Genomic DNA, 57,671 nt, shown 5'->3' on the forward strand with positions numbered 1-57,671 from the left:
TAAATAAAACCGGTAAGAATAGGGGAGGTACACAAAATGAAGCTTCAATCCAAAAAAGTTATTCAGTTAGTTAGTAATGATTTTGAAGATCTCGAGCTATGGTATCCAGTTCTTCGTTTACGTGAAGAGGGAGCAACCGTTCATATCGTTGGGGAAAAAGCAGGAGAGAAGTATATAGGAAAGTATGGGGTACCGATTATTTCTGATCTATCCTTCACAGACATTAATCCCTTTGAGTACGATGCGATATTAGTACCTGGTGGTTGGTCGCCAGATTTGTTAAGACGATTTGAGGCAGTTTTACATATGGTTCGTAAAATGAATGAACAGCAAAAGCCAATCGGCCAGATCTGTCATGCTGGCTGGGTGTTAATCTCAGCTAAAATACTTTCTGGAAAGAAAGTAACAAGTACACCAGGAATCAAAGACGATATGACAAATGCCGGGGCCATCTGGTTTGACGAGGCTGTTATCGTAGACGGAAATCTCATATCGAGCCGCCGTCCACCTGATTTGCCTGATTATATGAGAGAGTTTATTCGCGTAATGAGTGAGTAATTTTTATTTGAATGGTCATTCAATAGGCAATATTAAAAAGAAGTAGCAAGTGAAATCTTGCTACTTCTTTTTTTATCTATATTCACTTTATTATTGGTGAAAAATGTTCCCAGCAGCGTCGATGTAAACGGTTTTAATGATAGTTCGTTCAAACTTACTTTGATTCTGTTTCCCGTCTACTTCAATAGTCATATTATAAACACCCTCACCAAGCTTCGGTAGCTTATATGATTCACCATTTTTACTAACTTTCACTTTACCCTGTTTAAGCATTCCGTTTTTATAATACTCAATCGTCATCTCTGTAGTCATTTTTAGATTTTTGTCATTTACTTCAAATGTTATGTCATCATTCACTAGATTCGTACGAATGGTTTCATTCAGCGGACTATCAAACGTAACATGTAAGAGATAATGTTCATTCTTCTTCGATTTAGCTTCTACTATCCACTCTCCTGATGCTGGATTTGTTATCGTTACTGTGTGATGATAGGCACCATTTAAGTATTCGGTCGTATCTTTTTCAGGTGTAAAAGAAGCTTGACTAATGTTAGTTGGATCTTTAAGAGTTAGTTCTGTTGAAGGAGTCGCACTCATCCAATCAATCGTGATCTCGTTCACTCCTTCTTCTACATGAATGGATTCTAGCTTTTTACCTTTAAATTCGCCGCCCCTGATAAATGAACCTACTGTTTCATTTATCGAGACTGGCTCCATACTTTGAGCCAGGAAGCTAGAGCTTGAATAAGGGATTTCGTTTAAGTAATTCTTAAATAGATTAAAGGTAGTGGAACCCTCTTTAATAGTGGAGTGATTCCAAGTGCCGACACTTAGTTGAGTCCCATAGCTGAGCTTTGAACTATTGACTGTAACGGCCCCGTCATTGGTTCCATAGCCCTTCAGGTATAATCCTCCCCAATAAAGTGAGCTCCCAAAGCTTCCCCACTTCGTCCCACCGAACGTGTAAAAATGATTCAGGCGAGCATTGGAATGATTGTCTGTTTGAGAACGAAAATAGTTCATATAACCCGTTTGAAGGGAATAGGTCGCATCATTCTTGCTCCCAAGTATTCCTGTCAACCACCCAGCCCAACTACTATAGGCAAGGTCAGCTAATTGCGAACCATAGTGGGGAGTTGAAAGTGTCACAACCCTTGCGACATAGGGAGAAGCCCCGTAATGAACAAGAGCTGACTGTGTGTCGATTCCTCCTTTACTATGAGCTACAACGACAACTTTTTCACCAAAATAATTGTACATATCACGAATCTTTTGACTTAAAAGATACCCATTATCCCACATGTTTTTTGTTGGATAAAGGTCAACAAATGCTGTCTCATACCCATTTTGGTAAGCAGTGTCATACATATTGTTTTCATTCCACCACGTGTTCGATGAGCTGTTTAATCCATGTACGAATAAAACAGGGTGCTTAGCTGGAGCAACATAAGAGGGGGTCGTTCCGACATACCATTGTCCAGGTATTCCCGAAGGATCATCCTTACCAAAAGAACCAGCCTGACTAAACGAGGGCAACAAAAAGAAAACAGTGACTAGTGCAATAAACGATTTTTTGAACATATACCTCTCTCCTTTAAAAAAATTTAAGGATTCTTGAGGTCAGTCTAAGGAGCGTCCCATGTAATATACCGGGATCAGTCAAAGAATAGTACACCTAAATTTGAAAAATGGGATAAAGGGAGGGTGGGAATCGTAGTGAATCATTCGAAAGAACTATGTATTCTCAATCAATCCGATTTATGTGCGTTCCCTCAATAGATCTCCATAAGAACTACCTTTAGTACTGATAATCGAGTGAGGCATGGGGGATTTTTTTCTAATATTGAAAAGAGAAGATGAATAAGTGTTAGAGACGTTAGAAGCTGGGTATAGTATTATATGGGAGTTTTTTTACTCAACTTACTGGAATAAAGGATACACAAATCAGTCTGGTCTAGGTCATTTCCACTAAGCCAGAGTGGGGGACGATATTGATGAAGAATGTAGAGAAGAAAAAAATATGGGAAACCTTTTACGGTCCCAATATGGGTTACATATATGAAGCGTATGAAAAATATAAGCTGAGCCCAGATTCAGTTGACGCTTCACTCCAATCATTATTTGATGAGCTAGGTGCTCCGCCTGATGATGAAGCAAAAGAAGAGCCACCTAAATACGAAGCACCGAAGCACCAGGTTAAAAACATTATTTCTGGTATGAAGCTTTTAAGAGATGTCCGTAGATTTGGGCATTTAGCGGCAAACATCTATCCGCTTCAGGATCCACCCAATGTTGAATCCAATATTCATTTTAACCTTACACAAGAGGATCTAAAGCATATTCCAGCAGAATTACTTTGGGAGGATGCTCCGGCTACTGTTCAAAATGGGTGGGATGCTTTTCAACATCTAAAAGAAGCGTACACAGGGACCATTGCCTATGAATTTGAGCACATCCATGATGAAGAAGAACGAAAATGGTTAGAAAAGTATGTCGAGCAAAATAAGATTACTTTGTCCCTTTCTAAGAGTGAGAGAATGGAGCTGTTAGAAAGATTACTTCAAGTAGAGGGCTTTGAAAAGTTCTTGCAGCAAACCTTTGTTGGACAAAAACGATTTTCAATTGAAGGATTGGATTTGCTCGTTCCGATGCTAGATCAGCTTATCGAAGCGAGCTGTAAAGATCGAACGGATAATTTGTTCATTGGGATGGCCCATCGTGGTCGTTTGAACGTGCTAGCTCATGTGCTTGGAAAGCCATATGAATTAATTTTTTCTGAGTTTCATCATTCACCCAATAAAGAGCTTGTACCATCCGAAGGTTCACGTGGAATTAATTATGGATGGTCAGGTGACGTTAAATATCATCTAGGGGCAAACCGGGAAGTTCAAGGCGACTCGGAACATACCATTCGTATCAATCTTGCCAATAATCCAAGTCATTTGGAATTTGTGAATCCTGTGGTGCAAGGGATGACACGTGCTTCCCAAGAAAATCGCGATGCAGCAGGGTTTGCCTCTTTGCAGAAACAAAAATCTTTTAGTGTATTAATCCATGGTGACGCTGCTTTTCCTGGTGAAGGTGTGGTGGCTGAAACCTTGAATATTAGTGGTTTAAAAGGATATGAGATCGGTGGAACGATCCATATTATTGCCAATAACATGCTAGGGTTTACCACGAATCTGACTGATTCTCGTTCTACTAAATACGCCAGTGACCTCGCCAAGGGCTATGAAATTCCGGTCATTCATGTTAACGCTGATGACCCGGAAAGCTGTCTTGCAGTGATCGTGTTTGCCTATCAGTATCGAAAAAAATATAACAAGGATATCGTAATTGATTTGATTGGGTATCGACGATTTGGTCACAATGAGATGGATGACCCGGCGGTTACTCAACCGAAATTATATGAAAAAATTAAGGATCACCCAACGGTTGCTAAAAAATACAGGGAAGAGTTGATTTTAGCACAACAGGTATCTGTTCAAGAAGTGAACCGTATGGAAGAAGGAATTATGAAAGATTTTCAAGATACTTTTGATCGTCTACTTGAAAAGGATTCCAAGGAGGGGCAAAAACAACCAGTTCCAAAGCCAATAGCTGAAGGAATACCGGATGTTGATACAACCGTATCGCTAGACCTGTTACAATCGATCAATCAAAATCTCTTGAAATGGCCGAATCATTTTCATGTGTATCCAAAGCTCGAACGGATCTTAAAAAGGAGAGAGAATTCACTTGTTGAAGGAAGCAAGGTTGATTGGGCGTTAGCCGAAACTCTTGCTTTTGCATCCATTCTCTCGGAGGGGAAACCCATTCGTTTAACAGGTCAGGACAGTGAACGCGGGACATTTGCCCATCGACATCTTGTCTTGCATAATCCTAAAACAAATGAAAGATTCTTACCGTTGCACCATATTCCTGAAGCAAACGCTACCTTTTCCATTTATAACAGTCCATTATCTGAAGCGGCTGTTCTTGGATTTGAATATGGATACAGTGTTCAATCTCCAGAATCACTTGTCTTATGGGAAGCCCAATTTGGTGATTTTGTAAATGCTGCACAAGTCATTATTGATCAATTCATTGCTGCGGGTCGTGCAAAGTGGGGACAAAAGTCGAGTCTTGTGATGCTTCTGCCCCATGGATATGAAGGGCAAGGACCTGAACACTCCAGTGGACGAATGGAACGGTTCCTTCAATCTGCTGCAGAAAACAATTGGATTGTGGCCAATCTAACCTGTGCTGCCCAGTATTTTCATATTTTAAGAAGGCAGGCTCTACTAACGGACACGGAGGAAGCTCGACCGCTCATTATTATGACACCAAAAAGCTTGCTGCGTCATTCGCTAACAGGCTCACCAGGTTCTGAATTAAGCAACGGGAAATTCACCCCTATAATCGAGCAAAAAGGAACAGGAGACCAAGTAGGAAAAGTGAAACGACTCCTCCTTTGCAGTGGGAAGATTGCCATTGATTTAGCCTCAGATATAGAAGAATTACCAAGGGAAGAGCTAGAAACATTGCACATTGCACGTGTCGAACAACTTTACCCTTTTCCCAAAAAGGAAATTCGAGAAATCATGTCCAGATTTTCAAATTTAGAAGAAGTTAAATGGGTCCAAGAAGAACCTAAAAATATGGGAGCTTGGCCTGTTATTCAATCATACCTAAGAGAAATCGTGTCTGAAAATGTATCAATTGCATACATAGGTAGACCGAAACGTTCAAGTACGGCGACGGGTGAACCACATATTCATAAAATGGAACAATCCATGATAATCGAGGAATCGTTAAGTGTAAGTAAAAGGGGGGAGCATGAATGATTGAAATTAAGGTACCAGAACTAGCTGAATCCATTTCAGAAGGAACGATATCAAAGTGGTTAAAACAAGTTGGAGATTATGTCGAAAAAGGTGAGCCTATTGTTGAACTTGAAACAGATAAAGTGAATATAGAAATCAATAGCGAGCAAAGCGGAGTGGTAAAAGAGTTTCTATTTCAATCAGGTGACAATGTAGAAGTGGGTCAAGTCATAGCCCGTTTAGATGAAAACCAGATACAATCCGGAGTCACACAACTAGACGAGACCCTACAGAAAAAAGAAGACCAAAAACAAGACACCCCATCTGTTGCAGCTCCTGTAAAAGATGAACAAACATTGAGCCCTGCAACTAGCAAGGCGGATCAACATCGTAAACCCATTGCCTCTCCAGCAGCAAGAAAGAAAGCAAGAGAGCTAGGCATCGATTTAAACGAAATACCGTTTCAGGATCCACTTGGAAGAGTTAGATCTGGTGATGTTGATGCTTATAAACAATCACTAAATGGGAAAAGTGAATTGTCCCAAAACGAAAAACATGCTGCACAAATAAAAACGGTAGACGTTGATGAGCGAATAGAACGTGTCAAAATGTCAAGACGTCGACAAACCATTGCGAAAAGGCTAGTTGAAGCCCAACATACAGCTGCTATGCTTACAACCTTCAATGAAGTCGATATGACCGCCATAATGGATTTGCGAAATCGTCGCAAAGATTCTTTTTATAAAAAGCATGGAGTGAAGCTAGGGTTTATGTCTTTTTTCACTAAAGCAGTCGTTGGAGCCTTAAAAGAATTTCCGTTACTAAATGCCGAAATTCAGGATAACGAAATTCTGATTAAGAAATTTTATGACATTGGAATTGCCGTTTCCACGGATGATGGTTTAGTTGTCCCTGTACTCCGGAGTGCTGATCAATTAAGCTTTGCAGGAATTGAAAAAGAAATGGGTCACTTATCCGAAAAAGCAAGAGCCAACACACTTGGGTTAAGCGACTTATTGGGTGGGACCTTTACCATCACAAATGGTGGAGTGTTTGGCTCTCTTTTGTCAACGCCCATTCTTAACACCCCACAGGTTGGTATCCTTGGCATGCATACCATTCAAAAGCGTCCTGTAGTCATCGATCGCGACGATACGGTAGAAGTCAGACCGATGATGTATCTAGCTCTTTCCTATGACCACCGAATTGTTGACGGGAAGGACGCTGTTCAATTTTTGGTGAAGGTAAAACAGTTAGTAGAGGACCCAGAGGATTTGTTATTAGAGGGGTAGTGAGCTTAGTGTAGAGGAAAGTCTTACTATTCTCTACACTTTTTCGTTTGAAGTAGGTTAAACTGTAACGTTTGTAGTAGAACAAGGTCAAAATTGAACTCAAGCCAGTAACGTAATTTAGACAGATCATTGATTCAGGATTCTAAAGATAGTCTCGAGTCATTCGAGCTGTCTTTTTTGCTTGTTTCTCTTTATATAATGAAGTGTTGCCATAGAATGGGGTTATTTGGCTAATCGCCGATATAATCAAATAATCGCCGATATAATCAGCTAATCGCCGATATAATCAGCTAATCGCCGATATAATCAGCTAATCGCCGATATAATCAAATCGCCGATATAATCAGCTAATCGCTGATATAATCAAATAATCGCTGATATAATCAGATAATCGCCGATATAATCAGATAATCGCCGATATAATCAGCTAATCGTCGATATAATCAAATAATCGCTGATATAATCAGATAATCGCCGATATAATCAAATAATCGCCGATATAATCAGCTAATCGTCGATATAATCAAATAATCGCCGATATAATCAGCTAATCGCCGAAATAAATCAGCTAATCGCTGATATAAACAGATAATCGCCGATATAACCAGCTAATCGCCGATATAATCAGCTAATCGTCGATATAATCAGCTAATCGCTGATATAATCAGCTAATCGCCGATATAATCGGATAATCGCCGATATAATCAAATAATCGCTGATATAATCAGCTAATCGCCGATATAATCAGATAATCGCTGATATAATCAGCTAATCGCCGATATAATCAAATAATCGCTGATATAATCAGATAATCGCCGATATAATCAGCTAATCGCCGATATAATCAAATAATCGCCGATATAATCAGCTAATCGCCGATATAATCAAATAATCGCTGATATAATCAGCTAATCGCTGATATAATCAGCTAATCGCCGATATAATCAGCTAATCGCCGATATAATCAAATAATCGCCGATATAATCAGCTAATCGCTGATATAATCAGCTAATCGCCGATATAATCAAATAATCGCCGATATAATCAGATAATCGCCGATATAATCAGCTAATCGCCGATATAATCAAATAATCGCCGATATAATCAGCTAATCGCTGATATAATCAAATCGCCGATATAATCAGCTAATCGCTGATATAATCAAATAATCGCTGATATAATCAGCTAATCGCTGATATAATCAGAAAATCGCCGATATAATCAGATAATCGCCGATATAATCAGCTAATCGCCGATATAATCAAATAATCGCCGATATAATCAAATAATCGCTGATATAATCAGCTAATCGCCGATATAATCAGCTAATCGCCGATATAATCAGCTAATCGCTGATATAATCAAATAATCGCCGATATAATCAGCTAATCGCCGATATAATCAAATAATCGCCGATATAATCAGCTAATCTCCGATATAATCAGCTAATCGCCGATATAATCAGCTAATCGCCGATATAATCAGCTAATCGCCGATATAATCAAATAATCGCCGATATAATCAAATAATCGCTGATATAATCAGCTAATCGCCGATATAATCAGCTAATCGCCGATATAATCAAATAATCGCTGAAAAAACGGAGATTCCAACCTATTTTAATCCCCACCCTTCAGTAAAATCCGTTGCAATCTGTGATGGAGGATCAATTTAGAAGGAAAAATACAGAATTATCTTCAGAATCAGCATAAAAAACTGTTTTCACTTACTAAAATGCTAAAAAACAATGATTAGATCAAAATAGTATTCTAGGCCATGCCTCATTTGGACTTGATCTGCGTGCAAACCAACGAAGCCATGAACAAGCTCGTTGAAAAAATTGAACAGATTGTAAAAGCTCTCGAAGTTTTATTTCAAAGTCAAAATCTTGAAATGAATGCGCACATCGTTGCAGCTCTACTAAATGTGGATGCACAGCATATGATGGAACTCGCTATATAAGATGTATTAGGGGTAGAAAACTCAGAACCACCCATTACGATGACCGGGGGAGATGATTTTCATTTTTATACCATTAAACGACCACACTTAGAGGCAACGATGCTGGGTCTTGGATGTAACCTAGTTCCTGGTTTACATCATCCCAATATGACCTTTGATCATGTTGCCCTTCTAGATGGAACGGCAATCTTAGCAAAAGCAGTACTACTCACGCTAGAAAAAGGGAGTGAGGATAAAAATGTTTCAAATTAAACGATTGGAGAAAATAAAAGATATTGAAACGGTAGAGACCATTGAACAACAAATATGGAAGAAACCACCTACTCCCTTTCACCAAACATATACAGCTTCTAAGAATGGGGGTCTTGTACTGGGTGCCTATAAAAACGAGAAACTAGTAGGTTTTCAGTATAGCTTTTCTGGTTTTAAAAATGGTGAATCCTATCTTTGCTCTCATATGCTTGGTATTCTTCCAGATTATCAAAAGAATGGTTTAGGCTATGAAATGAAACTCGTTCAGCAGAAGCTTGCACTTGAAATGGGCTATTCCCTCATTGTTTGGACCTTTGATCCATTAGAGAGTGTAAATGCCTACCTAAACCTTCATAAGCTAAAAGGAATTGGTGCCACGTATTTGGAAAACCATTATGGAACGATGAAAGATTCATTAAACCAAGGCTTGCCTACTGATCGTTTTTTAGTAGAATGGTGGATTCGAAGTGAGCATGTTACGAAGGGGAATAAGGGGTATGAAGAACAGCCATTTACACCTATGCTAGAAACAGAGCTTACTAAAGAGGGTTTTCCAACCATTATTGGAGAAAATAACAGAAAAGCCGACCAACGGGTAGTTTATGTCCCGGTACCAGAGAATATCCAACAAATGAAAAAGGAACAGCCTGAGCTTGCTAAAGAATGGCGCTTTAAAACAAGAGAGATTTTTCGAGCACTATGTCAAGAAGGGTATATAGCAGAGGATGTAAAGCGTGATACGAACAAACGAATCAGTTATTATATGTTTAAGAAGCGTCATCATTTACCACTGAACAATGTAGAGGAGGAAACAACATGACCCATATGGATATTCGAGAGGTGATCCTACATCGACTCGTGATGAAATTAAATGATCCATTCACAACAAGCTTTGGAAGTTTTCAGGAGAAAGAGTTTTTTGTCATCGAAATGACGGATCAAGATGGTTGTAGTGGTTTCGGTGAATCGGTTGCTTTTTCAAGCCCATGGTATAGTGAGGAGACGGTTGAAACGAACGAGCACATGATGAAGGATTTGATGATTCCTTTATTATTCAAAGCTCCACTTTCACACCCTAATGAGGTTTCCGAACGATTTGCCCCCATTAGACGAAATAATATGGCCAAATCAGCATTAGAAGGGGCAGTTTGGGATCTATTTGCGAAAAAGAAGAATCAAACGCTTGCCCAAGCCCTTGGTGGTGAAAAAAAGCAGATTGACGTAGGAATTAGTATTGGAATTCAGCCATCTGTTCAGGACCTATTAAGGGTAGTTGGTACCCATGTAGAGAGTGGCTATAAGCGTATCAAAATCAAAATTAAGCCAGGCTGGGATTATGAGGTGCTAAAGGAAGTTAGAAAACAGTTTCCTTCGATTTTGATGATGGCTGATGCGAACTCTGCTTACTCTTTGGGTGACATTGAGCAGCTAAGGAAGCTTGATGAAGTAGGTTTAATGATGATCGAACAGCCATTAGCTCATGATGACATCATCGATCATGCCAAATTACAAACTGCCATTCAAACACCGATTTGTTTAGATGAGAGTATACATTCTTTAGAAGATGCAAGAAAGGCGATTGAGCTCGGAAGCTGTCAGATAATTAATATTAAAATAGGTCGTGTCGGTGGGTTAACCGAATCAATTAAGATCCATGACTTTTGCCAACAGAAGGGTGTTCCTATTTGGTGCGGGGGAATGCTTGAAGCGGGAATTGGCCGGGCCCATAACATTGCTCTAACTTCTTTACCTCACTTTACCTTACCAGGAGATACAGCTGCATCAGCCATGTATTGGGAAAAGGATATTATCGAACCAGAAGTCATTGTGAATAATGGTACCATTACCATCCCATCTAATCCAGGGATAGGTTATGCCCTGAACCGTCTTATTTTGGAAAAGTATCGCGTCGAGAAAAAAGTACTAGTAAATTCAAAATAAGGTATCTTTTAAAAATAAACCTTAGCTGAAATTAGATGAGATTGGTTCGTAAGCCTCAAGTTATTGAAAAAAGATGTCACATTCCTTGAACTTGCGCATATAGTAACTCTTGTGAGCTAAGTAGAGGTAAGGGGATGAAAAAGAAATGAATGGATATCAAGTAAATACAACGACTCCCATTGAAACAAAATCTGTTTCTGGTTACAAGGTAATTGAAATCAATGTATCAAATACGCCGAATTCTTTGTATGCAGTTGTTACACCTATTAAAATAAAAGAGTAATACTGTGCAATTCGAATATTCTATCGTTCATCAACCATCCTTTTTTTCACTTACATAAAAGGATGGTTTTTTCTTTTACACAATGAGAACCGAAAAAAACGTTCCTACTTATTGTAAAAACGCACTTTTTTTGCTGTATCAGGAACAGGCCTAGCAGTTAGGGTTTATGGCTAAGCAATTTAATAGATTGACAGATATAATTACTGTGATGTAGGATTATACATATAATAGACTTCAACAATTGAATAAGACCTCACTTTTACTAGTGAGGTAGAGGTGCAATATTTAACAGTCCTTGGTATGGCTTAGAGAAGCGATGATACGTTGGAGAAGGAAATGTTGCCGAAGCATGTGATAGACTCACTATCTCAGGCTGGGTCTGCAGTTAAGAACTGCAGGACTGTCTCAATAAGCTACCTTAGTTTATTGAGTTGTGCTATCTCCAAATGGGATAAGTTGAGGAATTAGGGCAAGTTTGTATACTGCGACCTGAGTTCATCTCGGGTCGTTTTTTGCGTTTAGAAATATGCCTATTTACAAAAAAGGAATACCGTTAACAGTAGTATGCACTTACATCAAAAGGGGAGACGGATTACTCATGAGAAAAAAATTATCTATATTTTTAGCAACAGCTCTTTCAGCAATGATTCTTTTAACAGGGTGTGGAACTAGTTCTACTACTGGTAGTGGAACAGATGCGGATACATTTAAGGTAGGCCTTGAAGCCGGATATGCACCGTTCAACTGGACTCAAATGGATGATTCCAATGATGGAGTAAAAATGGACGGCAGCGCGGAGTATGCTGGCGGCTATGATGTTGAAATTGCGAAAAAGATCGCTGAAGGATTAGGAAAAGAATTAGTGATTGTGAAAACAGAATGGGATGGACTTGTACCTTCTTTAACTTCAGGTAAAATTGATGCCATTATCGCGGGAATGTCCCCTACGGCAGAAAGAAAAGAAACAATTGATTTCTCAGAGAACTACTACAAATCAGATCTAGTCATCGTTGTGAAAAAAGGCAGTAAATATGAAAAGGCGACTTCGATTCAAGATTTCAAAGGTGCAAAAATTACAGCTCAATTAAATACGTTCCACTATTCAGTCATTGAACAAATTAAAGGCGTTTCACTAGAGCCAGCAATGGATAATTTCCCAGCCATGAGAGTAGCACTTGAATCAGGCGTCATCGATGGATATGTATCCGAACGTCCAGAAGGTGTGAGTGCATCTGCTGCAAATGATAACTATGCTATGGTTGAGTTTACAGAAGGATTTGAAACATCAGAGGATGATACAGCAATCGCTGTAGGTCTTGAAAAAGGAAGCGAATTAACAGAAAAAATTAATAAAATACTAGCAGGAATTTCAGAAGAAGACCAAAAGAGCATCATGGATGCTGCGATTAAGAATCAACCAGCAGCAAAATAATAGAGTAGGAGAAACCGGCTGCGAGTTACTGTAGTCGGTTTCAAATTTAAAAAGGAGGAGTATCATGAGCACCGAGTGGGTAGTGAAAATCATCTTAGAAAACTGGCCAATGTTTCTTCGTGGAGCTGGTGTGACACTCTTAATTGCCTTAGTGGGTACGATACTTGGAGGGATCATTGGTTTATTAATAGGAGTGATCCGAACGATTCCAATGCCTGATCGAGGAGTAAAAAGAGTCGTATTGAAAGTAACAAATACCATTTTAACTATTTATATTGAAGTATTCCGAGGAACACCAATGATTGTGCAAGCCATGGTCATTTTTTATGGGTCGGCTATGGCATTTGGACTAGATATGGACCGGTTGGTTGCTGCCATTATTATTGTATCCATAAATACGGGGGCTTACATGGCAGAGATTGTTCTCGGAGGGATTGTTTCGGTTGATAAGGGACAGTCAGAAGCCGCACATGCGATTGGGATGAACCATGTTCAAACGATGTATAATGTCGTTTTGCCACAAGTTATTCGAAATATTTTACCCGCAACAGGTAATCAATTTATCATCAATATAAAAGATACCTCAGTACTTAACGTCATTTCTGTATCCGAGTTATTCTTCCAAACTAAATCCATCGCTGGAAACAATTTCAGATACTTTGAATCCTTCTTTGTTGCGAGTGCAATCTATCTCTTCTTGACGTTAACTGCAACTATTATTCTACGAATCATTGAAAAGAGGCTTGATGGTCCGGACAATTACAAAAAGATCAGTACACATATTCACGTCGAAAAAAAAGAAACTGGAATGAATGTATAGAGGGGTGAGGTAAAGGAATGCAGAAAATAATTGATATTCAACATCTAAGTAAATCCTTTGGCACACATCTTGTACTAAAAGATATCGATTTTTCAGTGGATAAAGGAGAAGTAGTCTGTATTATCGGCTCCTCAGGTTCTGGTAAATCCACTCTTCTCAGATGTGTAAATCTTCTAGAAAAGCCAAGCGGTGGCCAAATTATTTTTAATGGTGAAAATATTCTAGATGAAAATCATGATGTTCATGCATACCGCAGACGACTCGGAATGGTTTTTCAACAATTCAACCTTTTTAACAATCATGATGTGTTAAACAATTGTGTGGTCGGACAAGTAAAGGTGTTAAAACGTTCCAAGGAAGCGGCAGAAAAAGTAGCTCTAAAATACTTAAAAGTGGTTGGAATGGATCAATATGTAAACGCGAAACCAAGACAACTATCTGGTGGGCAAAAGCAACGTGTTGCGATTGCTAGAGCTCTTTCTATGGAGCCAGACGTGATGCTGTTTGATGAACCCACATCTGCCCTAGATCCAGAAATGGTTGGTGAGGTTCTTAAAGTAATGAAGGAATTGGCTGAAACCGGCCTAACGATGTTAATCGTCACGCATGAAATGGAATTTGCAAAAGAAGTATCAGACCGTGTCGTCTTTATGGACAAAGGTGTGATTGCGGAAGAAGGAAGTCCAGAGCAAATCTTCCATACTCCAAAAGAGGAACGGACGAAGGAGTTTTTGAAGCGTACGATAAAGATGTGAACGTCTCTTTAAAGGATGAGTTAGTAAGAATGTAGAGTTCTCGATTTATATGGACAGACAAAAAAGTAACCACCTTTCCCTCCCCAAGGACAGAGGCTGGTTACTTTTTTAAAAGATAAGAAAGTATAAGTTTTTTCAAACAGGGTCTATGTCTAGCTCCAGCGGCTTGACCCTCGAGGTAAAATGACCTGAAGCAAATAAAAGGGAAGATCACCCTTTTTTTGCTTCAGAACATTTGTTTGCGGGTCTGAAGAAGCCGCTTACGCTTTTCTTATGACCTCAAAAATAGCATCAATTGTATAGTTATTTGAAAATTTAAATAGTAGTATACAAATGTCTTGAATTATACTAAACTAAAACCAATGAATGTCGAAAACTGTCGAACCGCTATTGGTCTAAATCTCATATGTTCTTTGGTTGTTTGCTTCATACTAAATTATACTAAAAGAGGGGAACACCTATGAAGAACCTATCCATCAAGTATAAGCTGTTTAGTATTGTTCTAATTCCTATTATCAGTCTATTACTACTAACCGCATACTCCATTACGAACATGGTCAAAGTTAATGACAATCTTTCTAAACGACTTTATGATGAAAGTTTAGTCGTTACCTCTCAATTATTGAATGCAGACCGTGACTACTACCAGGCGATGCTAGCTTTTGAAATGAGTATGATAGATAAGATTAGTACCGGCAAAATCGAAACCTCGAACTTATCTTCCTTTACCGAAAATACGGACCAAGTAAAAGAACGTGTTGTTTCTTCACAAAAAATTATGGATGGAAATAGAGTAGTGTTTGAAAAATTACTAGAATCAGAATCTGGAACCAATGCGTTTCAAAATTTTGATGAATTTTTAACCTTGATTGAGGATTGGCAAACACTTTCTAATCAAGTACTTGATCAAGAAGTGAATTTAAACTCCTCTTTAATCGTTCAGCAGGAAGAAATATTTGAACAATCCAGAGATAAGCTTGATAATATTCAAATAATCATGGATGACTATGCGAAGACTCAAATCAAAGAGAATCAAAATCTAGTATTGAATTCAAGAAATGCCATGATGATCATTGGCTTCTTAGCATCATTAGTCTGCATAGTTCTTGCCTATTTTCTCATAACTAGAATTTCCAAAAGTCTTAAAAATCTTGCCTATTTATCTGAAGAAGTAGCAGACGGTAATTTAACCGTTCATATAGTTGAGAGAAATGAAAAAGATGAAGTGGGAAACCTTACCACTTCAATGAAGCGAATGGTTGCAAATCTTAAAGAACTGAACGAGCAGATTAATTATTCGGCAACAGAAGTGGCAGCAGCGTCAGAAGAATTATTTGCCAGCTCAGAACAAAGTACAAAAGCGGCTGAGCAAATTGTCACTATTACTCAGGATTCAGCAGAAGGAGCTGATAGCCAGCTTCAAATGGTCAATGGCCTTTCTTCTTCTATAGAGCAAATGTCAGCTGGGCTTCAACAAATCGCTGGAAATAGTGAGGAAATGAAAAGTGCGACTGAAGCGGCTACTGAAGCAACCATTAAGGGTAGTATGAGAGTAAAAGAAGTGGTAGAGCAGATGAAAGAGATCTCAATAACAGTTGGAGAGGCTTCACTGACTATTACTCAACTAGGTGAAAAAACAGAGCAAATTGAAGGTGTCATTCGAATTATTACACGTATAGCAGAGCAAACAAACCTTTTAGCGTTAAATGCAGCGATTGAAGCCGCCAGAGCAGGTGAGCATGGAAAAGGGTTTGCTGTTGTTGCAGATGAAGTTAGGAAGCTTGCGGAAGAATCAAAACAGTCTGCTACAAAAATCTCGGATACAATTAAAGATATTCAACTAGAAACAAATAAAGCTGTAAAATCAATGGTTGAAGGATCAGACAAAGTGACAGCAGGACTGCAATTCACAAATGAAGTCAACGGTCTATTTACAGAAATTGAAGGTGCCATAAAAAATGTTTCCGCTAAAGTGTTAGGTGTCGCAACATCGGCTCAAGTTATGGCCTCAGTAAGTAATGATATAGTAACCTCCATTCAAGGAGTAAAGGAGGTTGCAGAGGACTTTGTTCGCGCTAATCTTGAAAGCTCTGCCGCAACTGAGGAGCAACTAGCAACAATGGAAGAAGTAGCCTCATCCTCCCAATCATTATCTAAACTAGCAGATGACTTACAGGTACTTGTTTCTAATTTTAGAGTAAAGTAAATTATTGAATTATTAAGGCTAAAGAACTAAGCGCATCTCTGCTTAGTTCTTTTTGTTTGATAAATTGCGATCACCTATATGAATTAAGGGGCCTGGCCCCCGATGCGTTAATGTGTGAAAGTGATTTTTTAAATTTACCTTTTCAAATGTATCCTTAATAGATAAGCCCAACCTTATGATACAATCGGGATATTGAAATTTACGTTCGGTAAAGCATAGCTTCTAATTGTCCATCCAAAAAAAACGTAATTAACCATACTATTCTCTGGAAGGAGCGGGGCGTTTGAATCTAAAGATTAATCAAAAAAAAATTATAGACATGTGTGGTACCGTTTCCTTCAAAAGAGGGGAATCCTTTTATCGAACGAATAAAGTAATGATTGAAAATTACAGTGAAGATCACTGCGTTGCTACTGTCAAGGGAACGGAGGATTTTCACGTCACCATTGAAAAGGACAGCAATGGTAACCTTAAATCAACATGCAGCTGTCCTAAGCTCGCTTCCTTTCAAAAGGAATGTCAACATATTGCAGCTGTATTACTGTGCATTTCTGAAAACCAAAAAACAGGAAACAAGCTATTTCATTCAGATTCTGACTACATGCAAAATGCATTAACAGAAGGGTTGCTGACTTTATTTAATGATCAGCCTATACGCTCAAGCAGGCATCAGCTTCACTTTGAAACCAGGGAAGTCCTTACAACAGCATTTACATGTAAGCCTTACAACATAGGCAAGGAACGCTACCTATTGGGAATAGAAATGAAAATCGGTATTACACCTGTACAAAACATCCGAGATTTTCTGCAGCAAGTGAAGAGTGGCAACCCCTGCTTGCTGTCCATGACTTTTTCGTACGACCCAAGCCTTCATTGCTTTCAAGTGGAAACAGATGATGTTTTACAGATGCTCTATCAAGTAATGCATGATGAGAAAGTGTTTCTAGGTGCCCTACCTGAAGAAATGGATGTTGAAATTAGCCGTAACATTTTACTACTTCCGCCCTCTTCCTGGGAACAGCTTTTACCGTTACTAATAGTAGCACCCATGGTGAAACTAGAGTACAACGATGATACATATGAAGGTCTAAAGCTATCAAACGAAATCCTTCCTTTAAAGTTTGACCTGATCGAACATGAGCTTAATGGCTACCAACTCGTGACCTTTGGGTTAAGTGAAATAGTTGTGTTAGATTTTTATAACATCATTTTATTTGACGGGAAGTTATTACCACTTAAAAGTGAGGACTGCAAGCGACTCTCTGATCTTAAAGGAATGCTGAAAAATTCCAAAACAAATCAAATTAACATCCCTAAAGAGCAAATTGGCCGTTTTATAGAAAAAGTGATTCCTGGGTTGAAGAAACTAGGTATTGTTCAGCTATCGACTAGTATTTCAGACCAATTGATGAATACACCGTTGATTGCTAAGCTATTCTTAGATCGTGTGAAAAATCGACTTCTAGCTGGTCTTGAGTTTCACTATGAAAATATGGTCATAAATCCATTGGAAAACCGGGAACTTCGATCAGGAACCACGTTTGTTAGGGATGTGGACAAGGAAGAAGCAATCCTACAGTTTATGGAGGAAAGCTTGTTTGTTAAAACAGACGGCGGCTATTATTTACACAATGAAGAATTGGAGTATAAATTTTTATATAATGTCGTTCCAAAACTTCAGAAATTAGTACAACTATATGCAACGACGGCTGTTAGAAGCCGGATTTTCAGGGGAAATGCACGACCGAAGATTAGGGTGATGGTCAAAAAAGAACGGACCAATTGGTTGGAATTCAAATTCGAAATGGAAGGCATTCCTGACGAACATATACGGGAGATCTTGCAAGCACTAGAAGAAAAGCGGAGATATTATCGCTTGCGAAACGGATCACTACTCTCTTTGGAAACAAGGGAATTTGAAGAAATCCATCGTTTTCTTCATGCAATACCTATCCAAAATGAAGATTTGGAAAGTGGACTGAGTCTACCAATTGTGCAAGGACTTCAGCTACTTGATTCGGTTCAAGATAGTAACGTGTTAACGGTTGAAGAATCGTTCAGACAGTTCTTGGAAAATATCCAGAATCCAGGGAATCTGGAGTTTGAGGTACCAAAATGTGTAGAGTCGATTTTACGAGACTACCAAACTCGAGGCTATAGATGGATGAAAACACTTGCCAGATATGGTTTTGGAGGGATTTTGGCAGATGATATGGGACTGGGGAAAACGCTACAAGCCATCACGTTCATTTTATCAGAACTTCCCAACATCCGTAGTAGGAAGCTCCCAGTTCTGATTGTTTGTCCGTCCTCTTTGACGTATAACTGGCTTCATGAACTGATGAAATTTACCACGGATGTAAAAGCTGTTGTTATGGTTGGCGATAAAACAGAGAGGGTAGCATTCCAAAAGGAAGTACTAACTATGGATGTCATCATTACTTCCTATCCGTTGTTACGTCGGGACGTCAAGTGGTTTGAAAAACAACCCTTTCATACAGTGTTTTTTGATGAGGCTCAAGCATTCAAGAATCCTGTGACACAAACGGCACGAGCAGTGAAAAAGATCCAGTCAGATTATCGCTTCGCCCTTACAGGTACACCGGTAGAAAATTCATTAGAAGAGTTGTGGTCCATTTATCACGTTGTCTTTCCTGAGCTATTCCGGGGGTTAAAGGAATACAGTAACCTCTCAAGAAAAACAATTGCTCGAAGGATCTCACCCTTTCTACTTCGTCGGATGAAAGAGGACGTTCTTTCTGAGCTTCCTGAAAAAATCGAATCAATAGAATCAGTGGAGCTGCTTTCTGACCAAAAGAAGCTATACGGTGCCTATTTAGCAAAACTGCGACATGACACATTAAAACATCTCGACAAGGATACACTCCGAAAAAATCGTATCAAAATTCTAGCAGGTATAACAAGGCTACGACAGATTTGTTGTCATCCTGCTTTGTTCGTAGACGGCTATAAAGGAAGCTCAGCGAAATTTGAACAGCTATTGCAGATTTTAGAAGGAGCTAAACTATCTGGAAGAAGAGTGTTGATTTTCTCGCAATTTACGAAAATGCTACAGATTATTGGAAGAGAGTTAGCAAATCAAGGTAAGTCTTTTTTCTACCTAGATGGACAAACCCCATCAGAAGAACGAGTGGAAATCTGTAACCGATTTAATATTGGTGAGCGTGAATTGTTCCTTATTTCCTTAAAAGCAGGAGGTACAGGCCTCAACCTAACAGGTGCCGATACCGTCATCCTCTATGACAATTGGTGGAATCCAGCCGTCGAGGAACAAGCAGCGGACCGTGCTCATCGCATGGGTCAGACAAATGTCGTCCACGTCATCAAGCTTGTTGCCAAAGGAACAATTGAAGAAAAAATGAATGAACTACAAGATAAAAAGAGACATCTCATTGAAGAAATCATCCATTCAGAAGAGAAAGTTTCTTCAGCTCTAACCGAAGAAGACATTCGGGAGTTGTTAATGATTTAAGGACACCGTGTAGTATCTTCGTCTAATAAAAAGAAAAAGAAGGAACCACTTTTCTCTAACATGAGCTAAGTGTGGTTGCTTCTTTTTTATGACCCTTTTTATTATCAATTTACAGCATTACTAGTAGTTACTATGACTTCGGAATTTCGCAACCAAACTCATCGCAAACGACACCATCTGTAGCAATTACCTCTATGAATGGACCATCTTGCTCCAAAATTTGGTTCATAGCTTGAACAAATGTTTCAGAGGATTGAGCTCCGGAGACTGCGTATTTTTTGTTGATGAGGAAATACGGAATACTTCTGATCCCAAGCTTAGATGCTTCTTGTTCATCTGCACGAACCTCATCACTCATACCGCCGTTCTCAAGCATTCCAGCAACTGCTTCTCCATCCAAACCTACTTCTTTTGCCAACTGAATTAAGGTAGAATGGTCCCCGATATGCTTGGACTCGGTGTAGAAAGCACGTAATAGTCTGTCTGTCATCTCATTCATTAACCCTTGTTTTTTCGCGAAAATAGTCAAACGGTGAGCGTCAAACGAATTGGTTAAGATCATCGTATCAAATTGGAAATCCAATCCAACCTCACGTGCCATTTGCACAACATTTTGAGTATTAGCCTTTGCTTGTTCGATACTGATCCCATACTTACCGCTTAATTTCTCATATATATTTTCTTTCACATCTTTTGGGGCAGTAGGATCTAATTCAAAGCTTCTATATACAACTTTAACCGGATGTTCGACCTTCTTGAGAGCGTCCTCCAGACGCTTTTTGCCAATATAGCAAAATGGTCAAGCAAAGTCAGTCCACATTTCAATTAACATCGCGATAACCTCCTCCATTTCATGAATTCCATTTTAGTATAGCTAGATGGTCTGATTTAGTCCAATAAACTGCTTGGTATTTTGAATATATTGCATACCCCAAAAATATATATAAATAGCACATAGTAGAAATGTTAATTCGTGTAAAACTTAGAAAAGAGGTGCGTGAGAAGTATGAATGGGAGCGGAAGTTTAACAGTAAATGCTAGCATAGAGAAAACTTGTGCTGGCTTATATAATACAGATGTTTTGGTCAAATGCTTGATGGGATGTAAAAAACTTAAATTAATCGAAAATAACAAGTATCTGGCTGAGCTATCTATTGGAATACCACCTGTAAATGGAAAATATGAATCTATCATTGAGATTGAAGAAATCGAAAAGGCAAAAACGTATAAACTGATCATCACAGCAGAAGGGGACGCAGGAAACGTCAAGGCAACTGGCCTTATAAATCTTTTGGAAGAACAAAAAAATAAAACAAATCTAAGTTACACCTTTGAAGCCGAGGTAGGTGGAAAAGTTTCAATGGTCGGAGGGAAGATCTTAAACGGAGTAGGAAAGTTAATCATTCAGGACTTTTTTAAGAAATTTGGGAAGGAGTTAGGGAGGATTTAATATTTTTTAGTTTTGCTGGTACAAACAACTCTGGGTAGCCGTTGGCTTATCCTGCATGACCTTGTAAGGATCAGGTGATAGTAGCACCTGATCTTTTTATGTATTTTATCTAAAAATTTGATAGAGGCTTTATCCCTCATTCTATGCAGCTGTTTTTTTAATGAACCAAATCGGAGCGTCTGAGTTACCTTTTGGCCCTTCTTTTTAGTATGATTAACTTTATGATTTGAAACTTTGGGACAAGGTGCCTGTCCGAGACTGCTGAAAAAGTCCGCTTTCTAAAGAGTATGTGTTGAAACTACCTGTTGATGTCCACTCCAGGATGCACCATTCCCCGGGGTGGGCGGAAAGCCTCCTCGGCGCACGAATGGAAGGCTTTTTCACGATCGTGAAAAAGCCTAGGTCTCACCTGTCCCACTCTTCCCGCAGGTGCCCTAGCACCTTCCGAACAATCAACATATTCTCCCTTAATTAACTCTTTTTTCTTATACACTTACTTTTTCAGTGATCTCTGCCTGTCCCCATGTACCATTCATAAAGTAGGAGGGGTTTTTAATGGAAATTGGTGTAAGCACGTTTGTAGAGACAACACCGGATGTTGTAACCGGTGAGGTGGTGAGTCATGCACAGCGATTACGTGAGGTTGTAGAAGAAATTATTCTAGCGGACCAGGTAGGATTAGATGTATTTGGTGTGGGAGAGCATCATCGGGAAGATTTCGCAGCATCTTCACCTGAAGTGGTGCTTGCTGCAGCTGCTTCGCAAACGAAACGGATTCGACTGACAAGTGCAGTTACGGTGCTATCTTCTGCTGATCCAGTACGTGTGTTTCAAGATTTTGCAACACTCGACGGTATTTCAAACGGACGTGCAGAAGTCATGGCAGGGCGTGGATCTTTTATCGAATCCTTTCCGCTATTTGGGTACGATTTAAATGACTATAATGAACTGTTCGAAGAGAAGTTAGAATTGCTGTTAAAGATTCGCGACTCTGAAAAAGTAACCTGGAAGGGAGGTCACCGTCCGGCCATACATCAGTTAGGTGTATACCCAAGACCAGTACAAAATCCTTTGCCAGTTTGGATTGGTAGTGGAGGAAATTCAGAATCGGTTGTCCGCGCAGGCTTACTTGGATTGCCACTAGTTTTAGCAATTATCGGAGGTAGTCCATTGCAGTTTGCACCACTCGTGCAACTATATAAAGACGCGGCAGCACATGCTGGACATGATCATACGAAGTTGCCGGTCGCCTCGCATTCTCATGGTTTCATTGCAGAAAATACGCAGCTAGCCGCAGACAAATTTTTCCCTTCTACCCAGCAAGTCATGAATGTACTTGGACGGGAGCGAGGATGGGGCCATTATAATCGAGATAGCTTTGATGCCGCACGTAGTTTTGAAGGGGCCTTGTATGTAGGTGATTCGAAGACGGTTGCCGATAAAATCATCCACCTTCGAAAGAACGTAGGAATAACCCGTTTTATGCTGCACGTACCTGTTGGCTCAATGCTTCATGAGGACGTAATGAAAACCATCGAACTGTTGGGAAAAGAAGTCGCCCCAATGGTTCGCGAAGAAGTAGGTAGATGGGAAGCTGAGAACCAAGGCTAACATCATAGGACGAAGGGACAGGTTTCTTGTCCCTTCGTCACTTTTTTTATAAAGCTAAACCCTTTTTTAGTTCTATTCACTATATATAGAGTGGATACTTTTTATAAAGGGAGAATGAGACATGAATAGAAGAAAAGGAAATCGTCAGAAGGTCAAGATTTATGGGTTTAAATTTCCACAGGCTCTCCTTGAAGATATGAGAAATTTTCAGGTCGAAAACAATATTCAAATTCCAGCAAGTGCTCATCCAGCCATGATCGCGATCTTAAAACAAATACATAGAGAAAAAACAACCAAAGGGGAAGTCCAGGAATTCAACCTTCCCGCATATGCATCCGAATGTAGAATGGCTTATTCTACTCTTTATGTAGGATTTAAGTTTTGGCTTCGTCACGGCTTCATCCAAGAGACTATTAATTCTGCAGGTATGCCTATTTATGTACTTCGAAACTATAAAGAATACTTTGAGACTGAAACGGGTGAAGACCTAAACTATTTTATCGTTCCTCATTCCCTCCTAGAGACGAATATCATCGCCGAACTTGTTCGTACTTCTAATGGAAAAACCTTCGAATTAATGCTTTCCTTTCTAACGCAATTCCGCCATGGCGTGGCTACCATCGACCATACTGATAAGATTGAGAAAATTAAACAGCTACGAAACATGAATACGTTAAAAAATCAGCTCGGTAAACGATCAAAAGGAGTACGAGAGGTTCTAGATATGCTGGCACCTTTATTTCACATTGAGTATGTTGGCCTACAGCACCGCGGGCAGCAGGTATGGATCCACCAGGTACAATTCTCCTTAAAAACAGACTGCGTCATTGAAAACTCCGATGCCTTCGAAGTAAGCCCCCTAGTCTCAAGTTTTAGTCAAATTGCAGAGAACGTTCTAACCGAGTTAAACATAACATACAAACCACGTGATTTATTTGACATCATGATCTCACTCAAGCAGGAAGTCATCAATGTGCTTAAATATGTGGCAAAGAATGACGGAGAGAACTCCTACTTCACTGAACGTGATGTCTGGATAGAAACCTACTACTATTCATGCATGCGTCGTTTTCAATCTAAAATCCAAGAACAGGTTAAATCAAACCAAGTCTTCAAATTTAGTAAGTCGATCGGTGCCTACTTCCGAACGGTCTTCCGCAATAACTTAAAATCCTTCATAGAACGCGAGATTCCAGCTGATTATATCCGTGAAGCCAATATGAAAGAGTTCCTTAAAACGGGTGAATTGCCAGAATTGCATCAATTGCTAACAAAATACTAGGTTTTAGGACAAGCCCTGTTTTCACCTTGAAAAAGCAAGGCTATTTGGTGTAGAGTAAAATAATGAAGAAACAATCAAGCTTTGCTCTGTAAACAATTTTGGCCCTTCTCCATTGGAGAGGGGCTATTTTGTGCGACGGGCAGTTGCACCTATGTAGAGAATCGCTCTACATGAAATGAACTTATATAGGTTGGGTTACGTTATTGCGGTAAAACGGACCCCGAATCCTGGAAGGTTATTTTTCACGGAGGTTATGAGACAGAGGGACAGGCTCCTTGACCCATTCCTTAGAGTCCTCTGTGGGACATAAAACCTGTCCCCTTGTCCTTCTCCCCTTGTCCTTCCTGGAGAAGTTCTTCTTCGATACCATTATTAAAAACTACGAGGATCTTGCCAGATTCACGGCAGACGGCAAAAAATGCGAAGTGTATATAGAATTGACTGCAGAAATTCTAGACTGCATGGAAGAAAGAACGACCCGAACAATCGCTTTTATAGGTGAAAAACAACAATGGCTGAAATAACCTGCAAGCTGTCGCTAATCACCTTGAAAAGCTAAGGAGTATCTACATTTCCATTGATGAAAACTTGTTGAAAAAGGATATTCGCACCCTGGATATTTTAATCCATCAGGTACATATAAATAACTCAGCTACTGGTCAAGTAAAAACGAAAACCAAAGGGCAAGTTGAGAAGAAAGCGAATCCACTTCAACACAGTTTGAATCTTTTAGTTGATAAGGACTTTGATGCCTTAAAGGGTACAAGAATCAATTACAGAGAAGTCACAAACAGTGAAGACGTTATTGAATTCTTAGAGACTCACAGCGATACAGCTGTTTTAAAATACACGACAGTCCTTGACTTGAAGCTACTTTTCTATATTTTGACAGGTGAGAGAATGGAGTTGAAGGGAAAAAAAGAGGATATGCTACTGGATATTAAGAGAAATATACGAGCGAGAAAGCGCGGGGAAGCATTTACAAAGACTATTTAAATTTATGATCAGAGCGACAACATTGAAAGCAGTGCCATTCTTTGAACTTTATTGTATACTAATTTCAAGTATTCTAATAAAAGCTCGTTCACTTATGAGGAGACATTAAAGCTTATGATAATGGCTTATGTCTCTCTTTATTTCATGTATATTAAAATGAAAAATCTATAATGGGTTGTACACTATGAATTTAAAACTATCGAAAAGAATGGGAGAAAGTCCCTTCAACTCATACATCAACAGCGTTTACTTACGATCTGATTGGAAAAACAGGAATTGTAATGACTCCAGGTGTTTCATTTGGAACACAATGGGAAGGCTATGTTCGAATTGCGCTTATTCATGACGAGCATCGATTAGGACGTGCAGTGAAGATGTTGAAAGATAGTCAAATCATAAATGGACTAGGAAGAATACTAAAGGAGGTATACAGTGGATTCCAGACAAACGATAATAGAAACGATGCGCAAGCGTCAATCTAGTAGAACCTTTGATACACAAAATATAACTGAAGCACATATAAACCTCATAAATAGTTACATAATTAGTGAAGAAAATTTAAGGGGACCACTTGGAAGAAAAGGCAAAATTGAAATGATTCAAGTGACCAAAAATGTATCAGAAAAGGGTATCAAGCTAGGGACATATGGATTTATAAAAAGTCCACGTGGATATCTTGTGGGGATTTGTGAGAATGATAAATACTCACTTGTGGATTTTGCGTATGTTTTCCATAAGCTCATTTTATATGTTGCAGAGTTAGGCATTGGCACATGCTGGATGGGTGGTACGTTTAACCGAACTTCATTCGAGAAGGAAATGTCCCTTAGTGAAGGGGAGTTTATCCCTTGCATTTCACCAATTGGCTACCCTAAGGATAAGCAAAGGATGTTTGATAAAGCACTCCGACGCGTTGTAAAGGCAGACAATAAAAAGTCGTGGGACCGGTTATTTTACCATTCCAATTTTGAAAACGCATTAACAAAAGAGAAAGCTGGATTTCTTGATACACCTATCGAGATGGTCAGGCTTGGCCCCTCTGCATCGAACAAACAGCCTTGGCGACTCGTGGTGTCTGAGGGTTTAGAAGCTTGTCATTTTTACATAGAACATACACCTAACTATAGCTCGAGCTTAGGCTATGACATGCAGTTATTAGATATGGGAATCGCGATGTGTCAGTATGAACTAGCATGCAAAGAACTAAATGTTCAAGGGAAATGGATAATAAATGAACCCAACGTTGAGTTACCGAATGAACAAACGGAGTATATTGTGAGTTGGGAGATTATCTAATGGCCGGTATTTAATGCGATATCACAAAAAAATGTATGCATCAATAAACCAAACAAACTCCTTTTGAATATATTTACCATAGCACCACAAGAGGGAGTGGGGTTCGTGGCAGTAAGATCAGCAACACCTTATGAGATGTTAATCATTAATAATCATCAAAGCATTGTGCAAACGGAAGCGACAATGGGGTATATAAAGCAGACAGACTTTATACCAAATCTAAATGAGTATTTTCATGGTCTTACCGATTACTTTGTCTTAGTTGAAAATGGAGTTTTCTGTGGCTGGGTTCTTGTTGGTGAAACCCATCATCCTTATAAAAATAAGGAAGCCTGTGCAATGGTACTAGAACTTTATATTTTTAAAAACTATCGTCAATATGGCTTTGGTCATGAACTAATGAAGCATGCAATTGCTGATTTTAAAAATCGAGGATTTAAATCAGTCCAACTAAACGTATTTGAAGGGAACCCAGCTAAGAAACTATATAGTAAACTTGGTTTTAAGGATATCTCTACGATGATGGAGAAAACCCTCTAATCATCTATTGTAATCATGATGAATTGAAAAAAAGTAACCGCCCCTTCCTCCCAAGGAATGAAGATCGGTTACTTTTTTTATACCACTTTAAAAATTGGCTTCTCGAAACCAGCAACTATAATTACCGACATTCATTTGGGACATGAGGGACAGGTCCCTTGTCCCATTTCAAAGAAACGGACAGAGTTTGTGTACCGTTTCCTTTACTTCTTAAACAATAATTGAATAAGTACAGCCCCTACCATTGCACCTAACGCTGAAATGCCAAACATCATGATATAAACAATTTCACCCAATGCAGCCATGCCAGGAGTGGGGAAAAAACTCGCTTTAAGAACAAAAACTAAGGCTACCCCGAACAATACAATACTAGGAGTCCATTTCAGCAGTTTAATCCTTGACTTAATAAACAAAAAGGGAATAAGGACACTACATAAGAACACAACAATGAAAAACGTCATATTTTCTCCTCCAACTATAAAAGTCTTACTATTATAGACGTTATTTTTTGGAAAGAGTTCCATCTAAATGAACACAGTGGAGCCTATTTTTAATTTTAGATATTGGGACGAGGGACCTGTCCCCTTGGCACATCCCCTCGGCACACCTGACACCTTGTCCTCTTTGCACATTCGTTTACAGATACTTTTGAGGAGAGTAAAATAAGAATTAGTTTAGTAAAAATCATTTTATAGATAGAAGGTGAGAACAGCTTGACTACATACACCGGAACAAAACGAATCCAACTTGCTATACTTTTAGGATCACTTGCGATTTTGGGACCATTTACAATTGATATGTATTTGCCATCCTTCCCTACGATTGTAAAAGAATATGAAACGACTGCTTCTTTCGTACAGATTAGTTTAACGACTTGCCTTTTAGGTCTAGGTTTGGGGCAATTGGTTATTGGTCCAATGAGTGATGTTCAAGGTCGTCGGAAGCCATTGCTTGTTTTTCTCATCTTGTATTTACTTGCTTCTGTAATGTGCGCGTTTGCACCAACAATTTATGTTTTCATCGGTGCTCGTTTTATTCAAGGCTTTGCAGCGGCGGGTGGAATCGTTATTTCTAGGGCTATCGTTCGTGACGTTTTTAGTGGGAGGGAACTGACGAAGTTTTTTGCGACTTTGATGTTAGTGAGCAATCTCGGTCCTATTATTGCACCAATTGCTGGCGGTGGAATCCTTGCATTTACCCATTGGTCAGGGGTCTTTATTGCTATGGCTTGTGTGAGCTTGATTTTATTTATAACGGTTTCTTTCAAACTAGAAGAAACATTACCAAAGGAAAAACGTGTACCGAGTAACTTCTTGCAAGTGTTGAAGAATTTTGGAATTTTATTAAAGAATCGAGAGTTTATCGGCTACGCATTGACACAAGGATTTATAATTGCAGGGATCTTTGCTTATGTTTCTGGAATTCCTTTTGTTTATCAAAATATTTATGGTGTGTCACCACAAGTATTCAGTCTATTATTTGGCGTAAATGGAATTGCGTTAATTATTGGAAGCCAACTAGTTGGTCGATTAGTCGATATCATTCCTGAGAGAACTTTTTTGAAAATTGGTTTATTGACTTCTACCACAGCAGGTGCCGCATTACTAATCGCTCTCCTATTAAAAGCACCACTTCTAGCGGTTGCCATTCCGATCTTCTTTTTAGTGGCTTGCATCGGGATTATTGCGACAACTTCCTTTGCTTTAGCAATGGAATCACAAGGTCATATTGCAGGAAGCGCCTCTGCACTATTAGGATTATTACCATTTATCCTTGGCTCATTAACGGCTCCACTTGTGGGAGTAGCAGGAGAATATTCAGCCATTCCAATGGGCATCGTTATATTATCAGCAAGCTTGCTGGCTGTGCTTTCGTATTATGGGTTAGTCAGAAAAGCATCGTTACGTGTTCAAACAGCAAAAAAAATCTCTTAATGTTAAAATAGATTCCGTAAACCATAGGAAAAGGAGAAATGAAAAATGAACTTTGTTACCTTAAACAACGGGTTAAAAATGGCACAACTTGGATATGGAGTATGGCAAGTAGCAGATGACCAAGCAGCCTCAGCCGTTTCGAAAGCAATAGAAGTAGGGTACACATCTATTGATACAGCCATGATCTACAAGAATGAAGTTGGTGTCGGGCAAGCGTTAAAAGAAACTTCTGTTCCTCGTGAAGAGTTATTTATTACGACAAAAGTGTGGAATAGTGACCAAGGCTATGAAAATACACTACGCGCCTTTGATGAAAGCTTAGAAAAATTAGACCTTGATTATGTCGATCTATATTTGATTCACTGGCCAACTCCTGAGTTCGATGAGTATGTGGATACATATAAAGCGTTAGAAAAGCTATACCACGATGGACGTGTGAAGGCCATTGGAGTGTGTAACTTCGAAATTGAACATTTAGAGCGTCTGTTAAAGGAATGTGAGGTTGTTCCCGTTCTTAACCAAGTTGAATGTCATCCATACCTTGCACAAAAGGAGTTAAAGGAGTTTTGTGCAAAGCACAATATCTTTGTAGAAGCGTGGAGTCCACTTGATCAGGGTGGGGAAGCGTTACAAGATGAAGCGATTAAGAAGATTGCTGAATCACATCGTAAAACTCCGGCACAAGTTGTGTTGCGCTGGCATTTACAAAATAATACGATTGCCATTCCTAAATCTGTGACACCATCTCGTATTGAAGAGAACTTTGATGTATTTGATTTTGAACTAACGGCGGATGAAATGGCGGAGATCGACGGACTAAATCGTAATAGACGTAATGGTCCACATCCGAATGATATGAATCATCGATAAAGTAATATAGAAAAGTGTAGAGTAGGCAACCTGCTCTACACTTTTTTTTGTCCAAATCACCGAGCTCTTTTACTATTACAAAACTTATTGCTAGAGAAAGTAGAAAAATACCCAATAGCTTAAAGAAGGGCGGATGATTCGTCTTCTGTCTTTTTTTCACAGTATGAAATTCGTCAAGGGATGGGTGATTTGTCCTTTAGTAACTCGTTCTGAGAGGGACACTGTCCCTAGAATTTGTGTAGGGTTAACCACATATAAATTAACAAAGTGGAATGAAAGAGGAGGGGATAAACATGCAACGATTTTACACTGTTCAACCAGGGGATACGGTATATCTTATTGCTAGAAGATGGGAGAATTCGATTGAGTCTCTCATTGCTGCAAATAACCTGGCTCCACCGTACACGATCTATATTGGACAGCAACTTTCTGTTCCACCCGGTGTTGATGAACTGTTATTATCGAAGCAAACCGTCTTTTGCCACCTTATGTGATCCAACCAGGTCAGTTGTTAAAAGTTCCACCTGGCGTTGCTTACTATGTTGTGCAGGCCGGTGATACGCTGTATCAAATTGCAAAACGATTTAATGTTACAACGGGAAGTCAAAGCAATTTTGAGAGAATTAGGGAGATAAACCGTCTTCCTTCTTATAATTTATATCCTGAAATGAAGCTCATCATTCCATACGCACCACCTGGGGACAATGGATTAATCGCATATGTCTCCAATCGCGGCGGAGGCTATGATTTATGGATGTATAACCCGAGTAATGGTATAGATGTTCAACTTACAGTTGGTCTTGGAGAGTCTTATTCCGTTCCGTATTGGTCAATGGATAACAACAAAATAGCATTTATTGGAAAAAACAGGATTCTCTACGTTTTTAAACTAGCTAATCATTCAATCTCCCGAATTGACCAGTTTGCAGATGGGGTAGGCGTTTATGTAGATTGGTCACCTGAGAGCGAGGAACTCGTTTATTCAAAACAGGATGGCATCGTCTTATATAATATCCGCTCACATCAAGCCGAGAGAATAAATCACCCTGGGACTAGAGATGTTCAATTTTTAGTTACCGATAAGGAGTTTTTGTTTGAAGCCCAAGATGAAACAGGTGTCAGTCAGCTTTACCGTATCCGACGAGATGGTACCGCAAAACGTCAAATCACACAAAACACAGGTGGTCCACTTAATCATGTTCGTCTTTCCCCTGATGGAACCTTTGCGCTATATACAACACCTGGTGCTAGCATTTCCATCATTCATACCGTTGAAATTTCAACCGGAACCACATATGTAGTAGAGGGTGGACCACTTGCCAAAAACTACTTTCCAGAATGGTCACCTGATTCAACCACCATCGCTTATAGTGCCACCGCCTTTGAAGAACAAGGCTATTTCTCACAGATAAGAACAACCGGAAAACATGGTGAGTCCGATCGAACAATAGCCATTTCAAACTGCTTTGGCACTCCCGTTACATGGTCAGAAAATGGCAGGAAACTAGCCTATCTGTCAGGGTGCGAAAATCAGGATATAGCTAGCGAAATCTGGATTATAGACGTCAATCATGCGGTTCCAATTCGAGTTGTAGAAGGCGTGCACATTACGTCTTTGCAATGGTCACAAAAAGCACCTGCTTTTATAAGAAAGACCTACACAAACACAGTTTATCAAGTCCAATTTAAATATCCAGAGCATTGGCAAAAAGTAACTGACGGAAGATATGAAGGCACAGATGGTTTCTTTCAAATATCAGCAATTTTCTCAGATGAACCAATAGACCAAGTTTGCCATAACGAAGCATTCCAGCAACTCTTACCATACGGAAAAGAGCCACGCATAGTGAAAACGGAAATACAAAACCAAGAAGCATGCTTCATCTTCCCGTCTCAGGACCAGCCTCAAGAAATGAGGAATCAAGCTGCACTCATCATCCGATATCCAATACCAATTGTATTAGAAGGAACGACGTACAATTATTTTATATTGTGGGCAGATCAAGATCATGTAGTGGGAATTAGTCGAACACTTCTGTTTATTTTGTGAAGAATAAAAGCGAATCGTCTTTGGGACTTTCCGTTTTTTGGTATAAAAAGACTTGTATTTGAACCTTTTTCGCTAGTTAACTTTTTTTACCCTATATTAATTCAAGTGATAAAATGAAGTAGAAGATATAATTTAATTTAAATAGAGTTGTAGAAAGCTTTAATGAGGGATAAAGGGGAGAAAAGAATGACTGCAAGAGAAGGATTTATTGATGTAACAGGTGGGAAGGTATGGTATCAGATTCATGAAAACTCAACAAACAAGACACCCGTAATTGTCTTACATGGTGGACCTGGTTCTTCACATTATTCTATGCAGGATTTACGAGTTCTTGCTGAAGACCGTACAGTGATTTTTTATGATCAATTAGGCTGTGGCAAGTCTGATCGACCAACAGACGATTCGTTATGGAGAATTGATCGGTTTGTAGAGGAGTTAGGGCAAATAAAAGAGTCTTTCTCTTGAGGAGTTTCATATTCTTGGTCACTCATGGGGAACAACACTAGCTGCAGCTTATTATCTATCAAATCCTGACGGTATAAAGAGTATCATTTTTTCAAGTCCTTGCTTAAGCGCACCAAGGTGGGCTGAAGATCAGGAACAAAATCGTAAACTGCTACCTCTCCATGTTCAACAAACACTTACAACCTGTGAAGAAAATGGAACAACTGAATCAGAAGAATACAAAGAGGCAACAAAGGTATTCAATCAACATTTTGTATGCAGAATAGATCCTTTTCCTGAATTTCTAAAAGAAGGAAAACAGTATCAAAATTCTGAAGTCTACAACATCATGTGGGGTCCGTCTGAGTTCCACGTAACGGGAAATTTAAAGGATTTTGATTGTACATTACAATTGGAAACCATTAAGATCCCAACTTTATATACATGTGGGCGGTATGATGAAGCAACTCCAGCTTCAACAGAATATTTTAGTTCGCTTACTCCAATTAGTCAATTCCATGTATTTGAAAACAGTGCACATATGCCATATCTTGAACAGCCCGAAGAGTACGTGAAAGTTATGAAGGAATTTTTAGAAAGTGTTGATTAATAGATTAATTCTCAAAGGGAATAAAAGTTGAAGGAAAAAGAGAAGAGTATAGAGCATGAAAAATGTGCTCTACACTCTTTTTTATTTCTAATTGAAGTAACTGTAAATTCCCACTCCACATGCTAAAAAATAGAGTATGACTATGCTTTGAATAAATAAGAACAAACGTTTGTATTAGTAGATGTATATATGAAAAATGAGAGTAGCAATTTTATAGCAGGTGGGCAGTTAGCCATCTCCGTGAAGTCGGGGGGGGAGAATTATCCTAGGTACTAGGAGGGGCAGGGAATAATAGGAGAACTTCTACCTGAAAAAAGTCAAATTCTTTACGATGATTAAGGATCCGACTTTTTTAAAAGAGGGTTCTAAACAGTTATAATAATTGACTAGTATCTAACCTAGCGGGATTTTTCCCCTTAACCTGCTTTAAGGTCGCTACTATAAGAAAGCTAACAATCACTAATAAGAGCCATGAACTCACCTTTCCTAGATGAACGAGACTCCATGCATCGGTTTGGTATGGATATTCCCAAGCTCCAAAGAACGTTGCTATATTTTCGGCTATCCATATAAAAAATCCGATGAGCACAAAAGAAAGTGCAAGGGGCATACGGTATCGAGTTCCATTAACCTCGTATGTGACCCATGATTGCCAAAAGACGATAATGACAAGTCCAGATAACCACCACCTGACGTCTATCCAATAATGATGGGTGAAAAAATTTAAATAAATTGAAGCTGCAAGAGGTACAACGACCAAAAAAGGTGGCCACTTCACCAGTTCAACCTTAATCCTCCTCCACGCTTGGCAAAGAAAACTCGCTACACTTGCGTACATGAATCCGCTATACAAAGGCACTCCAAAAATTTTGAAATATCCAACTTCAGGATAAGACCAGGAGCCCATATGTACCTTGAAAAGTTCAAGAGCAAGACCGATAAGGTGAAACAATGTGATCACCTTTAGTTCATCCCGTGTTTCAAGCCCAGAACGCACCATCCACCACTGCATCAGAAGGCAGATGATGAGCAGCCAGTCATACCGTGGTAGGAAGGGCAGTGGTATGATTTTCGTAAAAGCCAAAGAGGCAAAAATAACGACAGGAAACAAACAGGATAGGGCCTGCTCATAACCAAAACGAACGAGTTGTTTTAGTGCTCTCATGATTTATGCCTCCTTCATCGCCAAATGTTTAATATCTCGTTTTACCTGCCGCTAACCGTCATAGAACCTTGCTATCTGGTAATGGACATCAGACCGTTCATGCATTTTCTGATTTTATCGTAAGCGCATCTTTTAAAAGATTTTGAAGAACAGCCGCAAAGGTTGCAATGACGCTTGAAGCAAAAGTGCACATTAATCCCAGTCCAATAACACCTGCTACGTCACCTTTTATAAATAGAATTACGAATAGTATTCCTGCTACAAGTAAGATCCTGATTGTGATGGCGCAGTACTTTGAACAGACTCTTTAAGAAAATAGTTGAACCTTTTTTACGTTCCATAAAAAGGCAACTAACATATTTTTTGTTAATTTGAATTTACCATATAATATATTGTTTAACAATAAAAATATATTGATTATAATTGCAATGTTATTGTTATATAATTAACTTTTTAATTTTAGACAAGATAAAAAGCATTCCTCATAACAAGGAAATGCTCTATACCTTTAAATTATTCAATTAATGCCTCGTGCAACTAACCTTCCTGTTACAATAAACAAATCTGTATAAGTAGTAGTGTTTTTTATTATATAAAGGGACAGTGGACCTGTCCCTCTGACCCTAACCCCAATTACCTAAAAGGTTTAGTAGGAGCAATAGCCTTCCAAAATAGTTTGGCAACGGCTTGGTACCCTTCAGGAGTTAGATGGACATCTCCTTGTGCAATGTAGGTTGCTGCATGATCCTTGAATATTTTCTCAGTCGGAACGAACGTATAATCTTTTTTTAGACTGGAAACTTGTATGGTTAAATTCAGGGTATCCAAATATCCTTTAAGCGTTGCTTGGATTTGTGGGTTTGGTAGATTATAAAATGGATTATAATAACCCATTACATACACTTCAGCATCTTTATTCAAGCTTTTGATTTGGGAAAGAATTGAATTTAAATTCACTCCAACTTTACCAATTGCATCTGGTATTGTATTTAGAGCGGTAACATTTGTCTGGGCTGCTACAAGAATAGGGAGTATTTCATTTGCTCCAATATCAATGGTAATAACATCAGCTGTCTTAATGATCTCTCTGATATTATTTGAGTTGTAAATCAATGCTCCGTTAAGCTGTTCAGAAGTAAGGCCAACGACACCTAATTTGGCATGAGAAATGGCATAATTAGATTTTGTAAAACGATCTGTTAAGTAATCGGTATAGCTCTTCGTAGGCACATACTGACCATTAACAAAGGTGAGTCCAAATGCTAAAGAATCCCCTAAAGAAACATAAATACCGGTATCTTTTGGTGTCTCTTTTGCCATGGTATGTACTGGAAGTAACAGGACTAAAATACCTATTAAACATAGTAAAAATGATCTTGCCTTTAGATTAAACATAACCAACCTCCATTGTCATAGTAATTTAGACACATCTAAATATATTGCTGCTTATATAGATGAATGACAAAATAGAGGCTGATATATATAATTATTTTTCTTCTAAAAGAAACAGGGAAACATTGAACCTGTCGATTTTTCATGGTAAAAAGTACTACAAGTACTATTGAATAAAAGGGCACCCATTACAAGTTCAATTACTAAAAAACATCACGGTGTATATCAAGGTGTAAGTAAAAGGTAAATTCCTATTAAAAGCTCGTCTACAGTATGCTATAATTCAGTTGGATGAAAACGATTCAATACCTTTTTGGTGTTGAATAAAGTAGGTGGACACTGATGAATAAACATAGTACGACATATCGTTGTCCTGTAACTTTGACGAATAAGGCAAAGGACAAAATGCGAGAGCTCGGGTTGGATGAGCGATCGCTTTTTTCGTTAGATAAATCGTTTCACGTTTATATAGAAAAGTACCCTCAGGATGTGGATCGTCTTGTTTCCACTGCGTTGTTCTTTGACAATAAGGAAAATGTGCGCTTGTCGGATAAGTACAAAGGGCAAATGGTCGTTCTTCATTGTGTGGTGGAGAAGGACCGTTTCATTGCAACGAATGTGACGACGAGATCAGCATATACACCGGTTCAGACAAATTGGCGCCTTCCGGTGGATATAACGTTTGATTTGAAAATTCAGCGTAGTGGGACGGTCCCAATTGAATTGCTGAACTTGATTCATAACATGCCGGTTGCGCAAGAAAGTTCATTGTATGTAAAAAAGCGTATTGCGAGCTGGGAAGGCTATTTGAAAATTCAGGAGCGGTCTGCCGATATTCCGGACATGACATCCCGCTATTCGGGGCTTACGTTCAATGGTGATTTTAGCCGAGTCACGATTACCGGATGCAAGCTCGATGAAAAGGAATGGAAGTCACTCAAAGATTTGAGCGTGAAACTCAAGGGAATTGACCAGGATATCGGGAAGGTGCTAAAAGCGAACTCTTCCGCCCGAACGGTTGAAGTGGAACTGCATCGTTATATGGAAGAACGTGCCAGACAACACCGACTCGATATGAACCAAAAAGAAGTTATCTTCAGCAATTTTGCAACATTGAGCCAGGTGAAAAGACTAAGGCAAGGGTTTAGGCATTTAGAAAACGGCTTTGCTGCGAATCCGGAGTTGGAGCGCCTTTTATTTGAAAACAAACCACCGGTCCGAGTGCCAAAAAAGCAAGCTGCGCTAAAATTTCACAATCGATTGAACGAGTTTCAGCAGGAAGCAGTCATAGGCGCTATGTCCGTAGAAGATTTATACGTTATTCAGGGGCCGCCTGGAACAGGAAAAACAACGGTCATATCCGAGATTTGCCTGCAAAATGCCAAAGCTGGGCTACGCACATTGGTCGCTTCGCAGTCGAATTTGGCGGTCGACAATGCCCTAGGAAGATTACTTGAAAATAAGGACATTCGCATTCTCCGGGTGGGACGAACGGAAAGCATTGAAGAGGAAGGCAAGAAATTCATAGAAGAGAATGTAGGGCAGTATTGGAAAGACCAGACGCTAAAAGAAGTCTCTACTCAGTTTGAAGCGCGTAAAAAGCGAAGCACAGAAATAGAAACAGAATGGGCTTTGAATGAAAAAGAGCAGGAACAGCTTCAACTGGAACTTGATCAAGTAGAAGCGGCACTGGAAGTTAAAAAAACAGCGCAAAGAGTGTTTGGCGAAGGTAAGTCGTTTATAGAGGAACAAAAAAAGCATGTGCAGTCAACTGAGCAAAAACTTGAAGATGCCGAGAAACAAGTACAAGGGTCTGAGCTGACACTTCGCTCATTGGAAACGTCTATCAATCAGGATGAAACATTTCTTCATGGGTCGGATCATAATGCATTGCAAAAAGAGTTCGAGTCTGTTCAGCAAGTGATACAGAGGCTTCAGCATGTAATTGACTGCGATGAAATCCAAGACAAAATCAACGATAAAAAGCAAGAGATCGATCAAACGTCCGGTGAATGTGAGATGCGGGCCCAAGAAATCAAACAGGTCGAAGTTACTTCTGCAAAAACAGAAAACGTCAAACGACTTGACGGCCTGAAATGGATCTTGCTTGAACATTATATTGAACAATCTCTAAGAGCCAAGCAACTTATGGACGAGCTGGACGCTATTCGAGGAGAAGTGAATCAGCTCACAAAATTAAAAGAATATAATGAACGATTAAGCCGTGCCATTTCTTATTTCGAGAAATTTTACATTCAGCAATATGTATCAATTGAACAGCTGAGGCAGCGAGCAAGGAATGGGGCGTCAATTTATAGAGCGGAAGAGATCGATCATTTTTTGGCTACATTGAGGAATGCAATCAAACAAAATAAGAATTTAGATAATAGGACATTAGAGGACTATCTCGAAGGGTTATTTAAGCGGCAGTACTTTGTTTGGCAGAAAACGAGAAAGTTAAAATCGGATGATGATTACAAGAAAACCTCAACTGAATCGTTTCGCTTGCTGAAGCAGGAATTGATGGATCTTCTTCAAAAAAAGCAACAGATCAATATATTGTCACACCAAAACCTATTACAAGAACTGGAGCAGCAACAGGCTGAGCTCCGCTTACTTCAAATTAAGCATCAGGAGATGGCTTCAATTCATGAATGGACTCCAAATGCAAAAGAGATCCTTCTGCAAAATGATGAAATAGCTATTCATTTGCAAAAGCAGATAGAACTCTCCAGGCAAGTGGAGCGGAGATTGGAAACAAATCGTATGGAGCGAGAGGAGATAGCAGCTCAATTGGAGACAGCAAAACAAAAGCTTGCTCCATTGGAGCCACAGCTAAAGCAACTGCGTGACTCCATCAGCCAAAAAGAAGAAGAACTGGTGCCTTTACATGCAGTGATCTCTGCACAACCAGAGCAGGACCGTGAAAAGGTATTGAAGCAATTGGCCAGTCTGTCCTTTACACGGGAGTCATTAAAGCAGGAAAAGCAGAAACTCCCGCTATTCCAATCCATCCAAGGGAAATGGATCTCCTTACTGGAGGAAGCAAGTGATCATGACTTGGATGAAATCCGAAAGCTGTATGTAAAGCATGCGAATGTGATTGGCACAACATGCGTGGCATCCGCACGCAAAGATTTTATCGAGAACTACCCAGTTTTTGATGTAGTAATCATTGATGAAGTGTCAAAAGCAACCCCGCCGGAGCTTCTATTGCCGATGTTAAAAGGGAAGAAAGTCATCCTAGTCGGCGACCATCATCAGCTGCCACCTCTATTAGGAAACGATACGCTAGAAGAGATGCTGCAGGAAATGGCAGACGAAAGTGATGGATTTGAAGGGAAAGCAGAATTAAAAAAGCTATTAAAAGAATCATTGTTTGAACGGTTGTTTAAAAACTTACCAAAAAGCCATAAAACAATGCTCGCGATTCAGTATAGGATGCATGAAGACATAATGGAAACCATTACACCGTTTTACGAGCAGGAAAACCAACGACTTCAATGTGGCTTGACTGACTCCGATTCGGAGCGGGATCACTTGCTGGAGTCCTCGCTTATTACTCGGGACAATCATCTATTATGGCTGGATATACCGAACGAGCCCGCGTTTTTCGAAGAAAGAATGAAAGGCGGAAAAAGCCTGTATAACCCTGCTGAACTGAGGCGCATTGGCACAATGCTTGAGGAATTAAATGAAGCAACGTCACAGGCAAAGCAAGCTGGAAGACTGAAAGCTGAGGAGAAGAAAAGCGTTGGTGTCATCAGTTTTTATGGAGAACAAGTCAAAAGGATTGACCGCTTGATTAACCAGGAACTTCGCTTGAGCCACTTAACGATTCGCACCGGGACAGTGGACCGGTTTCAAGGGATGGAGATGGATGTTATTTTGTTAAGCATGGTGCGTAATCACGATAATAAACAAGACGACATTGGCTTCGCTAAGGACTACCGCAGGCTGAATGTTGCCCTATCAAGAGCGAGAGAGCTGCTCGTAATAATTGGCAGTACAAGAATGTTTACCGAGCGGACGAAACAAGCAGACACTAGACATATGTATACGCACGTTTTAGAAGTCGCCAAAAAACAACAAGGACTGCGAATGCTAGGGAGAGGTGATCTATGGATAAGCTGACAAAACGTTTACGAGAAAGCCTGCTTAAGAATCCAGCGGACCAAATCAAGGAGTCGTTAATGTGGCATTTGCCAATTGTCACAATTGATGTAGCATTTAAGCGGGTAAAACGGTCTAAAATGGATATTCTCATGAAAATGATGCTGCTCACTTTTGGTGAGGCTGATATAAGAAGACCAGCCAATTTATCAGAATTGCTGCTAGTAGAAGAGATGTTCATTGCGGATTTAATCAAAAAAATGCAGCGAACAAATCTAATCCACTTGGTAAAGGAAGGCTACAAGCTAACAACAAAAGGACAGCAGCAGCTAGAGTCAGGCATCATTGATGAAGAATTGGAAGAGGAGAAGACCGTGCTTTTTTACAGCCCAGTTCATGATGAATATTATCCGGAGAAGTTTGAATCTGAAAGCAAAACAGTCGAAGAATTGAAGCTTTATCGGTATTCAAATAATCACGATCATATCCATGCAGACCGAATCTTGCAGGTTCTTTCCGAGCAAAAAAATGGGCTAGAAGGAGACGACTTTCAAACGATTGTATCTGAAATATTGAGCTTTGATCAAGGGATGATCGAACATGTTCCATGCATCGAATTTCAAATGTACAACAAGGAACAAGATATTTTCTACGCACGCGTCTGGAATACGTGGCTCGAACAGTGGGATGATACGCTCGAAAAACAAATAGGGTCAAGGGGACAGGTCCCTTGACCCATCAGGAAAATAAGTGCGACATGCATGGGGACAGTCACCATCTCCCGTTAAAGCTTGAACAATCAACTCTTGGTATAAAGAAAAACTATGCAGTTCAGCAGTTCATAACAGTTCTTTTAATAATAGATTTCACAATTATACAGGAACAAATGTTTGTTATTAGTTGGAAATAGGATAGAATAATAGTAGCAATTTCATAGCAGGTGGGCGGTTAGCCACTTCCACGAAGTCGGGAGGTGGAATAATGACTACATATGAGGCAATGTCTGTAGCACTTAGTTCAAATTTAGTTTTGATCGATGTATTGACACTTCTAATTATGATAGATCGAAACAAAAAAAAGTAACCGCCTCTCCACTCCAAGGATAAAGGTTGGTTACTTCTTTTTTACCACTTTTAAAATGGGTTAGCCGTTCACTTTGCGGCGGCATGGAATTGCACTGATCAGTTGTTTGCTGCACCTGATCTTTTTTAGTATATGTAAAGTGTACATAGTTATTTGTTTATTTTCAACTTATATAGAGTCCAAATTGGCGGGATACTGATCTATGCCTCCTCAAACTGTTTACCAAAATGGAATTTTAAGCTAGTGCATCACTGCTAGTGGATGAGTACCAGGACACATACTCAATTCTAGTCGAAATGATGTTTTACTTAACAAGTGAAGACCCTACCGAGTAAGACTACTTAGATAGTAAACCACGAGCTGGTTCTTTACTTGGCTAATGTAAATGCTGCTAGTTAATTTGTAAGAAAGGGTGAGTGTGATGCCATGAAATAATAAAGTTGTAATTATTCAAGTAGAAGAGGAACGTGACAATCTAAGAAAAACTCACGAGGACAGATTAAATAGAATAACAGCAAAGCAATTAAGGGAAAGCAGAGAGATTCACAACCGAGTCTCCAAACCGCCTTGCTAAATGCAACCTAAACAAGAAAGCCAAGACTAATTAAACATACAAAAAGCTAAGTAAATTATATTCGCTTAGCTTTTCTTTTTCATATTTATCCAGAGCATGTTTGAATTTACTAGATGTTTTTTCAACACTCGTACGTACCTTTTTGTTCAAATGATTGATGACCTCATCTGTATTAGGCCGCTTTCTTTCTGGGTTAGTCATCGTCAAACTACTCCTTTCATCACACTAAAGTATAAAAAAAACCATATACCAACAATTCGCCAAGTTAATTGTATATTACACCCCTTTTTTTTGAGAAATTTTTCAATTTAATTTTACTTCTTAAGTGACTGAAAGCTCAGTATGATAAATAGAAGTTTGAAAATATTCTCTTCTATTCCTTTTCTTTGAGTCCTTAAGGAGGTTGTTTATATGAATCGAATTGATACGAAAGAAAGTGCTCGGCATCTAGACGAAGATTTGAATGCTTCTCTCAATATGATTAGTGAAGGGGCACCAGATTTTGTGGCGATTGATGATGAAGAATAGGATATAACGTAAATAAACAGCTGAAACGGATATTATAGATCCGTTTCAGCTGTTTATTTTATTCTAATGGCAAATAAGAGAACTTATTCATCTGGTGATTGACCGAGTAATGCTTGAAGGTCGAAGGGATTTTTGACCAGATCATCTAATGTATATTCGTCCAAGACTTTTAGATATGCCTGTAGTGCTTTTTGTAAGACATGTTTTAACCCACAAACAGGGGAGATAACACAGCGATTATTTTCCGCATCAAAACATTCGACAAGATGGAAGTCTTCTTCGGTTTGGCGGATGAGAGCTCCTATATTAATTTCTGTCGGCTCTTTTGCAAGTCTGATTCCACCGTTTCGCCCTCTAATGGTTTCGAGGATTTCCATTTTTCCAAGTTCGTGGGTCACTTTCATTAAATGATTTTTGGAAATATGATAGGAATCTGCAATTTCTTTTATATTGGCAAGGTCTTGGTCTTTTTTTGAGGCTAAATAGATGAGGACGCGTAAAGAATAATCTGTATATAATGTTAGTTTCATTTCACTCACCTTTATCGAATTCGAATCTATTTTAATCACTTTTTTTCTACTCTAATCTTACGTGTAAATGAATAAAGGATCATTGTTTCAGTATACGCTTTTATTGATTCTTTGTTCAAATGTGACGATTTTATTAAAGATGTATCTATTATATTGCTTTTAATATTTGTGGGTGTATAGTAAAGATATATTTAAAATGTATCTTTAAAAGGAGTGGGAGATCAACATGCTTTCTCAAAAATCGATTGACATTATTAAATCAACTGTACCTGTTTTAGAAGTGACTGGGGTAGAAATTACAACAGAATTTTACAAAACACTATTTGAAGCTCATCCTGAACTATTAAATATTTTTAATCAAGCAAATCAAAAACAAGGCCGCCAGCAAACGGCGTTAGCAAATACAGTTTATGCAGCAGCACAAAACATAGAAAACCTGAAATCTATAGTACCTGTTGTGGAAAGAATTGCGCACAAGCACCGTAGTTTAGGCGTTAAGCCTGAACATTATCCAATCGTTGGGGAGTATTTATTAAAAGCCATTAAAACCGTATTAAAAGAAGATGCGACCGACGAGATTCTGCAAGCTTGGGAAGAAGCATACGGTATCATTGCGAATGTTTTCATTAGTGTAGAAAGTGAAATGTACGATGAGGCAAAATCTCAAAAAAATGGATGGGAAGGTTTCAAAGATTTCACGATCACTAAAAAAGTAAAAGAAAGTTCATTGATTACATCGTTCTATTTCCAACCAAACGATCAATCAAACGTTCCTTCCTATTTACCTGGTCAATACATTACGATTAGATTACTAATGCAAGGGCAAGAATACACACAAATCAGACACTACAGTTTATCCTCAGCTTACACACCTGGAGGATACAGAATTTCAGTGAAGCGTGAAGGCGAGAATAACCCAAATGGACAAATGTCCACGTATCTTCATGATAAGTTAAACGTAGGTGATTCTGTGGAATTAACTGTACCAGCTGGCGACTTTTATTGTGATGTAGAGGAATCAACACCAATTGCACTCATTAGCGGTGGTGTAGGAGTGACCCCTATGTATAGCATGCTTGAGTCCATTACCGAAAAAAATCCATCACGTCCTGTTACATTTGTTCATGCAGCGCGCAATAAAGAAGTGCATGCATTTTCTAAGGATGTCATGCAAAATATTTCGAGGCTAGAAAATGGCAAAAGTTATATTGTGTATGAGCAAGATTCCTCTGAATGTGACTTTAACGGGTATCTAAACTCTGACATATTAGGAGAAGTGATAGACCAAGATAGTGTTTGTTACGTTTGTGGGCCGCCTCCATTTATGGCTGGTGTCATTCAAGCGCTTGTAGAAATTGGCATACAGCAAGAGAGAATTCATTACGAATTTTTTGGAGCTGCATTAGCACTTGAAAAGAATTCTAAAGTAAGCACTAATTAACTAAAAAGCTTGAATCGGCAACAGGAGAATCCTGGCCAATTCAAGCTTTTTTGTATGAAATTTATTTGTATCGGAAATAACAAATTCTTGAGACAATTTGTCCACAAGTTATCTAGTAGTGCGTGCTCAAAGGAAGAAATTCGAAGCTGCCTACCCGCGATTTTTTGAACATCCTTTAGTAGAATAAGATAATACATATTTTATTCACAGTAACATAGCTTTCTACACAGATGCGAAGCTTGTCACAACAAGAGATTGGACTAGTTGGTTCTGGGCTTGGATTTGTATGAATATTACGAATCAGTGATTTATCGATAAATTCAGGTTTTAAATATACAAGCGTCTTAAGACTATTGTATCCTGTTCCTGCATCATCTACGGCCACTCGGAATCCTTGTCGGCGATAATTATCTATAATATCTTCAAAGCGATTATAGTCTATCACCGCCTCTTTTTCAGTTAGTTCTAATACAATTCGACTTGGCAAAAAATTGTATTTATCAAGTAGTTCCAAAGTTCTCCCACTTCAATATGCCGAATCAGCTAACACTTGGGGTTGAATGTTAAGAAACACCAATCGATCCTTGTGAATTTGGGCATCTAGTAACTGTCTGAATACCTCTCCAGTGAGAGGTTGCGCAGAAAGGCTTCGACCATAAACACATTATCACTTTGAACTACGTAATCATAGAATTTTTCTGTTGTCGAAAACATTGGACTGGTTTCGGGACGACTAATAATTTCGAAAGCAATTGTAAGTAGTAAAGAAGTTTTTAAGGAGATAGAATGAAAACTAACCAACTAACAACACTGTTTAAATATTTAATGTTTCTAGTTGTCCCCCTGAAATTTAGGTATGTCGTGTTTTTATCTATACTATATGTCAATTATAAGGGGGGCAACCACTGTCACTATCCGGAATTTGTCGAATAAGGATCGACAAATTCCGGGTGGTGACAGGCACCCTTTATTACTTGTGTATATTTTAATCAGTTATTTTACAATGATGTGTAAATATTATATAATTTATGTTGAAGATCGGACAGGAAAGGATGAAAAAATGTGTCAAAATTAAAAGATGAAGTTATTGGTAAAAGAGTTCGTCAGGCTAGATTGGAGCTTGGTTTTTCCCAAGAAGAATTAGCTGTAGGTGTGGGCTTATCTAGATCGCAGATAGCAAATGTTGAATCGGGTCGTACTGTTTTATCACTAAAGGATGCGGATACTATTTGTAACTTCCTAGGTTTAGAACTTATTGAACTCACTGATGTAACAAAGCGTGAGTTAGATTCTTTAATATTATTTCGTCAAAAAGAACATGATCATGATGTATTGTCAGATGAAGAGTTAATTGATTGGTCGGACCTTATTATTAGAGAGGTACTTTCTCAAGAGCAGTTGTATAAAAAAGGGGGGGATGTAAGTGTTTATACGTCCAGAAGGGAAAAGTAAGCTTTCTGAGTTGGAGAAGAAGAAGTTAGAAATAGAGGCAAAAGAATTTTCTAGTTCAGTTCGATTACAATTGAAACTAAATGATATTGATAATATTGATATCATTAGACTTTTAGAACAGCAGGGTATTCTTGTTTTCCAAATAAAGGGTTTAAAGTCCTCTGGATTTATTCGTATTCTTGAGGAGGAAAAAGCTATTTTTCTTAATGGATCCGAGCCTTTAGGAAGACAATACTACACGGCTACCCATGAATATTGTCACATCTTAAGAGATTTAGATAAGGTAAGAGGAATAGATGAAAATTTAGAAGAGTCAGGCTATGAAATTGCGAAAATGGAATACTTTGCTTTTAAGTTTGCAGACTACTTTCTTATGCCAGAAAAATCACTTTTACACTACTTGGAAGTTCTGAATATTAATGATTTCTCTTTAATAAAAATCGCTGATGTATTTTCGATTCAACATCATTTCAAACTAAGCTACAGACAAGTAACGCGTATGATGAATAAGTATGATATTATTACGGATTTACAGAGAGAAGATTTTAATAAGCTAAGTTCAAAAGAAAACCCCGATGAACTCGTTCATGCTACCAACGAAGCAGGTTTTGACACATCTCTTATTTTTCCTCTAGAAGAAAGCCGTATCCCAACAAGATTCATGGAATATATAACTCAGAATATAAAAAATGAAAGGCTTACACAGAAAAAAGCCATATATTTATCAAATTTATTAGGGATCCCTAGTTTACTTTCTTATGTACAGGGGGATGACTTCAACTAATGCGTGTATTATTTCAAGCTGCTGTTATGTCTGATACCGATATTATCGTTCACATGATAAAAGGTAGAATATTTTTTGAAATTGTACCTATTATGTTTGATCGTATTTATATCACTCCAAAAGTGGAGGAAGAATTAAAAAATAAGCACTTGGGAATTTACGGTCAAGTATTGCCTTATTTAAATAAGGATACATACATAAAAAGGACTAAAAATGAGTGGTCAAGTTTGCCAATAGAAAAGAAGAAATTGGTGAATCAAACAAAAGACCGAATGAGAGCAATTTTAGATCCTGGAGAGCTAGATTGCTATGCTTATTCCTTAGGGATGGAAATAGACGTAATCCTTAGTGATGATAGAGGTGCAAAGGAACATATTTCACTTGATTCCAATAATGAGAAGGTTATCATTACATTTTGGGATTTGCTAATCTTGGCCTCTAAGTCTGATAAATTAGCCTGGTCGGAGGCAGAAATTCTTTATAATGCAGTAATATCGAGGTGCAATCTAAGACTTCCACCATTTGAAACACAAGTGAAGGCTTTTGAGAACTATTGTGGATCACATCCATGGGTAATAAGAAATTTGAATATGTGAATTAAAATCGAATGTAACTGGTTAATAGAGGAGATAAGAGATTTTATGTATCATAGATTGATTTCATAGTGAATCGGGTAATTAAATTAATAGACTTTCAAAGGGGCACAGTACCTGTCCCTACATCCCTTAGGAGGTGCACAATTTGCAATTAAGAAACATGTCAATCGAAGAACTTGAAGATCTTGAACAGGACATACATGAACGTGAAGGTGATAATCCGTTATACTCTAAGAAAATAGATATCTATGAGGAAATGGTTCGTAGACTTAGGAAAATAGTTAGAGATAGTCCAGAGGAAAAGAGTTACCTGGAGTATGTGACTAGGAAATTGGTTTTTCACTTAATTCACTATGGAACTTATCTTAAAATGGAGTATCAAAAGGATGATCATTTAGCTATAAATTGTCTAAAAAGAGCATTGAGTTTTGATGCAAATAACCCAATTGTAGCATATAGACTAGGTTTTCTATCTTATAAACATAAGGATTATCAGAAATCCCTACACCATTTCCAAAAAGCAATAGATCATGATCCATACTATGAGCAAAAAGATTTTCGTCTTAATGAAACTCAAATAGTGAATGCTCACCTGTACTTAACGAATAGCGCTTTATATATTGCGAAGGAAACGTATGAAGGAATGTCGAAGTTACCATTTGATAATCAGCATGAACTTCCTCATTATGAATTATCTTCACTCTATAAGAGTTTGTCTGAAAACGAGCGTTTCTTGGAAAAGAAAGCATTCTACAAGATTACTGAAGAAGAAACGGCTACTTGTTCAAAGGGGGAGTGTGATGAACTAATCACGCATGAACCCAGGAATACCATTGTTCTTTATTTTAATGATCGAACTATAAAACTTGTCTACAATGATAACTCGGTAGACTTGGGCCAAAATCATGGTGATATCCTTCGTAATCTACTTACGAAAAGCTCAGAGGAATTGCCTGCAACCAGAATAACACTGCAAAATTTCTTTTCGAGTTCCATTGTGAATGGAGAAGTAAATAGAAACACGTATATTCAGGCCATGAACAGGTTAAAAACTAAGCTGAGAAGTTGTGATATTCCTCCCATCATTCAAACTAGTAATTACAGAAGGGAAACCGCCTACTACTTTGATAAGACCTTGCCGTACATCGTCATGTTCCGAGTTGATCAAGAAATTGAATATTTATCATGAAAAATGCGATGACAGGGATGTCATCGCATTTTTGCGATAATTAAGCCATAACCAAAAGGGAGATGATACGATGAAAAATTGGAATCAATTATTTATTCGTCAGGGGTTTATGGTGCAAGAAGAGAGTGCAAATGTATTTGTTTGCTGGAAGGAAACAGAGGAGAATATGACATTCTTGTTAGAGTGCCTACAGAAACTTTCTATATCATATGCTTTTGAAAAAGGTATTTTAACCATAACGACCCCGGTAATAACAGAAGAAAAATGGTTAGAATGTGTTGATTATAAACATAGAGGTAGAGGAGAAAGCTTATGGTTCCGCCCTGGGAAGGAAGAACCAAAGGTGAAGGAATTAGACACCTATATCGCTGGAATGGTACGACAGCTGAACCGTCTTGGGCTTCATACAGAGTATTGCTGTGATGGTCATGAACGACAAGGATCCATGATTAGCTTTGCAAAATGGGTAGATATGGAGAGTGTAACGAAAGTTCTATGTGCAGCTGGGTTATCCAGATTTCACACTAGAAATCGCCAAATAAGAATGTCAAGTAAACGCCAACTGCTCCTAGATGCTACAGAAAAGCTAAATAACATTCAAAAAGAATGGGTACGAAAAGATTTAGAGTTTATTAGAAAACAATTATTTCTAAATCAGCTTGAGCAAAGCTTATCCATTAATGGGGAAAGTGAAAATGAGGAGAGTATTCGTCAGTTCGTCATTGCAAACCTTTGTCCCTATGTAGATTATTTAACAGTAGACCATAAAGGAAATGTTCTTGCACAAAAAGTTTGTGGGAATGGCCATGGTCCCTCAATCCTTTTAAATGCTCATTTAGATACAGTTGATGTTTTTGAAGAAGGTAGAATCATTATGAAGGATGGACCTATTTGGTCTAGTAGTAGAGGCATATTAGGAGCGGACGACCGTGCAGGTGTCACTATTTTGTTACAACTAGCTGAGCGATTAAGTTCAAATAGTTTTAACGGTAAGGTTAAATTTATATTTACAGTTGAAGAGGAAATGGGCTTAATAGGAGCTTCAAACATAGATGATTACTTTCTATGGGACGTAGACGCTGCCTTTGTGGTTGACCGCCGTGGTACAGGAGATATCGTCACATCATGTGGCGGATATATTCCATTCTGTGATGAAAGCTACGGGTTATTTATTGAGGAAACAGCAATTAATAGGGGCCTATCGGGTTGGAAATGCACCAAAGGGGGAAGCAGTGACACAAGAATATGGGCTGCACACGGTATTCAAAGCGTCAACCTCTCAGTCGGGTATCAAAGAGAGCATACATCTGAAGAAACACTTGATACCGATGCTTGCTACAACACTCTTGAACTGTTGATTGGAGTGTTTCAACAATCAAGAGAATTAAAAAGAGTTCTTCAACGGATTAATAATCAAAACAATAGAATTCCAGTGTCACTATAAGTAGAACTTTGCAGTTAAATCAATAAAATTCAAACGTCTTTCCGCAATAAAAGGAGTGATAATTATGGAAAACAAACATCTAGTTTTCGTTTTTGGAACACTTAGAAAAAATGAAAGAAATCACTATTTATTAAAAGCTTCCAATTGTCTGGCTGAGCAGGCCTGGACAACCGGAAGCTTGTATGGCACTAATTACGGATACCCTGTGTTACAAGAGAACAAAAGGTCTCGAGTATATGGTGAGATTTATGAAGTGAATAGTAGCCAACTAGCAAGACTTGATGAATTAGAAGGTTATCGTGGAGAAGGAGAAAGCAATTACTATGACCGCATAACAAAAAGGGTTCATACAGACGAAGGAGTACATGAGGCGTATGTATATGTGATGAATAATGCTAATTCTGATATGGAACTTTTAAAAAATTAAAAATGGTGATTTTAAGGTTTACAATTTGATTAAGAAGAATTAATTCGAATCATTATTTTGCGTATGGTAGCTGTATGGACAATGCTAGATTTAAAAATTCGAAGGTGAATCACCATTTTAATATGGTTTTAGGTCGAGGAGTTTTGGATGGCTACACACTGCGTTTCACAAGGAGAGCAGCAGACGGAGGAATAGAAGATATCGTAGAAGAAGGTGGAACAGTAGAAGGTAAAGTGTATGAAATTACATCAGACGCACTTCATTATTTATATGGAAGAGAAGGAGTAAATGCTGGCTGTTATTGCCCTAATGTCATACAAATAAAGCTCGATGATCAAACCATTATTGATGCACTGACGTTTGTTGTCGTAGAAAAAGAAGCAGAGATAGCGCCTCCCGTTCATTATATGGAAGAAATACTTAGAGGTGGAGAAGGTTTTGTACGTCAGACCTATTTGAACAGTCTTAAAGAACGAGTAAAACCATTAGATTAATAGAAAAGGAGAGGATAGCAATGAGTACAATGACAGCTCAGTCATTAATTAGAAAAGCATTTTTTATCCTATTATATCATCATGAGTAGAATAACGATCATTGTTACGTTTGTTGGGTTTGTTGAGTATTTGTGTATATTAAGATAGAATGAAAGCAGGAGGTGTAAAAAATGGTTAACATTAGAGATTATGAGCAAGAAAAAATGTGGGATAGTGTTCAAACCTTAGTAAGTATTGATGTTGATCAAGCGAAAGCGGTCTTAAAGGCTGTCATTGAGCGTTCTTTTCAGTATATGAACTTACTTTCACCAATTGGATTTAGCATTCGTTTGGCTATACCTAGTGTAAATGACATTGATCAACTTCGAAAAATTGAAAAGGAAATGAGAAGTGCACAAGCACACCTTAATCAAGAAAAAGCATATGAGACTTTAGTGGATTTTATTGAGTACATTAGTAAAATAGGAGAGGGTGATCCACAAATTATACGAAAAAAATTAATAGTCTCCCTTTTAATGGAGGGAAAGAAAACCTTCAAAGTTGTTAAAAAATCAGATCGATTAAATATTCCTTATTACACACCAAATGAAGTTGCAAGAAAGTTAGGATTAAGTGATCAAACCATTCGCAGAATGTGTGAGAATGGAAGATTCGAAGGTGCTTATAAGACAGACGGAGGCCATTGGAAGATACCGCAGGATGGCTTCATTACAACGCAAGAACAAGATCAACATGCTGAGTCCATCCTTAAACAAATAGATAAAAAAAATAAGGAAGCAGGAGATGTTGATGAATTTGATTTATAATGTACCTAAATCACCAAAGGTGTTTATCGACACCACTGTACTTTGTGGAGCTTTACGGGTAGATGGTATAAATCGAAGAATTCTGAGAGCTGCCCGTTTCCCTTTTTTATACCGTCCAATTATATCTAGGGTTTGTTTATTTGAATTTGTCCGAAATGCCGCGCAAGGTCTTGGTAATGGCAATAACAGAGTAATTTATAATCAGGAAGAAATTGAAATGTTTTTACATGAGTTTTTAAGTCCAATATTAGATCAATATAGTAATCTACCAGTTAATAGCCTAATTGGTCGATACAGTGTTGAAACAATTATTCGAGAACACCGTCCCATTGGTGAAGTATTGGTTGATTTGAGTGGTTGCGACCATAATAGAGCTAACCAAATTGTGTCTACTCTAGAGATGTCCGAACCACTACGTCGTTTTGACCAAGACGATTTTCATGTTTGGATAACTGCTATACAAGAAGAATGCGAGTACATATTGACAACTAATAAACGGCGCTTTCCCTCGGCAATTGGTAACATAAAACGTATTCATCCAAGAGATTTTTATGAACAATTGTCAAACTTCAATTAACCATCCCTCTTCATTAGACTACCCCTTAAACTACCCTGCGGATTCTCAAAAATCATATCTCCATTATGGATAAATACTTTTCTCAAAGAGCTCTTCTTCATCTAATTTACCTTCAAATGAAGTGAGACCCATACAATTGTATGGGCCTTTTTGGGTCTTTTGTGACTAAACAACTTTTTGAAGGGATATACCAAATTATGTAACCCTTTTATGATACAGTAGTAGCATGTCAGTAATTTACAAATAATAGGGACAACAAACCTGTCCCTTTGACCCGAGGGACCACGTCACTCTTGTTAAAAATGAAACGCTGTTTTCTCTTCGCTAAGATTTACAATAACTAGAGTAGATTTTCGATTTTAGAGCTTAAAAGTAAGGAGAGGCATTAAACGATATAAATAAATAATAAAGGGATTTGTAATAATTTGTAGGAATTCTAGGAAAAAAGATTCTAAATTCATATTTAATTGAATCAATTAAACAATGCCACTTGATCTATGAAAAACGGTAAAATTTGAATTTGAAAAATAGAAAGGAGCATATTTCTTGTCCCAATATTCAAAAAAAAACAAATTACAGACTACCTAAAAAAATTACAAGAAGACACAAAGGATACGATTAGTACATTCAAAGAATTGTACAAGGATTACCCAGGAAAGCCCAAACATTTGGAAGAAATATGGCTTATGTTTGTATCGGCATTGCTTCTTATCTGGGTTGCGGTTAAAGACATTAGAAACATATTCCAGTGATTTCTTTATTTACTTCAGGGGAAACAGGGAAGGTACCAAGTTGGTTCAATTACAAAAATGTTTTGTATTTGCTTATTATAGTCAATACATATAAGGCACTTAAATTTTACGTAAATTCAGTTCAAAGCCAACCTAAATCAAAAAACTTCAGCCTTGGAATCTATAAAGAAGAACGAGTTGAGCATAAGATAGTAGATGCACTATTAAAAGATAAAGAATTAGATTTTGAAAAAGTCAAAGAGTTTATCGAAGAAATGGCTGATATCGAAGAACAGGAAAGACAGAGGAAGACACTGAAATAATTGAAAAACATAATAAAGATTATGGCAGATTGGTAAGTGAAAAGCAGAAAGCAGAAAGTCAAACTGAAGAATTCGCCTCTTTACTTGGAGAAACTGATAGTAAGAATCAACCACTAACTAATTCATTTGAAAAAATGACCTTGCAATACAATGAATATAAAAATCTTCTAAAAATCTATAATGAGAAGGTATCAATGTATTCAACGGTTAACCTTACAATGAAAGATTTAAAAATAATAGACCCATACTCAATTTATAAATTAAAAGTTGATGAGTTAGAACACATTTTTAGCAGTCATGATATGCGTAGAGTAGAAGATGTTGATATAATAAAATTAGATGAAGAACGGTTTCAAAATTGCGCATTTGTAAAGGTGAGCAATCAAAGAAATCACCGAGAATATGACGAAAGTTATCATATAGCATTTTATATAAGGATTAACGACGGGACAAAGTGGGTAATTAATATACATCTGCAAGATGAGAGAAGAGAAATCTATGATCTTCTGATTTCACAACCAACAGAAGATGAAATTCTCTTGTCACAAAGGAAAGATTTTACTATAATTTACCTAGAGGGTCTATATGATGTTCTTTCCCTAATGTGTGCATTGGTTCGTAAAGAAGATAATGTAAATGCTGGTAGTTAATTTGTAAGAAAGGGTGAATTTTATGCCACGAAATAATAAAGTTGTTATTGTACAAGTAGAAGAATACGAACGTGACATTCTAAGAAAAACTCACGAAGACAGATTAAACAGAATAACAGCAAAGCAATTAAGGGAAAGCAGAGAGATTCACAAACGAGTCCAAACTGCCTTGCTAGATTACAACCTTAAAAAAGAAGTTAACACTAATTAAACATACAAAAGCTAAGTGAATTATATTCGCTTAGCTTTTTCTTTTTCGTAGTTTTCAAGAGCATGTTTGACCTTACTTGATGTTTTTTCAACACAGGTACGAACCTTTTTGTTTAAATGATTGATGATCTCGTCTGTATCTGGCCGTCTTCTTATTGGGTTAGTCATCGTCACATTACTCCCTTTATCATAATAAAAGAATTTATCTGGGGGTGTCTGCTATGGGCTCCAAAAAAATACTTGATCAACTAGCTGAAGACGACGCTAAAGAAATGTTTTCTATTGCACAAGATGCACTAGTTAATCTAGCTATTGACTATATGATCACTGAAGACGTGTTTAAGATTAGTCTCGAAGGTAAACTGAATAAAGCTATTACACCAAAATGGTTGGAAAACATGTATCAGTCCGGAAATAAAAGAGATGATATCGTAAGCTCTCGGTTAATTTTTGCATATGAGCAACTTGAACCTCTTTTCGAGGAAACTATTAAAACAAGAAATACTGTATTACTTCCTAAAAACAGATTGTTAAAAAGGGAGATAAGCAAAACATACAGATTCTTACTATTTCAGTATTTAATTATTAAATTTAAAAGTCTATTAGGTACGAAATCGAACCTTATCAGTTCTTAAAATACTATATATATTATTTAACAGATTCATATAACCTGGATTATGTAATTCTGTAAATATAAAAAAAAGGAAGTTTCAAGTGCACTGTCGCCACCCGAAATATGTCGAATTTTATACACTTCGGGTGAGGCTATAACAGAATAGACGTTAAATGAAGAACCAAAACTTTATAAACAACAAAGACCTTCGCATGTCTACTAGATATGCTTTTTTTGATATAATTAAATTACTACAATTTGGAAAGATAAAAATCAATTCTACGAAATTGAGGGAGAGTTATTAAAATGCCAATATACAACAAACTAGTCCGAGACCAAATCCCAAATGTAATCGCAGCAACTGGAAAGAAATACTCAACTACAATCCTCTCAGACGAAGATTACATCATAGAACTACAAAAGAAAGCCTCCGAAGAACTAGAAGAATACATAAATGCTAAAGATCAAAACGAAGCAATCGAAGAACTTGCTGACCTTCTTGAAATCCTTCATGCCTTTGCTGAATATCATGGAACCTCAATCCAAGAGGTTGAAAAAATACGGGAGAAAAAAGCAGAAGAACGTGGTGGGTTTAAGGAAAAGATTTTCTTAATCGAGGTTGAAGATGAGCAATAGCCAGTTAATCACCACCAATTTAGTTCATGAATTGAGAGAGAGGATACAAGAGGCAGACTCCATCTATATTTTATCCTCTTTTTCCATGACGTCTGGAGTAAGAATGCTAGTAGATTCCTTAAAAGAAGCCGCTAGTAGAGGTGCAGATATTAAGGTGTGTACGGGTGACTATTTATTCATCACTCAACCGGAAGCTCTTACTTTACTAAATAGCATTCACCCCAACCTTGAGATTAGACTTTGGAGAAGTAATGGAGTTTCTTTTCATCCAAAGGCGTATCTTTTTCATTATGATAAGAATGGAACCATCATTATCGGTTCTTCCAATCTATCGAAATCGGCATTGACCACTGGTATTGAGTGGAATGCTCTGTTAAAAGAGGGAGCAAATCAAGAAACGTTTGATTATGCTACAAAGCAGTTTATTGACATTTTCTACTCGGAACATACAGTGGCCATTAATAGTGAAACGATTAAGCATTATCAGCAGGATTATGATCTGTTTCATCAAAAAAATCCTCAGCTTGCTCAGAAGATGACGGAACTTGAGGAGTTAGCCTTGATGTATCAGCCTAAACCTGAGGAGCTTCCAACCCAAGTTGCAGAAGAGGGATCTGGATATGATGAAATAGCTCCGCGTTTTGCACAAGTAGATGCTCTGGAGCAATTGGGGTCTGCCATTGAAGAAGGATATAGCAGTGCAATGGTTGTAATGGCTACAGGACTTGGAAAGACCTATTTGGCAGGTTTCTTTTCACAGCGATACAAACGGGTATTATTTATTGCTCACAGAGAAGAGATTTTAGGGCAAGCAAGGTTATCTTTTAATAAAGTTAACCCGAACAATACATATGGAATATACAATGGACATTCAAAGGAGTCCAATGCGGATGTAATATTTGCATCGATCCAAACTCTTAGTATGAAACGACATCTGGAGGTTTTCAGTCATGATGAGTTTGACCTTATCATTGTGGATGAGTTTCACCATGCAGCGGCAGATTCTTATCAGAGGGTGTTGAATTATTTTCAGCCTGAGTTTCTGTTAGGTATAACCGCAACCCCAGATCGTGCTGATAACAAGGATGTATATGCCATTTGTCATGGAAATGTTGCCTACCGGATTGACTTTATTGAAGCCATTCAGCAGCATTGGCTATCACCTTTTCATTATGTAGGCGTTTATGATGAGACTGATTACTCCCAAATTACCTGGTTAGGTGCTAAGTATAATGAACAGGAGCTTTTAGCTGTACAATTGAAAGAAGAAATGGCTGAGAAGATCTTGGAAGCGTGGAATTTACATAAGCAAACCCGTACGATTGGATTTTGTTCTTCAATCAGACAAGCTAATTTTCTCTCGGACTATTTTACTGAGCATGGATACCGTTCCATTAGTCTACACTCTAGATCAGATATTCCGAGGGAAAATGCTATCCAACAGCTTGACCAAGGGGAATTAGATATTATTTTCACAGTGGACTTGTTTAATGAAGGTGTGGATATTCCTTCTGTTGATACAGTTCTATTTGTTAGACCTACTGAGTCTCTGACTGTCTTTACACAGCAGATTGGGAGAGGGTTGAGACTTCATCCTGAGAAAGAAAAATGTGTCATTATTGATTTGATTGGAAATTACCGAAATGCAGACTATAAGCTTTCCTTGTTTAATATAGGTGAAACTGAGGTTAAAAAAGGTGTCTCTACAATCCCGCAGGTTCCAGTTGGGTGTGTAATAGATTTAGATATAAGAGTCATTAATTTAATTAAAGAGCTTTCACTCAAACACCAGCCGAGAAAGCAGAAGCTGTTGAGTAATTATCGTGTGCTGAAGGAAGAGCTTGGAAAAAGACCATCCTATCTTGAGCTGCATTTAAAAGGTTCGGTAGATGTAAATGAATACAAGCAGGAATTTAAGACATACATAGGCTTTTTAGTGTGGGCAGATGAATTAACTAGTAACGAGTTGGATGTCTATAATGATTACAAAAACTGGTTATCTGAGGTAGAGAAAACTGGGATGGCGAAAAGCTATAAGATGGTTGTTTTGAATGCGATGTTAAAGCGTGGTAAGGCAGCATGGTATAACAGCATCACACCTCAGGAAATTGCACCTGGTTTTCATCGATACCTGACTGAAAAGGACTACAGAAAGAAGATAGATTTCTCGGACAAGGAATCCAAGAGGTTATGGGAGTATGATGAGGAGAAAGTAAGTAGTCTCATTTCTAGAATGCCCATGTCAAAATGGAGTGGGAGTTCAAAAGGCTTGGTTGTTTTTGAGAAGAATGTGTTCAGCATTAAAATAGATGTAAAAATTGAACATGAACAAACTTTGTTTGAATGGACGAAGCAAATTTGTGAGTATAGGCTGCAACGGCATTTTGAGAGGAAAGGGATGAAGCAATTAAACTGAAAGAGTTTTTTACATAACATAACTCGCTGTATTAGAATTTAATTAAACTTAGAGATTCTAAACGAACGATGGAGGCAAACAAAAACCTAACGACCTAGTTTAGAATAAACAAAGAGACAACTCCTTAAAGGATAGTGGAAGAGGACAGTGGGTTTATTATAAATAATTGGATGTTGACTGTGCAACTCTACCAACATTCCATTGATAATGGTTTTACGGATAAATGGATGCCAAAGAAGCGAATAATTAGTTGAGATGAAAAGACTAAGTTGTTAAGAAAACTCTACCTAGAAGTGTATAAAAGGAAGGACAACTATAACTTTCTTTGATTAAGAAGAGATGAAGTATGTATATAGTCCATTGACTGGATAGAGAATAAAAAAAATAATGAAATTCATTTTTAAATTGAGATAGGAGCTAGTATGGCAAACTTTGTTGAAAACTTAAAAGAATCTCTATATAAAGGTTTTATAGATTATTCAAGTAATAAAACAGATATGTATAAGCCTATGTTATTAGTAAATAGTGTGAAACAAAATGAGAATGTTTTAACTTCACTAATACAAGAGTTAAATGTTTGTAGTGATTTTTTCTTTTCCGTAGCTTTTATTACTG

General features: G+C 38.1%; 54 protein-coding genes, 2 pseudogenes and 1 riboswitch (1 of these 57 only partly in view). Of the genes and pseudogenes, 46 read left to right on the forward strand and 10 right to left on the reverse strand.

Going from position 1 to position 57,671, the window contains the following annotated elements; all coding sequences use genetic code 11:
- Window positions 1-36: 36 nt before the first annotated feature.
- The gene (locus ACOI1C_RS06070; protein WP_422509007.1) at window positions 37-558 is read left to right on the forward strand and encodes a type 1 glutamine amidotransferase domain-containing protein; all 522 of its coding nucleotides are present in this window, start codon (window positions 37-39) and stop codon (window positions 556-558) included.
- 90 nt (window positions 559-648) lie between these two features.
- On the opposite strand, the gene ACOI1C_RS06075 is transcribed toward ACOI1C_RS06070, so the two are convergent.
- Complete coding sequence (locus ACOI1C_RS06075; protein WP_422509009.1) at window positions 649-2,139, reverse strand: esterase/lipase family protein; 1,491 nt, start codon at window positions 2,137-2,139, stop codon at window positions 649-651.
- A 407-nt stretch (window positions 2,140-2,546) separates the two neighbouring features.
- On the opposite strand from ACOI1C_RS06075, the gene ACOI1C_RS06080 reads away from it, so the two are divergent.
- The 13 genes and pseudogenes from ACOI1C_RS06080 to ACOI1C_RS06140 all read left to right on the forward strand — a co-directional run bounded on the left by ACOI1C_RS06080 (window position 2,547) and on the right by ACOI1C_RS06140 (window position 19,799).
- Entirely contained in the window at window positions 2,547-5,384 is a 2,838-nt protein-coding gene (locus ACOI1C_RS06080; protein WP_422509202.1) for a 2-oxoglutarate dehydrogenase E1 component, read from the forward strand.
- A complete protein-coding gene (gene odhB / locus ACOI1C_RS06085; protein WP_422509011.1) occupies window positions 5,381-6,655 on the forward strand; it encodes a 2-oxoglutarate dehydrogenase complex dihydrolipoyllysine-residue succinyltransferase in 1,275 nt (424 codons plus the stop codon). The genes ACOI1C_RS06080 and odhB overlap by 4 nt, the downstream gene beginning before the upstream one ends.
- Before the next feature lie 1,800 nt (window positions 6,656-8,455).
- Window positions 8,456-8,617, forward strand: coding sequence for a hypothetical protein (locus tag ACOI1C_RS06090; RefSeq protein WP_422509013.1), 162 nt, complete (start codon window positions 8,456-8,458; stop codon window positions 8,615-8,617).
- Window positions 8,618-8,656: 39 nt separating this feature from the next.
- Window positions 8,657-8,869 (forward strand): hypothetical protein, encoded by a 213-nt coding sequence (locus ACOI1C_RS06095; RefSeq protein WP_422509015.1) that lies wholly within the window; start codon window positions 8,657-8,659, stop codon window positions 8,867-8,869.
- On the forward strand, window positions 8,856-9,689 hold the full coding sequence (locus tag ACOI1C_RS06100) for a GNAT family N-acetyltransferase (RefSeq protein ID WP_422509017.1): 834 nt from the start codon (window positions 8,856-8,858) through the stop codon (window positions 9,687-9,689). Before ACOI1C_RS06095 ends, ACOI1C_RS06100 begins: the two co-directional genes overlap by 14 nt.
- 5 nt (window positions 9,690-9,694) lie before the next feature.
- Entirely contained in the window at window positions 9,695-10,810 is a 1,116-nt protein-coding gene (gene menC / locus ACOI1C_RS06105) for an o-succinylbenzoate synthase (RefSeq protein ID WP_422509204.1), read from the forward strand.
- Window positions 10,811-10,955: 145 nt separating this feature from the next.
- The gene (locus ACOI1C_RS06110) at window positions 10,956-11,093 is read left to right on the forward strand and encodes a hypothetical protein (RefSeq protein ID WP_422509019.1); all 138 of its coding nucleotides are present in this window, start codon (window positions 10,956-10,958) and stop codon (window positions 11,091-11,093) included.
- A 263-nt stretch (window positions 11,094-11,356) separates the two neighbouring features.
- Window positions 11,357-11,540: riboswitch (Lysine riboswitch) on the forward strand.
- Between the two features lie 151 nt (window positions 11,541-11,691).
- A complete protein-coding gene (locus ACOI1C_RS06115) occupies window positions 11,692-12,525 on the forward strand; it encodes a transporter substrate-binding domain-containing protein (RefSeq protein ID WP_422509021.1) in 834 nt (277 codons plus the stop codon).
- Between the two features lie 64 nt (window positions 12,526-12,589).
- The gene (locus tag ACOI1C_RS06120; RefSeq protein WP_422509023.1) at window positions 12,590-13,345 is read left to right on the forward strand and encodes an amino acid ABC transporter permease; all 756 of its coding nucleotides are present in this window, start codon (window positions 12,590-12,592) and stop codon (window positions 13,343-13,345) included.
- 17 nt (window positions 13,346-13,362) lie between these two features.
- Window positions 13,363-14,100, forward strand: a complete 738-nt coding sequence (locus ACOI1C_RS06125; RefSeq protein WP_422509025.1) for an amino acid ABC transporter ATP-binding protein — start codon at window positions 13,363-13,365, stop codon at window positions 14,098-14,100.
- A gap of 1,066 nt (window positions 14,101-15,166) precedes the next feature.
- Window positions 15,167-15,364 (forward strand): annotated as a pseudogene (locus ACOI1C_RS06130) (HAMP domain-containing protein); the annotation flags it as partial.
- Window positions 15,356-16,306 (forward strand): methyl-accepting chemotaxis protein, encoded by a 951-nt coding sequence (locus ACOI1C_RS06135; protein WP_422509206.1) that lies wholly within the window; start codon window positions 15,356-15,358, stop codon window positions 16,304-16,306. The pseudogene ACOI1C_RS06130 and the gene ACOI1C_RS06135, both read left to right, overlap by 9 nt.
- Window positions 16,307-16,589: 283 nt before the next feature.
- Window positions 16,590-19,799, forward strand: coding sequence for an SNF2 helicase associated domain-containing protein (locus ACOI1C_RS06140; protein WP_422509027.1), 3,210 nt, complete (start codon window positions 16,590-16,592; stop codon window positions 19,797-19,799).
- A 130-nt stretch (window positions 19,800-19,929) separates the two neighbouring features.
- Here ACOI1C_RS06140 and ACOI1C_RS06145 read toward each other — a convergent pair whose 3' ends face one another.
- Window positions 19,930-20,586 carry a DsbA family oxidoreductase gene (locus ACOI1C_RS06145; RefSeq protein WP_422509208.1) on the reverse strand — a complete coding sequence of 219 codons (657 nt, stop codon included), beginning with the start codon at window positions 20,584-20,586 and terminating at the stop codon, window positions 19,930-19,932.
- Window positions 20,587-20,805: 219 nt separating this feature from the next.
- Between ACOI1C_RS06145 and ACOI1C_RS06150 the strand changes: the two genes are divergently transcribed.
- The 7 genes from ACOI1C_RS06150 to ACOI1C_RS06180 all read left to right on the forward strand — a co-directional run bounded on the left by ACOI1C_RS06150 (window position 20,806) and on the right by ACOI1C_RS06180 (window position 26,974).
- Complete coding sequence (locus tag ACOI1C_RS06150; RefSeq protein WP_422509029.1) at window positions 20,806-21,249, forward strand: CoxG family protein; 444 nt, start codon at window positions 20,806-20,808, stop codon at window positions 21,247-21,249.
- 555 nt (window positions 21,250-21,804) lie between these two features.
- Complete coding sequence (locus ACOI1C_RS06155) at window positions 21,805-22,860, forward strand: LLM class flavin-dependent oxidoreductase (protein ID WP_422509031.1); 1,056 nt, start codon at window positions 21,805-21,807, stop codon at window positions 22,858-22,860.
- 121 nt (window positions 22,861-22,981) lie between these two features.
- A complete protein-coding gene (locus ACOI1C_RS06160; RefSeq protein WP_422509033.1) occupies window positions 22,982-24,142 on the forward strand; it encodes a hypothetical protein in 1,161 nt (386 codons plus the stop codon).
- Window positions 24,143-24,733: 591 nt separating this feature from the next.
- Window positions 24,734-25,138: a hypothetical protein gene (locus tag ACOI1C_RS06165; RefSeq protein ID WP_422509035.1), complete on the forward strand. Its 405-nt coding sequence runs from the start codon at window positions 24,734-24,736 to the stop codon at window positions 25,136-25,138.
- A gap of 281 nt (window positions 25,139-25,419) precedes the next feature.
- Window positions 25,420-25,620 carry a hypothetical protein gene (locus ACOI1C_RS06170; RefSeq protein WP_422509037.1) on the forward strand — a complete coding sequence of 67 codons (201 nt, stop codon included), beginning with the start codon at window positions 25,420-25,422 and terminating at the stop codon, window positions 25,618-25,620.
- Window positions 25,571-26,434: a nitroreductase family protein gene (locus ACOI1C_RS06175; protein WP_422509039.1), complete on the forward strand. Its 864-nt coding sequence runs from the start codon at window positions 25,571-25,573 to the stop codon at window positions 26,432-26,434. Before ACOI1C_RS06170 ends, ACOI1C_RS06175 begins: the two co-directional genes overlap by 50 nt.
- Window positions 26,435-26,539: 105 nt before the next feature.
- On the forward strand, window positions 26,540-26,974 hold the full coding sequence (locus ACOI1C_RS06180) for a GNAT family N-acetyltransferase (protein WP_422509041.1): 435 nt from the start codon (window positions 26,540-26,542) through the stop codon (window positions 26,972-26,974).
- Window positions 26,975-27,177: 203 nt separating this feature from the next.
- Here the strand turns inward: ACOI1C_RS06180 and ACOI1C_RS06185 are convergent, their stop codons facing one another.
- A complete protein-coding gene (locus ACOI1C_RS06185; RefSeq protein ID WP_422509043.1) occupies window positions 27,178-27,435 on the reverse strand; it encodes a hypothetical protein in 258 nt (85 codons plus the stop codon).
- 252 nt (window positions 27,436-27,687) lie between these two features.
- On the opposite strand from ACOI1C_RS06185, the gene ACOI1C_RS06190 reads away from it, so the two are divergent.
- From ACOI1C_RS06190 to ACOI1C_RS06210, 5 genes and pseudogenes are all read left to right on the forward strand, one after another.
- Window positions 27,688-28,908: a multidrug effflux MFS transporter gene (locus tag ACOI1C_RS06190; protein WP_422509045.1), complete on the forward strand. Its 1,221-nt coding sequence runs from the start codon at window positions 27,688-27,690 to the stop codon at window positions 28,906-28,908.
- Between the two features lie 45 nt (window positions 28,909-28,953).
- Window positions 28,954-29,778, forward strand: coding sequence for an aldo/keto reductase (locus ACOI1C_RS06195; RefSeq protein WP_422509047.1), 825 nt, complete (start codon window positions 28,954-28,956; stop codon window positions 29,776-29,778).
- Window positions 29,779-30,071: 293 nt separating this feature from the next.
- Window positions 30,072-30,272, forward strand: coding sequence for a LysM peptidoglycan-binding domain-containing protein (locus tag ACOI1C_RS06200; protein ID WP_422509049.1), 201 nt, complete (start codon window positions 30,072-30,074; stop codon window positions 30,270-30,272).
- Window positions 30,257-31,828 carry a LysM peptidoglycan-binding domain-containing protein gene (locus ACOI1C_RS06205; protein WP_422509051.1) on the forward strand — a complete coding sequence of 524 codons (1,572 nt, stop codon included), beginning with the start codon at window positions 30,257-30,259 and terminating at the stop codon, window positions 31,826-31,828. Before ACOI1C_RS06200 ends, ACOI1C_RS06205 begins: the two co-directional genes overlap by 16 nt.
- Before the next feature lie 186 nt (window positions 31,829-32,014).
- Window positions 32,015-32,882, forward strand: a pseudogene (locus ACOI1C_RS06210) (proline iminopeptidase-family hydrolase).
- A gap of 373 nt (window positions 32,883-33,255) precedes the next feature.
- On the opposite strand, the gene ACOI1C_RS06215 reads toward ACOI1C_RS06210, so the two are convergent.
- The 3 genes from ACOI1C_RS06215 to ACOI1C_RS06225 form a co-directional block, all read right to left on the reverse strand.
- Window positions 33,256-34,047 carry a DUF817 domain-containing protein gene (locus ACOI1C_RS06215; protein WP_422509053.1) on the reverse strand — a complete coding sequence of 264 codons (792 nt, stop codon included), beginning with the start codon at window positions 34,045-34,047 and terminating at the stop codon, window positions 33,256-33,258.
- A 97-nt stretch (window positions 34,048-34,144) separates the two neighbouring features.
- Window positions 34,145-34,330 (reverse strand): DUF2975 domain-containing protein, encoded by a 186-nt coding sequence (locus tag ACOI1C_RS06220; protein ID WP_422509210.1) that lies wholly within the window; start codon window positions 34,328-34,330, stop codon window positions 34,145-34,147.
- Between the two features lie 350 nt (window positions 34,331-34,680).
- Window positions 34,681-35,442, reverse strand: coding sequence for a GDSL-type esterase/lipase family protein (locus ACOI1C_RS06225; protein WP_422509055.1), 762 nt, complete (start codon window positions 35,440-35,442; stop codon window positions 34,681-34,683).
- 339 nt (window positions 35,443-35,781) lie between these two features.
- Between ACOI1C_RS06225 and ACOI1C_RS06230 the strand changes: the two genes are divergently transcribed.
- The 3 genes from ACOI1C_RS06230 to ACOI1C_RS06240 are packed head-to-tail and all read left to right on the forward strand — an operon-like array spanning window position 35,782 to window position 40,462.
- Window positions 35,782-39,573 (forward strand): DEAD/DEAH box helicase, encoded by a 3,792-nt coding sequence (locus tag ACOI1C_RS06230; protein ID WP_422509057.1) that lies wholly within the window; start codon window positions 35,782-35,784, stop codon window positions 39,571-39,573.
- On the forward strand, window positions 39,561-40,286 hold the full coding sequence (locus ACOI1C_RS06235) for a hypothetical protein (RefSeq protein ID WP_422509059.1): 726 nt from the start codon (window positions 39,561-39,563) through the stop codon (window positions 40,284-40,286). The genes ACOI1C_RS06230 and ACOI1C_RS06235 overlap by 13 nt, the downstream gene beginning before the upstream one ends.
- The gene (locus tag ACOI1C_RS06240) at window positions 40,283-40,462 is read left to right on the forward strand and encodes a hypothetical protein (protein ID WP_422509060.1); all 180 of its coding nucleotides are present in this window, start codon (window positions 40,283-40,285) and stop codon (window positions 40,460-40,462) included. Before ACOI1C_RS06235 ends, ACOI1C_RS06240 begins: the two co-directional genes overlap by 4 nt.
- Before the next feature lie 777 nt (window positions 40,463-41,239).
- Here ACOI1C_RS06240 and ACOI1C_RS06245 read toward each other — a convergent pair.
- Complete coding sequence (locus ACOI1C_RS06245) at window positions 41,240-41,410, reverse strand: hypothetical protein (protein ID WP_422509062.1); 171 nt, start codon at window positions 41,408-41,410, stop codon at window positions 41,240-41,242.
- Window positions 41,411-41,820: 410 nt separating this feature from the next.
- A complete protein-coding gene (locus ACOI1C_RS06250; protein WP_422509064.1) occupies window positions 41,821-42,267 on the reverse strand; it encodes an RrF2 family transcriptional regulator in 447 nt (148 codons plus the stop codon).
- A 226-nt stretch (window positions 42,268-42,493) separates the two neighbouring features.
- On the opposite strand from ACOI1C_RS06250, the gene hmpA reads away from it, so the two are divergent.
- On the forward strand, window positions 42,494-43,708 hold the full coding sequence (gene hmpA, locus ACOI1C_RS06255; protein WP_422509066.1) for an NO-inducible flavohemoprotein: 1,215 nt from the start codon (window positions 42,494-42,496) through the stop codon (window positions 43,706-43,708).
- Between the two features lie 175 nt (window positions 43,709-43,883).
- Here the strand turns inward: hmpA and ACOI1C_RS06260 are convergent, their stop codons facing one another.
- The gene (locus tag ACOI1C_RS06260; protein ID WP_422509068.1) at window positions 43,884-44,222 is read right to left on the reverse strand and encodes an EAL domain-containing protein; all 339 of its coding nucleotides are present in this window, start codon (window positions 44,220-44,222) and stop codon (window positions 43,884-43,886) included.
- A gap of 548 nt (window positions 44,223-44,770) precedes the next feature.
- On the opposite strand from ACOI1C_RS06260, the gene ACOI1C_RS06265 reads away from it, so the two are divergent.
- From ACOI1C_RS06265 to ACOI1C_RS06320, 12 genes are all read left to right on the forward strand, one after another.
- Window positions 44,771-45,160: a helix-turn-helix domain-containing protein gene (locus ACOI1C_RS06265; protein WP_422509070.1), complete on the forward strand. Its 390-nt coding sequence runs from the start codon at window positions 44,771-44,773 to the stop codon at window positions 45,158-45,160.
- On the forward strand, window positions 45,132-45,944 hold the full coding sequence (locus tag ACOI1C_RS06270; protein WP_422509072.1) for an ImmA/IrrE family metallo-endopeptidase: 813 nt from the start codon (window positions 45,132-45,134) through the stop codon (window positions 45,942-45,944). Before ACOI1C_RS06265 ends, ACOI1C_RS06270 begins: the two co-directional genes overlap by 29 nt.
- Window positions 45,944-46,540: a hypothetical protein gene (locus tag ACOI1C_RS06275; protein ID WP_422509074.1), complete on the forward strand. Its 597-nt coding sequence runs from the start codon at window positions 45,944-45,946 to the stop codon at window positions 46,538-46,540. Before ACOI1C_RS06270 ends, ACOI1C_RS06275 begins: the two co-directional genes overlap by 1 nt.
- 145 nt (window positions 46,541-46,685) lie before the next feature.
- Window positions 46,686-47,729, forward strand: a complete 1,044-nt coding sequence (locus ACOI1C_RS06280; protein ID WP_422509076.1) for a tetratricopeptide repeat protein — start codon at window positions 46,686-46,688, stop codon at window positions 47,727-47,729.
- Window positions 47,730-47,799: 70 nt separating this feature from the next.
- Window positions 47,800-49,173 (forward strand): M20/M25/M40 family metallo-hydrolase, encoded by a 1,374-nt coding sequence (locus ACOI1C_RS06285; RefSeq protein WP_422509078.1) that lies wholly within the window; start codon window positions 47,800-47,802, stop codon window positions 49,171-49,173.
- Window positions 49,174-49,237: 64 nt separating this feature from the next.
- A complete protein-coding gene (locus tag ACOI1C_RS06290; RefSeq protein WP_422509080.1) occupies window positions 49,238-49,600 on the forward strand; it encodes a gamma-glutamylcyclotransferase family protein in 363 nt (120 codons plus the stop codon).
- A 38-nt stretch (window positions 49,601-49,638) separates the two neighbouring features.
- Entirely contained in the window at window positions 49,639-50,094 is a 456-nt protein-coding gene (locus ACOI1C_RS06295; RefSeq protein ID WP_422509212.1) for a gamma-glutamylcyclotransferase family protein, read from the forward strand.
- 170 nt (window positions 50,095-50,264) lie between these two features.
- Window positions 50,265-50,900 carry a helix-turn-helix domain-containing protein gene (locus ACOI1C_RS06300; RefSeq protein WP_422509082.1) on the forward strand — a complete coding sequence of 212 codons (636 nt, stop codon included), beginning with the start codon at window positions 50,265-50,267 and terminating at the stop codon, window positions 50,898-50,900.
- The gene (locus ACOI1C_RS06305) at window positions 50,884-51,477 is read left to right on the forward strand and encodes a PIN domain-containing protein (protein WP_422509084.1); all 594 of its coding nucleotides are present in this window, start codon (window positions 50,884-50,886) and stop codon (window positions 51,475-51,477) included. Before ACOI1C_RS06300 ends, ACOI1C_RS06305 begins: the two co-directional genes overlap by 17 nt.
- Window positions 51,478-52,225: 748 nt before the next feature.
- The gene (locus ACOI1C_RS06310) at window positions 52,226-52,531 is read left to right on the forward strand and encodes a hypothetical protein (RefSeq protein WP_422509086.1); all 306 of its coding nucleotides are present in this window, start codon (window positions 52,226-52,228) and stop codon (window positions 52,529-52,531) included.
- A gap of 29 nt (window positions 52,532-52,560) precedes the next feature.
- A complete protein-coding gene (locus ACOI1C_RS06315; RefSeq protein ID WP_422509088.1) occupies window positions 52,561-53,181 on the forward strand; it encodes a hypothetical protein in 621 nt (206 codons plus the stop codon).
- A gap of 22 nt (window positions 53,182-53,203) precedes the next feature.
- Complete coding sequence (locus ACOI1C_RS06320) at window positions 53,204-53,392, forward strand: hypothetical protein (RefSeq protein WP_422509090.1); 189 nt, start codon at window positions 53,204-53,206, stop codon at window positions 53,390-53,392.
- A 20-nt stretch (window positions 53,393-53,412) separates the two neighbouring features.
- On the opposite strand, the gene ACOI1C_RS06325 is transcribed toward ACOI1C_RS06320, so the two are convergent.
- Entirely contained in the window at window positions 53,413-53,559 is a 147-nt protein-coding gene (locus ACOI1C_RS06325) for a hypothetical protein (protein WP_422509092.1), read from the reverse strand.
- A 53-nt stretch (window positions 53,560-53,612) separates the two neighbouring features.
- Between ACOI1C_RS06325 and ACOI1C_RS06330 the strand changes: the two genes are divergently transcribed.
- The 4 genes from ACOI1C_RS06330 to ACOI1C_RS06345 form a co-directional block, all read left to right on the forward strand.
- Window positions 53,613-54,026 carry a hypothetical protein gene (locus ACOI1C_RS06330; protein ID WP_422509094.1) on the forward strand — a complete coding sequence of 138 codons (414 nt, stop codon included), beginning with the start codon at window positions 53,613-53,615 and terminating at the stop codon, window positions 54,024-54,026.
- 284 nt (window positions 54,027-54,310) lie between these two features.
- On the forward strand, window positions 54,311-54,640 hold the full coding sequence (locus tag ACOI1C_RS06335) for a phosphoribosyl-ATP pyrophosphohydrolase (RefSeq protein WP_422509096.1): 330 nt from the start codon (window positions 54,311-54,313) through the stop codon (window positions 54,638-54,640).
- The gene (locus tag ACOI1C_RS06340; protein ID WP_422509098.1) at window positions 54,630-57,056 is read left to right on the forward strand and encodes a DEAD/DEAH box helicase family protein; all 2,427 of its coding nucleotides are present in this window, start codon (window positions 54,630-54,632) and stop codon (window positions 57,054-57,056) included. The genes ACOI1C_RS06335 and ACOI1C_RS06340 overlap by 11 nt, the downstream gene beginning before the upstream one ends.
- Before the next feature lie 422 nt (window positions 57,057-57,478).
- Window positions 57,479-57,671 carry the beginning of a DUF3427 domain-containing protein gene (locus ACOI1C_RS06345; RefSeq protein ID WP_422509100.1) on the forward strand. 2,699 nt of this gene lie beyond the right edge of the window, so the window shows 193 of its 2,892 coding nt (coding positions 1-193); its start codon is at window positions 57,479-57,481; the stop codon falls past the right edge of the window.

The sequence above is a fragment of the Bacillus sp. DJP31 genome (genome assembly GCF_049310945.1).
In the GTDB taxonomy this organism is placed as follows: Bacteria; Bacillota; Bacilli; order Bacillales; family SA4; genus Bacillus_BS.

What these genes read in the sequence shown, in the direction of transcription:
- ACOI1C_RS06070 (WP_422509007.1), top strand. Translation starts at nt 37, where the DNA reads ATGAAGCTTCAATCCAAAAAAGTTATTCAGTTAGTTAGTAATGATTTT.
- ACOI1C_RS06075 (WP_422509009.1), bottom strand. Translation starts at nt 2,139, where the DNA reads ATGTTCAAAAAATCGTTTATTGCACTAGTCACTGTTTTCTTTTTGTTG.
- odhB (WP_422509011.1), top strand. Translation starts at nt 5,381, where the DNA reads ATGATTGAAATTAAGGTACCAGAACTAGCTGAATCCATTTCAGAAGGA.
- ACOI1C_RS06095 (WP_422509015.1), top strand. Translation starts at nt 8,657, where the DNA reads ATGACCGGGGGAGATGATTTTCATTTTTATACCATTAAACGACCACAC.
- ACOI1C_RS06100 (WP_422509017.1), top strand. Translation starts at nt 8,856, where the DNA reads ATGTTTCAAATTAAACGATTGGAGAAAATAAAAGATATTGAAACGGTA.
- menC (WP_422509204.1), top strand. Translation starts at nt 9,695, where the DNA reads ATGGATATTCGAGAGGTGATCCTACATCGACTCGTGATGAAATTAAAT.
- ACOI1C_RS06110 (WP_422509019.1), top strand. Translation starts at nt 10,956, where the DNA reads ATGAATGGATATCAAGTAAATACAACGACTCCCATTGAAACAAAATCT.
- ACOI1C_RS06115 (WP_422509021.1), top strand. Translation starts at nt 11,692, where the DNA reads ATGAGAAAAAAATTATCTATATTTTTAGCAACAGCTCTTTCAGCAATG.
- ACOI1C_RS06120 (WP_422509023.1), top strand. Translation starts at nt 12,590, where the DNA reads ATGAGCACCGAGTGGGTAGTGAAAATCATCTTAGAAAACTGGCCAATG.
- ACOI1C_RS06125 (WP_422509025.1), top strand. Translation starts at nt 13,363, where the DNA reads ATGCAGAAAATAATTGATATTCAACATCTAAGTAAATCCTTTGGCACA.
- ACOI1C_RS06135 (WP_422509206.1), top strand. Translation starts at nt 15,356, where the DNA reads ATGGTTGCAAATCTTAAAGAACTGAACGAGCAGATTAATTATTCGGCA.
- ACOI1C_RS06150 (WP_422509029.1), top strand. Translation starts at nt 20,806, where the DNA reads ATGAATGGGAGCGGAAGTTTAACAGTAAATGCTAGCATAGAGAAAACT.
- ACOI1C_RS06155 (WP_422509031.1), top strand. Translation starts at nt 21,805, where the DNA reads ATGGAAATTGGTGTAAGCACGTTTGTAGAGACAACACCGGATGTTGTA.
- ACOI1C_RS06160 (WP_422509033.1), top strand. Translation starts at nt 22,982, where the DNA reads ATGAATAGAAGAAAAGGAAATCGTCAGAAGGTCAAGATTTATGGGTTT.
- ACOI1C_RS06170 (WP_422509037.1), top strand. Translation starts at nt 25,420, where the DNA reads ATGACTCCAGGTGTTTCATTTGGAACACAATGGGAAGGCTATGTTCGA.
- ACOI1C_RS06185 (WP_422509043.1), bottom strand. Translation starts at nt 27,435, where the DNA reads ATGACGTTTTTCATTGTTGTGTTCTTATGTAGTGTCCTTATTCCCTTT.
- ACOI1C_RS06195 (WP_422509047.1), top strand. Translation starts at nt 28,954, where the DNA reads ATGAACTTTGTTACCTTAAACAACGGGTTAAAAATGGCACAACTTGGA.
- ACOI1C_RS06200 (WP_422509049.1), top strand. Translation starts at nt 30,072, where the DNA reads ATGCAACGATTTTACACTGTTCAACCAGGGGATACGGTATATCTTATT.
- ACOI1C_RS06215 (WP_422509053.1), bottom strand. Translation starts at nt 34,047, where the DNA reads ATGAGAGCACTAAAACAACTCGTTCGTTTTGGTTATGAGCAGGCCCTA.
- ACOI1C_RS06225 (WP_422509055.1), bottom strand. Translation starts at nt 35,442, where the DNA reads ATGTTTAATCTAAAGGCAAGATCATTTTTACTATGTTTAATAGGTATT.
- ACOI1C_RS06230 (WP_422509057.1), top strand. Translation starts at nt 35,782, where the DNA reads ATGAATAAACATAGTACGACATATCGTTGTCCTGTAACTTTGACGAAT.
- ACOI1C_RS06235 (WP_422509059.1), top strand. Translation starts at nt 39,561, where the DNA reads ATGGATAAGCTGACAAAACGTTTACGAGAAAGCCTGCTTAAGAATCCA.
- ACOI1C_RS06245 (WP_422509062.1), bottom strand. Translation starts at nt 41,410, where the DNA reads ATGACTAACCCAGAAAGAAAGCGGCCTAATACAGATGAGGTCATCAAT.
- ACOI1C_RS06250 (WP_422509064.1), bottom strand. Translation starts at nt 42,267, where the DNA reads ATGAAACTAACATTATATACAGATTATTCTTTACGCGTCCTCATCTAT.
- hmpA (WP_422509066.1), top strand. Translation starts at nt 42,494, where the DNA reads ATGCTTTCTCAAAAATCGATTGACATTATTAAATCAACTGTACCTGTT.
- ACOI1C_RS06275 (WP_422509074.1), top strand. Translation starts at nt 45,944, where the DNA reads ATGCGTGTATTATTTCAAGCTGCTGTTATGTCTGATACCGATATTATC.
- ACOI1C_RS06285 (WP_422509078.1), top strand. Translation starts at nt 47,800, where the DNA reads ATGAAAAATTGGAATCAATTATTTATTCGTCAGGGGTTTATGGTGCAA.
- ACOI1C_RS06290 (WP_422509080.1), top strand. Translation starts at nt 49,238, where the DNA reads ATGGAAAACAAACATCTAGTTTTCGTTTTTGGAACACTTAGAAAAAAT.
- ACOI1C_RS06300 (WP_422509082.1), top strand. Translation starts at nt 50,265, where the DNA reads ATGGTTAACATTAGAGATTATGAGCAAGAAAAAATGTGGGATAGTGTT.
- ACOI1C_RS06305 (WP_422509084.1), top strand. Translation starts at nt 50,884, where the DNA reads ATGAATTTGATTTATAATGTACCTAAATCACCAAAGGTGTTTATCGAC.
- ACOI1C_RS06320 (WP_422509090.1), top strand. Translation starts at nt 53,204, where the DNA reads ATGCCACGAAATAATAAAGTTGTTATTGTACAAGTAGAAGAATACGAA.
- ACOI1C_RS06325 (WP_422509092.1), bottom strand. Translation starts at nt 53,559, where the DNA reads ATGACTAACCCAATAAGAAGACGGCCAGATACAGACGAGATCATCAAT.
- ACOI1C_RS06330 (WP_422509094.1), top strand. Translation starts at nt 53,613, where the DNA reads ATGGGCTCCAAAAAAATACTTGATCAACTAGCTGAAGACGACGCTAAA.
- ACOI1C_RS06335 (WP_422509096.1), top strand. Translation starts at nt 54,311, where the DNA reads ATGCCAATATACAACAAACTAGTCCGAGACCAAATCCCAAATGTAATC.
- ACOI1C_RS06340 (WP_422509098.1), top strand. Translation starts at nt 54,630, where the DNA reads ATGAGCAATAGCCAGTTAATCACCACCAATTTAGTTCATGAATTGAGA.